General features: G+C 53.1%; 39 protein-coding genes and 1 pseudogene. 23 read left to right on the top strand and 17 right to left on the bottom strand.

What is annotated here, in order from left to right; all coding sequences use genetic code 11:
• The 3 genes from ACN0VM_RS12905 to ACN0VM_RS12915 form a co-directional block, all read right to left on the bottom strand.
• Positions 1–261 (bottom strand): thiamine pyrophosphate-binding protein (locus tag ACN0VM_RS12905; protein WP_417451300.1); only part of this gene is annotated, 261 nt, incomplete at its 3' end.
• An 83-nt stretch (positions 262–344) separates the two neighbouring features.
• A complete protein-coding gene (locus tag ACN0VM_RS12910) occupies positions 345–1382 on the bottom strand; it encodes a FecR family protein (protein ID WP_417451301.1) in 1038 nt (345 codons plus the stop codon).
• A complete protein-coding gene (locus ACN0VM_RS12915; RefSeq protein WP_417451302.1) occupies positions 1375–1968 on the bottom strand; it encodes an RNA polymerase sigma factor in 594 nt (197 codons plus the stop codon). Before ACN0VM_RS12915 ends, ACN0VM_RS12910 begins: the two co-directional genes overlap by 8 nt.
• Before the next feature lie 450 nt (positions 1969–2418).
• Here ACN0VM_RS12915 and ACN0VM_RS12920 point away from each other — a divergent pair, with 450 nt between their 5' ends.
• A complete protein-coding gene (locus ACN0VM_RS12920) occupies positions 2419–4938 on the top strand; it encodes a TonB-dependent receptor plug domain-containing protein (RefSeq protein ID WP_417451303.1) in 2520 nt (839 codons plus the stop codon).
• Positions 4939–5040: 102 nt separating this feature from the next.
• Positions 5041–5961, top strand: coding sequence for a hypothetical protein (locus ACN0VM_RS12925; protein ID WP_417451304.1), 921 nt, complete (start codon positions 5041–5043; stop codon positions 5959–5961).
• A gap of 116 nt (positions 5962–6077) precedes the next feature.
• Here the strand turns inward: ACN0VM_RS12925 and ACN0VM_RS12930 are convergent, their stop codons facing one another.
• From ACN0VM_RS12930 to ACN0VM_RS12945, 4 genes are all read right to left on the bottom strand, one after another.
• Complete coding sequence (locus ACN0VM_RS12930) at positions 6078–7496, bottom strand: P1 family peptidase (protein ID WP_417451305.1); 1419 nt, start codon at positions 7494–7496, stop codon at positions 6078–6080.
• Positions 7497–7611: 115 nt separating this feature from the next.
• A complete protein-coding gene (locus ACN0VM_RS12935; protein WP_417451306.1) occupies positions 7612–8577 on the bottom strand; it encodes a LysR substrate-binding domain-containing protein in 966 nt (321 codons plus the stop codon).
• A gap of 180 nt (positions 8578–8757) precedes the next feature.
• Entirely contained in the window at positions 8758–10140 is a 1383-nt protein-coding gene (locus ACN0VM_RS12940; protein ID WP_417451307.1) for a peptide MFS transporter, read from the bottom strand.
• 49 nt (positions 10141–10189) lie between these two features.
• On the bottom strand, positions 10190–11335 hold the full coding sequence (locus ACN0VM_RS12945) for a serine hydrolase domain-containing protein (RefSeq protein ID WP_417451308.1): 1146 nt from the start codon (positions 11333–11335) through the stop codon (positions 10190–10192).
• Between the two features lie 206 nt (positions 11336–11541).
• Here ACN0VM_RS12945 and ACN0VM_RS12950 point away from each other — a divergent pair, with 206 nt between their 5' ends.
• From ACN0VM_RS12950 to ACN0VM_RS12990, 9 genes are all read left to right on the top strand, one after another.
• Positions 11542–12546, top strand: a complete 1005-nt coding sequence (locus ACN0VM_RS12950; RefSeq protein WP_417451309.1) for a right-handed parallel beta-helix repeat-containing protein — start codon at positions 11542–11544, stop codon at positions 12544–12546.
• 193 nt (positions 12547–12739) lie between these two features.
• Entirely contained in the window at positions 12740–14848 is a 2109-nt protein-coding gene (locus ACN0VM_RS12955) for a TonB-dependent receptor (protein WP_417451310.1), read from the top strand.
• Positions 14849–14991: 143 nt separating this feature from the next.
• Complete coding sequence (locus tag ACN0VM_RS12960) at positions 14992–16053, top strand: PepSY-associated TM helix domain-containing protein (RefSeq protein ID WP_417451311.1); 1062 nt, start codon at positions 14992–14994, stop codon at positions 16051–16053.
• A complete protein-coding gene (locus tag ACN0VM_RS12965) occupies positions 16050–16406 on the top strand; it encodes a hypothetical protein (protein ID WP_417451312.1) in 357 nt (118 codons plus the stop codon). Before ACN0VM_RS12960 ends, ACN0VM_RS12965 begins: the two co-directional genes overlap by 4 nt.
• A gap of 47 nt (positions 16407–16453) precedes the next feature.
• The gene (locus tag ACN0VM_RS12970; protein WP_417451313.1) at positions 16454–19714 is read left to right on the top strand and encodes an amidohydrolase family protein; all 3261 of its coding nucleotides are present in this window, start codon (positions 16454–16456) and stop codon (positions 19712–19714) included.
• 2 nt (positions 19715–19716) lie between these two features.
• Positions 19717–22962 (top strand): amidohydrolase family protein, encoded by a 3246-nt coding sequence (locus ACN0VM_RS12975; RefSeq protein WP_417451314.1) that lies wholly within the window; start codon positions 19717–19719, stop codon positions 22960–22962.
• A 111-nt stretch (positions 22963–23073) separates the two neighbouring features.
• Positions 23074–23829, top strand: a complete 756-nt coding sequence (locus tag ACN0VM_RS12980) for an FMN-binding negative transcriptional regulator (RefSeq protein WP_417451315.1) — start codon at positions 23074–23076, stop codon at positions 23827–23829.
• Between the two features lie 197 nt (positions 23830–24026).
• Positions 24027–25400 (top strand): aspartate aminotransferase family protein, encoded by a 1374-nt coding sequence (locus ACN0VM_RS12985; RefSeq protein ID WP_417451316.1) that lies wholly within the window; start codon positions 24027–24029, stop codon positions 25398–25400.
• The gene (locus ACN0VM_RS12990; protein WP_417451317.1) at positions 25400–26773 is read left to right on the top strand and encodes an OprO/OprP family phosphate-selective porin; all 1374 of its coding nucleotides are present in this window, start codon (positions 25400–25402) and stop codon (positions 26771–26773) included. Before ACN0VM_RS12985 ends, ACN0VM_RS12990 begins: the two co-directional genes overlap by 1 nt.
• A 175-nt stretch (positions 26774–26948) precedes the next feature.
• Here ACN0VM_RS12990 and ACN0VM_RS12995 read toward each other — a convergent pair whose 3' ends face one another.
• From ACN0VM_RS12995 to proC, 7 genes are all read right to left on the bottom strand, one after another.
• A complete protein-coding gene (locus tag ACN0VM_RS12995) occupies positions 26949–27527 on the bottom strand; it encodes a DUF3833 domain-containing protein (RefSeq protein ID WP_417451318.1) in 579 nt (192 codons plus the stop codon).
• A gap of 56 nt (positions 27528–27583) precedes the next feature.
• Positions 27584–28870 (bottom strand): MFS transporter, encoded by a 1287-nt coding sequence (locus tag ACN0VM_RS13000; RefSeq protein ID WP_417451319.1) that lies wholly within the window; start codon positions 28868–28870, stop codon positions 27584–27586.
• Positions 28845–30059, bottom strand: coding sequence for a class I SAM-dependent methyltransferase (locus tag ACN0VM_RS13005; protein ID WP_417451320.1), 1215 nt, complete (start codon positions 30057–30059; stop codon positions 28845–28847). The genes ACN0VM_RS13000 and ACN0VM_RS13005 overlap by 26 nt, the downstream gene beginning before the upstream one ends.
• Positions 30060–30063: 4 nt before the next feature.
• Entirely contained in the window at positions 30064–30864 is an 801-nt protein-coding gene (locus tag ACN0VM_RS13010) for a DUF1365 domain-containing protein (protein WP_417451321.1), read from the bottom strand.
• Positions 30861–32177, bottom strand: a complete 1317-nt coding sequence (locus tag ACN0VM_RS13015; protein ID WP_417451322.1) for an NAD(P)/FAD-dependent oxidoreductase — start codon at positions 32175–32177, stop codon at positions 30861–30863. The genes ACN0VM_RS13010 and ACN0VM_RS13015 overlap by 4 nt, the downstream gene beginning before the upstream one ends.
• 220 nt (positions 32178–32397) lie before the next feature.
• A complete protein-coding gene (locus tag ACN0VM_RS13020; RefSeq protein ID WP_417451337.1) occupies positions 32398–33654 on the bottom strand; it encodes a glutamate-5-semialdehyde dehydrogenase in 1257 nt (418 codons plus the stop codon).
• 37 nt (positions 33655–33691) lie between these two features.
• The gene (gene proC, locus ACN0VM_RS13025; protein WP_417451323.1) at positions 33692–34471 is read right to left on the bottom strand and encodes a pyrroline-5-carboxylate reductase; all 780 of its coding nucleotides are present in this window, start codon (positions 34469–34471) and stop codon (positions 33692–33694) included.
• A 338-nt stretch (positions 34472–34809) separates the two neighbouring features.
• Here proC and proB point away from each other — a divergent pair, with 338 nt between their 5' ends.
• The 6 genes from proB (at position 34810) to ACN0VM_RS13055 (ending at position 43753) form a co-directional block, all read left to right on the top strand.
• Positions 34810–35970 (top strand): glutamate 5-kinase, encoded by a 1161-nt coding sequence (gene proB / locus ACN0VM_RS13030; RefSeq protein ID WP_417451324.1) that lies wholly within the window; start codon positions 34810–34812, stop codon positions 35968–35970.
• Positions 35971–36306: 336 nt separating this feature from the next.
• Positions 36307–39261, top strand: a complete 2955-nt coding sequence (locus tag ACN0VM_RS13035; RefSeq protein ID WP_417451338.1) for a TonB-dependent receptor — start codon at positions 36307–36309, stop codon at positions 39259–39261.
• A 116-nt stretch (positions 39262–39377) separates the two neighbouring features.
• Positions 39378–40088 carry a SapC family protein gene (locus ACN0VM_RS13040; RefSeq protein ID WP_417451325.1) on the top strand — a complete coding sequence of 237 codons (711 nt, stop codon included), beginning with the start codon at positions 39378–39380 and terminating at the stop codon, positions 40086–40088.
• Positions 40089–40118: 30 nt separating this feature from the next.
• A complete protein-coding gene (locus ACN0VM_RS13045; RefSeq protein WP_417451326.1) occupies positions 40119–41132 on the top strand; it encodes a cupin-like domain-containing protein in 1014 nt (337 codons plus the stop codon).
• Positions 41133–41159: 27 nt separating this feature from the next.
• The gene (locus ACN0VM_RS13050; protein WP_417451327.1) at positions 41160–42650 is read left to right on the top strand and encodes a tryptophan halogenase family protein; all 1491 of its coding nucleotides are present in this window, start codon (positions 41160–41162) and stop codon (positions 42648–42650) included.
• On the top strand, positions 42647–43753 hold the full coding sequence (locus ACN0VM_RS13055; protein WP_417451328.1) for a serine hydrolase domain-containing protein: 1107 nt from the start codon (positions 42647–42649) through the stop codon (positions 43751–43753). Before ACN0VM_RS13050 ends, ACN0VM_RS13055 begins: the two co-directional genes overlap by 4 nt.
• A gap of 20 nt (positions 43754–43773) precedes the next feature.
• Here ACN0VM_RS13055 and ACN0VM_RS13060 read toward each other — a convergent pair whose 3' ends face one another.
• Both ACN0VM_RS13060 and ACN0VM_RS13065 read right to left on the bottom strand, forming a co-directional pair.
• Positions 43774–44565: a family 16 glycosylhydrolase gene (locus ACN0VM_RS13060; RefSeq protein WP_417451329.1), complete on the bottom strand. Its 792-nt coding sequence runs from the start codon at positions 44563–44565 to the stop codon at positions 43774–43776.
• Between the two features lie 25 nt (positions 44566–44590).
• Positions 44591–45940 (bottom strand): MFS transporter, encoded by a 1350-nt coding sequence (locus tag ACN0VM_RS13065; RefSeq protein ID WP_417451330.1) that lies wholly within the window; start codon positions 45938–45940, stop codon positions 44591–44593.
• Between the two features lie 158 nt (positions 45941–46098).
• Here ACN0VM_RS13065 and ACN0VM_RS13070 point away from each other — a divergent pair, with 158 nt between their 5' ends.
• Positions 46099–47115 (top strand): LacI family DNA-binding transcriptional regulator, encoded by a 1017-nt coding sequence (locus tag ACN0VM_RS13070; RefSeq protein WP_417451331.1) that lies wholly within the window; start codon positions 46099–46101, stop codon positions 47113–47115.
• 203 nt (positions 47116–47318) lie between these two features.
• A complete protein-coding gene (locus ACN0VM_RS13075) occupies positions 47319–49844 on the top strand; it encodes a glycoside hydrolase family 3 N-terminal domain-containing protein (RefSeq protein ID WP_417451332.1) in 2526 nt (841 codons plus the stop codon).
• Positions 49845–49908: 64 nt separating this feature from the next.
• On the opposite strand, the gene nhaC is transcribed toward ACN0VM_RS13075, so the two are convergent.
• Positions 49909–51396 (bottom strand): Na+/H+ antiporter NhaC, encoded by a 1488-nt coding sequence (gene nhaC, locus ACN0VM_RS13080; protein WP_417451333.1) that lies wholly within the window; start codon positions 51394–51396, stop codon positions 49909–49911.
• Positions 51397–51670: 274 nt separating this feature from the next.
• On the opposite strand from nhaC, the gene ACN0VM_RS13085 reads away from it, so the two are divergent.
• The 4 genes and pseudogenes from ACN0VM_RS13085 to ACN0VM_RS13100 form a co-directional block, all read left to right on the top strand.
• Positions 51671–53059: an amidohydrolase family protein gene (locus tag ACN0VM_RS13085; protein ID WP_417451334.1), complete on the top strand. Its 1389-nt coding sequence runs from the start codon at positions 51671–51673 to the stop codon at positions 53057–53059.
• Positions 53059–54267 carry a dipeptidase gene (locus ACN0VM_RS13090; RefSeq protein ID WP_417451335.1) on the top strand — a complete coding sequence of 403 codons (1209 nt, stop codon included), beginning with the start codon at positions 53059–53061 and terminating at the stop codon, positions 54265–54267. The genes ACN0VM_RS13085 and ACN0VM_RS13090 overlap by 1 nt, the downstream gene beginning before the upstream one ends.
• 88 nt (positions 54268–54355) lie before the next feature.
• Positions 54356–55048, top strand: a complete 693-nt coding sequence (locus tag ACN0VM_RS13095) for a sigma-70 family RNA polymerase sigma factor (RefSeq protein WP_417451336.1) — start codon at positions 54356–54358, stop codon at positions 55046–55048.
• Positions 55045–55280: pseudogene (locus ACN0VM_RS13100) on the top strand (transcriptional regulator); the annotation flags it as partial. The gene ACN0VM_RS13095 and the pseudogene ACN0VM_RS13100, both read left to right, overlap by 4 nt.

The raw sequence follows: 55280 nt of genomic DNA on the forward strand, positions 1-55280 counted from the left end.
GGCGTGTGTTGCCCCAGGCCCGCGGGTGACAAAGCAGATACCCGGTTTGCCGGTCATCTTGCCGTAGGCTTCCGCCATGTTGGCGGCCCCCGCTTCGTGGCGGCAGGTAATGAACCGGAGCTTGTCTTCTGCACCATGAAAGGCATCAAGCGCGGCGAGGTAACTTTCTCCCGGCACACCAAACGCTATATCACTTCCATTCGCCAGCAGCGCGTCAATCAGTGCCTGACCTCCGGTGATTTGTGTGGCTCGCTCAATCATAAGGTCGGTCCCCCGTGCAAACATATGATAATGCACCGCAGAGAAAACAGCCTCTGCGGTGAACAGTTTTAAAAATTAGACAATCAAGAGTGTTGTTTGCTGATCAACACACTCTCGTCAGTTCGACGTATCTCCAGACCAAGGAGATTCTCAAGAGCAAACAGGAGGGCTTCACTATCGCCGACCTTGAACGTACCGCTAATGCGCTCATCTGCCAGGCTGGGGTCAGCCAGTACGATTTTGCGCTGAGCATACCGGTTGTGATCTTTTACAGCCTTATCCAGACTGATGTCATGGAATACAATTTGCCCATCACGCCACCCGGTAATGCGCGTGAGATCAGCCTGGTGTTTACTTGGTATGAGATTGTCGCCAAGGATGGCTTCCTCTCCTCTGACAAGCAGGGGCAGAGAAGAAGCAGCTTCGCTGTTGCGTGCATCGAGGATGGTGACAATACCCTCAAGGACCGAGACTGTTACCAATTCTTGCTGCCCGCGTTCCAGATATATGTTGAACTCCGTGCCAACGGCGCGGACGAGTTTATCACCCACATAGACGTTGAAAGGGCGCTGCTTATCCTTCTCTACGGTGAAAATAGCTTCCCCCCGATCAAGATAGACATTCCGTGCGCCATCACTGTAAGATACGCGCACATGGGTGTTTGTGTTGAGAGTTATCAGAGACGCATCAGCGAGTTCGACAACGCGTTGGCCGCCGATGGGGGTCTCGTAGGATGTCTCTGTGCCTGCTGTGGGCAAATATAACACCAGCAGCAAAAGTGCCACGGCTCCGACGACGCCTGTTGCTGGCTTGAGCCAACTATCAAACCCACTACTGGGTAGCTTTATGCCTAGGAACGAAGTTCCTTCAGTGGCTCTTATTTCAGTCTGATATTGTGAAACCAGAGACTGGATATCGGGATCGTCAGCGAGGTCGCCGCTCACATCCCAAATAAAATCATCATACTCGTCCCGGGGCGCGCTAACGAAAGCTCTATCCGCAGTGCCCAGCCGCGCAAGGCGTTTTGAGGTCTCGTCGTTTCCTTCAGCGGCGGATAGTTTTGCGACTATGCCTGCATCATCACGGCGACCGCTGAATATATTTTTCAGTTTCTTAATCATTATGGTTCCGTTTATCGAGGTCGCTTTTGATTTTATCAAGGGCATTCACAAGATGCCGTTCAACCGTCCGTTTCGAGATTTTCATATGTGTCGCAATATCGGCTGCACTATAGCCCATGAAACGGCGCATAACAAAAACCTGTTTTGTCTTACTGTCCAGCGTCAATAATGTCTTTTTGATACTGTCCAGATTGCCATTCCATTCTGCCATGGCCTCAGGGGAGGCGCTGTTTGCTTCAATCTCTACCGAGTTGATACATACATGCTTCGATTCCTGTCGAGTGGATCTGCGGCGCATAAAATCTTTTGCCAGATTTGTCGCCACCACAAACAGGTAAGCCTTGGGATTATTGTTCAGGTCTTCGATATTTTGTCGTGTACACAGCTTGAGATAGGTGTCCTGCAGTAGATCATGGGCATCGTCATCAGAGCGCACCAGGGAAACCAGATATCGCTGCACATCATTTTTGTATCGCAGGAATATCCGTTCAATCTGGCTGCGTTCATCAGCAACAAGCTTGTCAGTGCGTTTGCAATTCTGCCGTGCTGGACGGCCTCTGTGATCTATGTTGCTCTGAATGTTCACTCAAACCTTGATGTTACACGTCGCCACGTTCCACTAACACAGCGTTTAGGTATAAAACGCCCAACCCTTCAAAACGCGACAAATTATATGCGACAAAATTTTTACATTGAAGCGAAGTTTTTTGTGCTGGTAATGCTATAGGCAGCTCGGGTCGACGTCCGGGAAGGATAGAACTGCGTGAAAGGGAGGCGGAAATTGTTAATTGCATTGTACCGCAGTCTCTGCGTGGGAAGTCTGTTGGTCGCTGCGCTGCCTTCCCCTGTTCTGGCGACAGAAAAAGGGACACGATATACATTCGACATAAAGCCTAAGTCATTGGAAGAAATGATTTTTGAGGTGGCAGGCAGAGCAAACGTGCAAGTATTCTTTTTGCCAAGGACCATTCAGCGCGCGCAGAAAGGTGCTGCAGTCCAAGGCCGCTTGACTGCGGCCGAAGCGCTCCAGGCAATCTTGGCGAATAGTGGTTTGACGGTCGTGGTTGATCAGCGCGGAACATATATCATTAAGGTACAGGACGGGCCGCAGAAAGATCGCGACTTCCTTGCCTCGGAAGGGGTTCAGCCGCAGGTTGTGGGAGTGTCGGAGCGTGAGCTTGACACGGGAGCCGAGAAAACAAAGTTCGATGAGATCGTCACCATTGGCAGCCGGCGACGCGGACGCACGGTGACTGAGAGCATGGTGCCGATTGATGTGTTCCAACTGGATGGTTTCAGTTCAACGGGCTATGCGGATATGAACGACGCATTTCGGACACTGGTTCCCGCCTTCAATGCCAAGCGTTTGCCGCTCAATGATGGGTCTTCTCTCGTTCGGCCTGTAACATTACGCGGTTCCCCGAGCGACCACATCCTGTTGCTGCTGAACGGTAAACGCCGCCACCGTTCCGCTACGGTACATATCGCAACGGGCCACGCCTCTACATCCGGGGCGCAGGGGCAGGACTTCAATGTTATCCCTCCCATTGCCATGAAACGGGTAGAGATTCTGCGTGACGGTGCCGCTGCCCTTTACGGTTCGGATGCAATCGCAGGTGTTGTTAATATGACACTCCGTGACAGCCGGGATTATTCGGTGGCGTCGGCTCATATTGGCAAATATTATGATGGGGGTGGGGCGACAAAAGACCTTCAGGTTAATTTGGGACTGCCGTTAGGCGCGCAAGGATTCGCGAGTTTAAGCGCACAATATACCCACCAGAATCCGACCCGGACAGGTGGTGTGCATCAAGGTGCGCAGGCATTGCGCAACGCAGGCGTGCCTGACGTGCCAACTCCCGCCGTCAATATGGGGGAGCCCTTTTATGAGGCGCTTAAAACCGTGTTGAACGCCGGTTTGCCTCTCGGCAACGACCTTGATGCCTATCTCTTTGGAAATTATATGGTCAGCGATAGCGCTGTCCGTTTTTTTTACCGCCAACCTATCGACGCGGGTGGGTTCGCCAGACACGCTACTTATCGACCATCAGTTTTTCAGGGTACGGATGGTCACCCGGAAAACTTCGATCTGCAAACTGTCTATCCTGGGGGCTACACGCCTCAGTTCGGAGGCCGCCAACAGGACGCCAGCATGGTTGGCGGGGTGAGGCGCGAGAGCACTGACGGTCTGTCGTGGGATGCATACCTGCGCTGGGGATGGAATGAGATACAATATAATATCGAAAACACGATTAATGCCTCGATGGGGGTTCAGTCACCGACCAGCTTTGCCCCCGGCGCGTTGGCGCAGCGGGAATATGAGGGCGGGGTAGAGCTTTCTTACCCTCTGGAAATTGGCTTGCCCATACAGCGCGGTATTTTTTCCGCCGGGCTAAGCTACCGCAGTGAAGCCTATACAATCAGGCCCGGCGATGAAGCGTCCTACAGGGTTGGTCCTTTGGTTGATTTGCCGGCAGGTGCGAACGGCTTTCAGGGGTATAGCCCCGATATAGCCGGTACGTTCACTGCAGCAAGTTATGCGTCCTTTCTGAGCTATGATGCGGATATTTCCGATCGTTTATCGGCAGCGGCGACGGGTCGGTTCGAACATTACGAGAAATTTGGTGATAACTTCAGCTATCAGCTTTCGAGCCGCTATAAACTAGCTGAGGGGCTGGCGGTGCGCGGCTCACTCGGGACCGGTTTTCGTGCACCGGCCAGTGGGCAGCTATATGGCACCAGCCAGACCTCCCAGAGTTCAGTTGCAGGGGATTTCATTCTTGATGCTGTCTTGGTTCTTGATGCGGAAACGGCAAAAATTTTTGGAGCGGAGCCGTTCAAGCCAGAGACCTCGTTCAGTATGTCTGCGGGTGTGGTGGCAAAGCTGCAAACGGGCACGACGTTGACCCTGGACTTCTACCAGATTGATGTGGATGACCGGTTGACACTGATTCCGGAATTCGACACCACACCAGAACAGCGGCAGCAACTGGCTGCAATCGGATATCCGAACGGCGAAGCAGTGCAGCAGGTCCGCTACTATCAGAATATATTGGATTCTCGCATTAAGGGTTTTGACCTTGTGGTATTGCACGGCTGGAACTGGGCCGGTGGGGACAATACAACGGCAAGTCTTTCACTCAATTATAATGATATGTCCCTGAGGACCCCGCGTGCAGAAGAGGTATTTACCCCCGAAAAACGCATTGAGTTTGAGGATGGTATTCCGCGATGGAATGGGAACTTGTCGGTTACACATGTGCAGAACCGAGTAACGTTCATGGTGCGGGGTACATATTATGGTAGTTGGAAACGCAGAAGTGTGGTTGAGGGCAAGCCATTTTTATCGCGTAGTCCCGCTGTGCTTTTTGATGCCCAGGCAGCTTACCGTCTGGATGACGGTCTCGAGTTGCAGATAGGTGCCCGGAACATCTTTAACAAGAAAGCACCGCAACGTGAGCCTGAGATCATCGCGACCGGAAACAATGTCGATAACCACAGCGTGTTCGGGGTCAGCGGGGGCTATTATTACGCGGGCCTGCGCTACGATTTTTGATGTGTCTGACACGCCAGCACTCTTTCGTGTCGCAAATTTGAAGAACCGACGTTTTCTATGGGATTAATCAAATTTGTTTGGCTTAAGTGGAGGGAAGACTTAATGAAAAAAATAGTGATTGGGACCGTTTTTTCTGCCTTGCTGGTATCGGTGCCGGTTTATGCTTTTGATGACGGCCATGGCGCGATTCAGGCGTATGTAGAAGACAGTGGTGTTTATTACGCGCCGGAAGACGTGCATCCAAAAGCGGCAGAGCAGTTAGGCGCGGCGCGTGAGCGATATGAAGCAACCCCGGATGATGCTGACGCATTGGTATGGTATGGCCGCCGCATGGGCTATACAGGCGACTACCGCGCTGCAATTGGCATCTTCACACTCGGTATTGAAAAGCATCCGGGTGACCCTCGCATGTATCGCCATCGCGGCCATCGCTATATTTCTGTGCGTGAGTTTGATAAGGCAATTGCAGACCTCGAAAAGGCGGCTGACCTGATCAAGGGGACCGAGAATGTGATCGAACCTGACGGAATGCCCAACGCTAAAGGCATTCCGGTTTCGACGTTGCACGGCAATATTTGGTACCACTTGGGGTTGGCGTATTATCTGAAGCACGACTGGGACAACGCGCTGCGTGCCTATACTGAAGCACGCAAGGCAAGCCGACTGGATGATAATATCGTTTCAACAACACACTGGCTATACATGATACTGCGCCGGATGGGACGTGAAGAAGAAGCACGGGAAGCCGTCAGTATGATTACGACCGACATGGATGTGATCGAGAATTTTGGCTACTACGAGCTCTGTAAAATGTACGCTGGACTTCAGACCCTTGAAGAAACCATCGAGAACAGCCCTGGCGGCATTCAGGGCGCGGGTGTTTCCTACGGGGTACTGAACTGGTATCTTTATAGTGGTCGTCCGAATGATGCTGCGGAGCTTATGGACGAATTCCTGAACGGGAAAGGCTGGGCTGCGTTTGGTTACATCGCAGCGGAAGTGGACCGCGCCATCTACCGGTAGGACTATTTGTCTGCGGCGATACGCATAAGAAAGAAAAAGGGGCCAGAAAAAAACCGCGCCCCTTTTTTACTTGCCAGATATATATCGCATAAACCTGATGTGAGAGGCTTATCCGCTCAAGGCGTCTTGTCTTGACTGACCTGCTGCCAATGTCCAGGGTTGAGCACAAGCTGGCCATCTTTTTTGAACTTGAAGGTCAGCGGGTACCGGCCCGGTAGCATGAACTCTGTTTCGGCGACAGGTGAGAGCGCTACAGGCTCTTGATGTCCGATACCATATACTTTCCGCTTGCCGCTTGCCTGGGCATAAAGCGCGCCATCACGAGCAGATATTTCAAGGCTTACCATTGGACTGAATGTATAATTCCCGGTAAAGGTCGCCAACTGCTCCATGTTGTATGAAAGATCAGGATCAGGTGTTGCAGCCACAGGCTGTTCCGGTACGGCGCTCAGAAGCGCATCCCACATAACCTCTGAGGCAATAACACCAAGGTCTGGCGGCATAAAAGCAGGTTCGTCCAGTTCGGCCGTGGATACGGCGTACAAAACATCACCGTCATATTGAGTCATGAATGGTTGAATACCTCTCCCCATGGACGTGTGCACCTGCGTTGCCAGGCGCTTTAGTTCGGCCGGGTCGAGTTTTTGGTTGGTGACGATAAGGCTAACGGTAGTGTTTTTGCTACTTACTGGAATATCTGCGTTCTTGCCCCCGCTTTCCCGGCTTTCAGGGAAGCCCTGCATCAAGTCACTGGTGCGTATTTTTCCGCCGGGCCAACTGGCTCCTTCATAACACGCGGCCACCGTACCATCGCGTTTTGTGATGACACCATAAGGATTGGCGATGACAAAGGCCGCGATCTTGAGGTCTCCCACCTGTTTAAAAGCCCCGCCTTGGCCGGAAAAGGCGTTGCAGCCAAAAAAGGCCCCACTTTTGGCAAAACGGCCGGCGCCATATGCGCCGCGCGGGAAGGTGCCGGTTTTCGCAGCTCTGAAAGCCGCTTGCGCCAGCCGTTTATCAGGATAAATTTCGTTAAGGCGGCGACTGCCGAAATCAAAAATAATGGAGCCGACAGACATAGCCATATTGGGCTCAAGGGAAAAAGCGTCGCCGTCACGAATGCCGTCGTCCTTGAGCGCACTCGCAACTGCGGTTACAGCCTCGAGCCCGTACCAGGAACCGCCCGAGAATACGACGGTATCCAACTCGGCATAGTTATAGCCAAGGTCCATATAGCTGGCATTAACTGTGCCAGGCCCGCCGCCTCGTACATCTGCTGCCACAAAAACCTTTTTGTCAAAATGAAAGACGGTTACGCCGGTTGGGCCTTCCTCGTATGTACCGGTTCCCACCTTAAGAATAGGCCAGTCGTATGTCAGGGTACTCTCTGACGCGGCGTTCAGAAGCGGTTTCAGCATATCCTGTTCGCTTGAGGCTGAAGTTGCGCCAGAGACCGAAAGCGTGAATGTCATCGCAGCTACAGACGCGAGCAGACTAAAGCGGTGGCCATTGGACCTATTTTTCTGAGATTGCATAATGTGTCCCTTCCGGTTCGTACCTGCATGATCAATGGAAGAAGTCTACCGGGTGCTACACACAACGTAAGATGCGTGAGAAGTCACGCCCGGTGTGTTGAGGGCACCATTGTTATCAGGGTAATTCTTTGGTGATGGCCGTGTGTAGCCACGTGCGAAAGCGACGGATGGACGGCAGCTCCCAACGGTCTGCACGGGCAAGGAAAACGTAATCGCCAGGTGTTCTGTTCTCAAACGCAGCTTTACCGGCGCCGACTTCCACAAGCTTACCCTTGGCGAGGTCCGCGGCAGCAACAAGATGGTTGCTGAGGGCTATGCCACGGCCATGTCGTGCGGCATCCATTGTCAGGTGGCCCTGCCAGAGCAAAGGCCCGGATAACTCTATGTCATTTTTCACACCATAGGCAGTCAGCCAATCCCGCCAGTGCAGGGTGTCTTCCTCGTGGAGAAGCTGGTGGTCGGGCATGTCCTGGGGTGTGTTGATTTCGGGCCGGCTCGCAAGATAGTCAGGGCTGGCGACGCCTATGATTGGCAGGCGCGCAAGTTTCAGCCGCCGTATGCCCTGCGGAACCTGAAAAGCAGCGCCATATTGCGGGACAAATCGAATATCCACATCGGCTTCATTCGAGATCAGGTCCGGGCTAGTGTCTGTGGGGCGCACTTCGACGCTGACCCCCGGATACGCAGCTTCGAACGCACCCAGTCGGCCTGTCAACCAGTGAAAAGCAAGACCCGGCATGCACCAGATGTGAACGGGTTGATTGTCGCTTTTTTTCATCATGTCGAGCGTGGCGTTTGCGAGTGCATCGATAGCCTGAGCGATTTTTGCGTGGTATTCGCGGCCTTCGTCTGTGAGGGCGACGCCTGTGGGTGTGCGCTCCACGAGTACAGCGCCGGTCCAGCTTTCGATCGTGCGAATATGGCGGCTAATGACAGCATGGTCGCGCTCAAGACCTTGGGCCGCTTTGCGAATGCCGCCAAGTCTTGCCACGGCGTCGAATGCCCTTAAAGCCTCAAAAGGCGGGAGTGCTTTCCTCGAAGGCAGGTTGGGCTGAGTGCTTTTGGGGGTATCTGCTGTCATGGTATCCTAGCTTGAAGCGCGGTGCGCCCTTGATAAGAGGCTTGCGATCCGATTTTGGTGCTGTCCAGGCTGGAATGTCAAGCGATTGAATGATTCCAATTCGGTTCATTTTGCTCGCTTGTCTAGGCTGGTTTACGCCCTGCGTGAGCAGTCTTTGCGCAATGACGTAACGTAACCATATCAAACCGACGGTGTAACCTGTTCCAGGCCTAGGGCGTGACTAAACGGCTTGTGCAGCACGAAGACAAGCAAGGCAGCTACCCCAACAATTACACCATGCATTAACCAGAAAGTTGCTGGTGAAAGCTGTTCATAGAAACGACCAAGCCAGCCACTGAGAAGGCCTCCGAAAAACAGCGAGAGATAGTATGAACCGACCATCATGGCGTTGACCGCATCGGGGGCTGCTTTGGATACGAGTGCAAGCATTATGGGCCCAACGTATAAATACCCTATAGCACAGATAAAATGAAATACCGCAGGCCAGAAGAGGGCGATAGATGTCCCTTCCGACATTATTTCCCCGAGCGCGAGCCACACACAGGCAAAGCTGAATACTGCACAGCCAATGACAATCTTGCGTAGGTCACCAGGTTCCGCGCTTTTGTCGCGCTGGCGCTTCCAATACCACATGATAGCTGGTGCAAGCACAAGCACTGCAAGGCTATCCAGCGACTGAAACCATGTTACCGGCACTGTCAGATCGAGCAGGTCGCGGTCTACCCGATCACGAATCCATAGTGGATAGGTGTTCCATACTTGAGTTTGAGCCGTCCAGAAGAGGGCTGCGATGATAAAAAGAAGGAGAATGGCGGTGATGATGCGACCATCGCCTGGGTTCAATTTCGGCTTTTCAGCATGGGCACCCCGAAGCGTGTCAGGCGGAAGGTGGTGGCGTCCTGCCAGATATATTACGATGCCGACCATCATGCCGATACCCGCCGCGCCGAACCCGTAGTGCCAACCATACAACTCACCCAGTGTTCCGCAGATAAGAGGCGCGATGAATGCGCCGACGTTAATGGACATTACGTAAAGTGAATAGGCAGTGCCACGGCGTTGATCGGTTTTTTCATAAAGGCGACCTACCTGTGCTGCAAGGTTGCCCTTGAGCAGTCCTGCTCCGAAAATGAGTGCAGCGAGCGCGAATAGGAATACTGTCTCAAATGCCATCATGAAATGGCCAACTGCCATCAGGGCGGCACCCAGTAATACAGCTTTTTGCTGGCCCATTACACGGTCACCCAGCCAGCCGCCAAGCACAGGCATAAAATAAATCAGACCAATATAAAGCCCAAATATCTGTGTCGCGAGCGCCTGAGTTGAGAGTGTGCCAAAGATACCTTCCAGCAGCGTCCGGAAACCTGCAAATGCGACCACATTTTCAACAGAACCCGGATGAAGCAGATACCCGGCCATATAGAGCACGAGCAGTGCTTGCATGCCGTAAAATGAGAACCGTTCCCATGCCTCTGTAAAGACGATGTACGCAAGTCCTTTGGGGTGTCCCATGAAACTCTGTTCGGGTTGAATCGCTGTTTCCTGCGCCGTATCGTCTTGCATAATAAATCCCGGTTCCCGTTTGTTCTATGTCTTGCGCAACAGAGCGCACTTATCCGAGTGTTTTTAGCACCGCGTTGAAGAAATCATTATCAAGAATGACTTCTGAGCCGATCGGTTTTGCCCGGGCGCTCCAGACCACAATCACAATGCGGTGCGCCGGATTGATATACATGTATTGACCAAAAATTCCGCGCGCACTGAAGCCGGGTTCAAAGTTGGTCCCCGCCGGGGCAAGAACAGGCCACCACATAAAACCATAGTCTAGTGGTTGTCCGCCAACCTCGCGGGAACTACCTGCCTGTTTGACCCAGCCGTCGGGCAGGACATGGTCCCCATCGATTACACCGTCATTCATTATGAAATGGCCAAAACGCGCATAATCCCGCAGGGTGGCGCTGATGCCGCTACCTGCCACCTCGAGGCCGTTTTCAGCCTCAAGCCACCAGGTGGCGTCCGATTCCATGCCGAGGCGAGACCATATTTTTCTCGAAAGATAATCAGCGAGGTATTCACCGGTTGCTGCATAAAGCAATTCACCTACAACATGGGTTTCTCCGGTACTGTAATTCCAGTGTGTGCCGGGGTCAGCTACACGCGGAAGATTTGACATATACGCAAGGATGGAGCCCGCTTTCTGGCCCAGCTGCAATTCGAGCACATGCCGGCGTTCGGAGTTCGGGTCAGTATGGGTTTCATCCCAATGTGCACCGGAAGTCATTTGCAGCAGTTGTTGCACCGTTACGCCATCATAGGCGCCGCCTTTCAGCATTGGCAGATATTGGGTAAGTTGGTCGCCAAGGCTGCCAATGGCCCCGTCCTTGATTGCGGCACCAACGAGAGTAGTGCTGATGGATTTTGCCATCGACATGGACATCCACCGGGTGTCCGGGGTGTTACCATACTCGTATTGTTCCAGCGCGATGTGCTCGTCTTTTGCCACAAGTAACGCAGTGACACGATTTCGCGCGATATAATCATACAAATCGTAATCGCCTTGGTCCGTTTCGATGGTCATGTCGTCAAGCGGTAAAGGCCGTGTTTTGATGGCTTTTGGCGGGATGTTCGTTCCGCGATGGATGGTTCTGGACGGGAATAATTGATCTATATTCCTGAAAGTTTCGATTTGTTCGGTGGGAAATAGCCTGCCGGAATAAGCATCTCGTGCTGAGCCGATCTTTGGTTTCTGATTATCCATATGTGCCTTCCCGTTTTGTTCCACCTTCAGTCAATATGTAAAAGCTACCCGACCGGGTTGGCCATGCGATAGGTGCGAAAAGCATTGAATGTGGTGCGACCTGCGCACCAGTGCCGCCAACGTTGGCACCTTTTGGATATTCACGTCGCTGCTACCGTTGGAATAGGGCACGGTAACATACATGAGCAATCAGGAAAGTTTGTATTATGAAACAAATCCATACATTAGGCGCCGCGTTGGTGCTCACGGTAGGGGCAGCGGTCCCTGCATGTGCAGAAACATATACAGTTTGCGAGAACAAGTCGGATGGTGCCGACTGTCGATATGAGGGTGTTGCTGGCATACAGGCGGCGGTGGATGCCGCAGAGGCGGGCGATACCATTTTTATTGCGAAAGGCACATATCACCCCGGTGAGACCCGTGATGTGCCGTTTACGGATGACGGTGAGAAGCTTCTGGTTCGCGCTGCTGTGCTGATAGACAGAAAGAATTTGACGATCGTAGGCGCTCCCGGCGCGCTTTTTGACGGAAGCAAGGGGAGCGCATCAAACGCGTTTGTCATTACCAATAGCGTGGTTGATTTCATTAATATCAGCATCAAAGGCTTTCGGGTGAAAGAAGAGACCGACAATGTATACGACGGGCATGGTCTATTTTTTATAAACAGCCGCGGCAGTGTCGAAAACACTAGTATCCACGGGACCGAAAAGATGGCCTTGACGATCAGGGGCGCGAGCACACTTGATGTGAACGGTCTGAAAATCACCGATAGCCATATGGGGATATGGTTGGAGGAGAACGCCCGACTGACGCTTAAAAACTCCCTGATTTCCGGCAGTGAAGAAGCAGGTATCGGCGGATATGATATTACTGAAACAGTGATTGAAAACAGTGTTTTTGTGGGCAACGAAGACGACGGTATCTATGCGCCTGATACTGGCCGCATTCGCGTAAGCAGCAGTATCATTGCAGGTAACCGTCCGTATGGTTTACGCGCATTGGCAGGGGGGCATATTGCAGTTGATGACAGTGTCCTCTTTGGCAATCTCGAAGATGCATTTAATACTGACGACGATGCGGCCTCGGTTACCGTGGGGGGGCAGGTAGTGACCGGCATTGATCCGAAACTGGATGCTGGGTATTTCCCTCGGGCTTCCTCCCCCCTGCTTGTTGGCAAGGGCTTGGTATCGGCGCCCGGGGCAATTGAGTGATGATAAAATCCGGTTGAAAATGGTCGGGAATTCAGGGGGGGCTGCTGTGGTGCCTCCAGCGCACCGTTTGTTGCACTATTGGCATCTGGTTTATTCATTTGCTCCGTTCATATTTTAAATGGTGAGGAAATCTCAGGCTGTGCAGCCGCAGGTTCAGGGGTTGATACAAGTCTATCACGGAGGGGAATCCAAAATGAAAAAATATACAATTCAATATCTGACATCGCTGTCAGTCGCCGCACTCATGCAGGCGCCTGCGGCAGCTCAGGAAACCGCGAGCGCAGACTTTACGCTCGAAGAAATCGTTGTCACCGCGCAGAAGCGGGAACAAAGGCTTATTGAGGTGCCGATGGCGATTACAGCCATCAGTGGCACCGAGCTTGAAGAGCGTGGGATCGACAGTATTCAAGACCTGTCCTTTGCTGTGCCGGGTTTAACCATGCGTGAGGACGGTCCGGGTAGCTACCAGATATTCCTGCGCGGTATCGCTAACGCCCATGGTGGCGGTGCGCTTACAAGTGTGTATCAGGACGAAGTCCCCATGGTGTTGACGGGGTATGACGTGTTGCCAACCCGCACGCTTGACCTTGCGCGCATTGAAGTGCTCAAGGGTCCACAAGGCACGCTATATGGCCAGGGGGCGGTAGGTGGCGCCATTCGCTATATCACCAATGACCCCGTGCTTGATGCATTTGAGGGTAATGTCTCCGCTGATCTGAGCACCGTAGACGGTGGTTCGATGGGCGCAGAGTTTACCGGTGTGGTCAACGTCCCCATTGTTGAGGACAAGTTTGCGCTTCGCCTTGCGGGCACGGTGAAAACCGGTGGTGGCTGGCAGGATCATCCTGAAGCAGGCATTGAGAATGGCAATGACGAAGAGCTGACCAATCTCAGGATCAAGGCGCTCTGGAAGCCGACGGAGGAGTTGAGCTTACTTGCGACATTCGTATCCTACCGTGCTGAATATGAACTGGGGCAGGGGTATGAGAATCCGGATCGCACTATTTTTGTTGCCATTGATCCGACGCAGGCTCAAATGCCTAAAATCTGGGACTATGAACTCTATAATTTGACGCTCAAGTATGATCTTGGTTTTGCAGAGTTAACCAGCTCATCGTCTTATGTTGACCAGTACCACCAGTATCCGTTCTCATATCGCGGCGGTGAAGACACAATCTATGTCGGCGGCTACGCGGGTAATGACGACCGCTATAACCCAGGTAAACAGTTTACGCAGGAAGTGCGCGTGGCTTCGAGCGGTGACGGGCCCCTACAGTGGACTGTCGGCGGTTTTTACCGCGACATGGAGCGCTCGCTGACAGCATACTTTGAGTATGATTATTTCGGTTTTGTCGTTCAGGATCAGGAATATTATTCAGGTAACACTTCCAAGTCCTTCGCGTTGTTCGCCAACGCTTCCTACAGCTTAACCGACCGTCTCGAGTTTGGTGCTGGTGTTCGTTATTTTGAAGACAAGGCGACAGAAAGCAATGGTTTTGCCCCTAATCAGGTGACGGAAGAAGGCAAGTTCGATACTGTGAACCCGCGCTTTCACCTGTCCTATGCGGTGTCTGATGACGTCAATGTCTATGCCAGCGTTGCAAAAGGTTTCCGTAGTGGCGGCTTCAATACCGGTGGTAACCCGGCTTATGATCCAGAATCACTATGGAGCTACGAGTTGGGCTTGAAAGGCGCCGTGCTTGACGGAGCGCTCTATTTCGATGTGGCGGGGTATTACACCAAATATGACGACATGCTGCGCCGGGGCCTTGTCTTCCTTGGTGTCGACCTTGGTCTGCAGAGCTTGGTCAGCAATATTGGTGCTGCCGAAGTGAAGGGGCTTGAGGCGTCACTGTCATGGCGTGCAACAGACGCACTGACGTTCAGTGCAACGGGTACGGTGATGGATGCGGAAGTAACCGAAATCAACGCAGAAGATACAGCGAACGTTGTGGGTGATCCGATTGATTATGTACCTGACTACAGCTTTACGCTGGGCGCGGTGTATGACTTTGAATGGTCATCGGATATGCCGGGGTATGCCCGCATTGACTACAGTTACAGGGACGAGATGCCTTATGTGGATCTCACCAGCTTCCCGGCGGAAAATACACCGCAGCTTTCCGACAAGATTGGCCTGCTTGATGCCCGCGTTGGTCTGACCGCTGGTGCGGTATCATTTGAGCTCTATGCCAAGAACCTGACCAATGAGAATAAATATATCGATCCGTACCACGGCTGGAATAATGCCAACCGCACCCGGCCACGTACCATCGGTATAAAGGTGGGCTTGGACTTCTAGGTCCCCCTCCCGAAAATCCACCGCCCTATCCGGCCCAAGCGGCAATACCCATAGGGCGGTGGAAGTTTCGTGTTTGAGCCGTGCTTCTTGCAGCTACATTCGTGGCAGCACGGCTTTTTCTGAATAGGATTGTCGGGGGCACGATGACAAAAATAATCCGTAATACTCACCGTTACCTGAGCCTGACGATGGCCTTGTTCTGGTTGGTTCAGGCATGTTCGGGTATGCTGCTTGTTTTCCAGCGTGATCTTGATGATGTGTCGCTGCCATCTGCTGGCATGGTGGCGGATTTTTCCCTGTTGGAAGAAAGCATGCACCGCCTTGTGTCGGAGCGTCCCGGCAGTCGTATCCCTTTTGTTTATGCGTTTGATACGCGCTTCAACAGCTTCGATGTTTATCTGGCGGAGCCAAGCGGTGATTATCGCGCGTTTCGTATGGCGGCCGACGGTACCATTGTGCGTGAACTGCCCTCAAACCCCGAAGTGCTGGACGCAGGCTTTTTTGAACTGGTACTGGAGTTGCACCATAAATTATGGCTTGGCGATCTGGGGGCCTTGATCCTTGGTATCAGCGGTATTTTGCTTATCAGCAATATCTGCTTCGGCTTATGGCTGGCGTGGCCAAAGCGTGGCCAATGGCGCATAGCGCTTAAATGGCCGCGTAAAGTGAGTGGCAGGGCCGGCCATTATGCGTTGCACCGCCTGACCGGCTTGGTGTTAGCGCCCCTTGCGACCTTGACCATCGGCGCAGGTGTTCTGCTGGCCTGGGAAGATACGATGGCAAACGCACTTGGTGTCCATGATATCAGCCCGGACATTCCGGCTGCCGATGGGTTCAGTGGTGAAGAAATCGGGCTTAGCAGGGCGGTCGAGATAGCGAAAAACTTATACCCGGAAGGTCGGGTAGCGGTCTTTACCCTCGCGACGCCCGCAAAACCTTATTATAAAATCAGACTGACACAGCCAGGAGAGTTGCGGCAGTTGTATGGTAAAACAATTGTCTTTGTTAGCGCACTGAACGGTATAGTGATCGCGCATCAGGATGCCCTCACACAGTCGCTATCCCACCGGTTTGTGAACAGCTTTTATGCAATACATTCCGGCGAATATCTGGGCCTTGCAGGCAGGCTTGTCTCCCTCGTTATTGGGGTGTGGCTATTGGTGATGATGGTGTTGGGCATACGGTTGTGGTGGCTTCGGCGATGAAACGGCTGCTGTTTATCCTTGTGCCATTCATGGCGATTGCCCCCGCGCAAGCCGAGCAGTTCTGGGCCGCAGGCATTCGTATAACCGGCGTCGCTGTTGTGGCCCAGGACAGCAACCACCCGGACTTTAACAACATCGTATGGGTCGGGCTGAATGATACAACTTGGCTCGGCGAGGGATGCGGGCAAGCTGCGGCGGGCGGTCTTGCCTTCTCCGCCCAGAATCGTTTGCTATATGATTTGGTAATTCGCGCGGCCGAGGGGGGGTGGCGCGTGACAGTCAAGGCTGAGGATACCGATAGGATTGGTGATCTTTGCCGACTGATGCAAGTGACCACCTATTTCGGGGACTGAGGGATACTGCCTGACGGACACACAGGCACTATATAGAGGGGAAAAGGATGACAGGCCTTATAACGGGTTGCGGGAAAGCACTATGTGCACTCGCTGTCGCTTATTGGTGCTGGCCGGGGCACCCGGTTGCTGCTTCAGATAATTGGGATATTACCGATACTGGACAACCATATGTTGATGCGACCTTCATCCTGAATGAGGGGACATGGATGAGTCTGGATGTCAGTCCGGATGGGCAGACAATAGTTTTTGACCTTCTTGGGGATTTGTACCTGCTTCCCGCCGTTGGCGGTGATGCGGTCGCCCTGACCTCTGGCCCTGCCGTGGATCGTACGCCGAGCTTCAGCCCCGATGGCAAGAAAATTCTCTATATAAGTGACACCGGTGGCGTGGATAATGTCTGGATGATGGACGCAGAAGGTGGGGGAAGGCGCCAAATTACCGATGAAACAGACAACCTGATCGCCAATCCAGCCTGGAGCGCGGACGGTAACTATGTGATCGCTGCGGTGGTGGGGGGGGCCTATTCTGACCAGAAGCGCTCAACGCTGCGCATATATCACGTTGCGGGTGGTCAGGGAAGAACGGTGGTTGATGTCCCGTCCAATGGCCGCGATGTACAGGAGCCGGAACTCTCACCCAATGGCCGGTTTCTCTATTATACACAGCGGCTCGTTAATCATCACATCTATGTAGATGCCAACCATGTAAACTATGCAATCATGCAGCGTGACCTTGCCTCCGGCGAGACGCAGCAATTGGTGGCGGGGTTTGGGGGCGCGTTGGCACCACAGGTTTCCCCTAGTGGTCGCTATGTTGCATTCGTGCGCCGGGTGAAAGATAAAACTGTGTTGTTTACCTACGATCTGGAAACGGGCATCCAGCGGCCGGTTTACGACGCGCTTGATCGGGATCAGCAGGCTGATTTCTATCTGCAGGGCGTTTATTTTCCCAAATTTGGCTGGTTTCCGGATGAGAAGAGTATTGCGATCTGGGGTAAGGGTAAGCTCTACCGGGTAGATGTAATGACAGGCGATGCTGAGCCGATTCCGTTTCGCGCGAAAGCTACACACCGGATCACCCACAGCCCACGTTTTGCACCGGAGGTTGAACCGGAGGTGCTAACGGTACGTAGTGCTCAGTCTTTTAAGGTGTCGCCAGACGGCAGGGAAGCAATATTCCATGCACTCGGCTATCTATATAAAAAGAGCCTGCCTGACGGTTTGCCGCGCAGGCTGACCGATGACACCGCGTTCGAGTTCGAGCCTACTTGGTCTGCCGACGGAAAATATATCGCTTATGTTACATGGGAAGACGAGAAAGGCGGGACTCTCAAGGTCATGAGTACCGAAGGTCGCCGCTCCAAAACCGTGGCTGTCAGCAGCGGTGCGCTCCGAAGTCCGGCATTTTCCCGGGACGGTAAGCGTTTATTGTTCGTCACAGATGACGGTAACAAGGCGCTCGGCGGCTACCGGACGCGTGCAGGGCTTTTTGTCGTGGATGCCAGACCTGGCGCTACCCCGAAGCGTATCGGCGGCGCGGCTACCGCGCCGCAGTTTTCAAGCGACGATAGACGGGTCTATTATACCGCGAAGGACGGCTACGATAGCGTTCTCTACAGCGTGACGCCAGGCGGTTATGACTTGCGGGAACATGCCCGCGCTGAAACAGCCGACCGTTCGGAATTGACGTTGAGCCCCGACGCGCGTTGGCTGGCTTTCAAGGAAAACCAGCAATATTACGTGATGCCGTATCTTGAAACGGGTAAGCCGCTGGATGTAAAATCAATGGGCGCGGGGTTACCCGTCCGCAAACTGACCGCGAACAGTGGATATAATATTGGCTGGAGCGCAAATACCAAGCATCTCTACTGGACACTCGGCGATCAACTCTACCAAACGACGCCGCAGGATGAGGGTATCCCGGAATCCTATGCGCGCCTCAAACTCGTGGCAAAGGCGGATAAACCTGAGGGCGTCGTTGCCTTTACCGGGGGGCAGGTCATCACGATGGCAGGCAACACGGTGCTTGAAGCGGGTACGGTAGTTGTAGAAGGGGGTGTTATTAAGGCTGTTGGCGCCAAGGCGGATATCGCTATTCCGGCAGATGCTTTTGTTGTGGACACCACTGGCAAGACCGTCATGCCTGGCCTAATTGACATGCATGGCCATATTGATTGCTGTTATTACGGTGGGCTTATGCCGCAAAAACACTCCAGCCATTACGCGGCGGCGGCCTTTGGTGTCACGAGCAATTATGACCCCTATACCTCTGAACTATCCGCTTACGCGGCCACGGAGATGCAGCAGGCGGGGATACTTGTTGGCCCACGTTTTGTTACAACTGGCCGTGTGATATACGGCCGTCCCGGCAAAGGTGACAACACCTTCGTACCCATAGATAGTTACGAGGATGCGCTGGCAACCATGCAACGCAAACGGGCGCTTGGCGGCAGGGTGATCAAAAGTTACAAGCAGCCGAAGCGACGCGTACGACAGCAATTGGTCAAGGCGGGACGCGAAGCCGGAATTATGGTGGACGCCGAGGGTGAAAGCCATTTCTATTATAATATCAGTCAGATTCTGGATGGCCATATGGCGCTGGAACATAATATTCCAGTCGCGACATATTATGATGATATAATCCAGTTGATGGCGCATGGAGAAGTGGCGAATACGCCTACTCTGAACGTTACGTTTGGCGAAATTATGGGGGAAAACTTTCTGTATCAGACCATGCGTGCCTGGGAGGAACAAAAGATCCAGTCTTTTGTGCAGGAGGCGACAAGCGGTTATAGCCCTACTGAAACACCGTATAGCGCGCCCGTACATGTACGAAACATGACGGGCTTGCACGCAGTTGACGAAATTTATGACATAGGCTTCCGGGCGGTCAGTCGATCGACAAAAAAACTGGACGATGCTGGTGTATTGATCAATGCCGGCTCCCATGGACAGGTCTATGGATTGGCGCTTCATTGGGAGATGTGGTCGATGGCGCAGGGCGGGATGGACAACCATCGTATCTTACGCACCGCGACGATCAACGGCGCCTTGACGCTTGGACTTGGCGATAAACTGGGTTCCCTTGAGGCGGGTAAGCTAGCCGACATAATCGTTTTGGACATGGACCCCCTGGAAGATATTCAAAACACTAATAGTGTGCGTTTCACGATGATTGGTGGTCGGCTGTATGACAGCGCAAGCATGAATGAAATTGGTAATTATGACCGCCCGCGTACCAAGTTTTATTGGGAGTTGCCCGACTATCACGGTATCGACTGGAACGAAGCATGGGCGGGGCAATAAGAATGACACGTAAACTCATAGGGTGCCTTTGCGCAGCCGCACTATTCCCCGCATTGTCCTCGGAGGCCACAGAATGGGACGTTTCCGACATGGGTACACCTCATACGACCCAGACGATTACTGTCGATGAAGGGACGTGGATGAGCGTGGATGTCAGCCCTGACGGTGAAACAATTGTGTTTGATCTCTTGGGCGATATTTACACAATGCCGTCGAGCGGCGGAAGGGCGAGGCTCTTGTCAGGTGGTCCGGCACTTGACCGTATGCCGCGGTTTGACAAAAAAGGCGAGCGTATCCTTATCCTGAGTGATCGCAGTGGCAGCGATAACGTGTGGACCATTTCACCGGACGGGGCGCATATTTCCCAAGTTACGTTCGAAGGGGGTGATGTTCTATCTGGCCCTGAATGGGGGCCGGGAGGTGACTATATTATCGCCACACAGCATTCGGCCCTTTTTGAAGATATTCATACGGCTTCCTTGCGTCTCTATCACGCGGCGGGAGGCAAGGGGATAGAGGTTGTCGCTTCGCCCGGCCCGCGACAAAATGTTCAGGAGGCGGATTTCTCCCCGGATGGTCGCTTCCTTTATTACACCGAACAAATTGGTGAGCCGTATAAGTCTTATGTGCATGTGGATGCCAATCACGCCAATTATGGCGTGCGCCGCAAGGATATGACCAGTGGTGAGACCATCACGTTAATTGCCGGCTTTGGTGGGGCATTGACGCCAAAAGTAAGTCCGGATGGCCGCCACGTTGCCTTTATTCGTAGGGTTAAAGATAAAACCGTCCTTTTCCGGTTTGATGAGGCGGATAAAAAGCAAACGCCTATTTTTGATGGTTTAGATCGAGACCTGCAGGCTGAGTTTATCGCCCAAGGTACTTTTTACCCCCAGTATGGCTGGTTTCCCGATAATAGACACGTGGCCATATGGGCCGGAGGCAAAATACAAAAGATTGATATGAAAACCGGCAAGGCAGCGGTGATACCGTTTCTTGCTTCAGCGGAGCACAAGCTTGGCGCCGCGCCGCGCAAAGGTTATGCGCTTGCTCCGGAAATTGTCAGGGCAAAGGCAATTCGTCAGCTAGCGGTGACTGTGGATGGCCAGAGCGCAATATTTCATGCCATGGGGCAGCTATGGCAGCAAGACCATGCGGCAGAGCGCGCTAGTCGGGTCAGCTCCGACGAAGGCCTTGAGTTTGAGCCTGCGGTAGCAAATGACAACAAAACGTTGGCATATGTGCATTGGCGAGATGAAGAAGGCAGTCGACTGAAAATTCGGCAAGCTGATGGTAGTGTCGTCACATTGCTGCAAACGCGCGGTGTCGTGCGTGAACCAGTATTTTCGCCTGACACAAATACTCTTCTGTACCGTATTGAGGCTGGTAACAAGTGTATGGGCGGATATGGCGTTCCGGTCGGGATATATGCACTGGCTTTGAAGGAGGGCAGCACTGAACTCGTGAGTAAAGAGGGTGAGGCCGCGAGATTTTCGCCTGATGGTAGCCGTGTGTACTTTACCATTAGCGAGTGGGGGGACCATGGTCAGGTCACCCAATTGGTGAGCGTGAGCCGCAAAGGCTTAGAGCGGCGAGTGCATGCGGTGGCCCATGGCTCCGACCGCCTGGAGGTATCGATTAGCCCCGACCTCAACTGGATCGCCTTTAAAGAGGACCGACAATATTATGTGATGCCGTATCATGAAACCGGATCTCCTGTCGTAATTTCGTCCCGTGCTGACGGAGCACGCAAGCTCACCATCTTGAGCGGATATGACATTACATGGGCTGCAGATTCCAGCAGCCTTCACTGGGTATTGGGGCAGTCCCGTTACAGCGCAGCGGTGTCGGGAGACAATACTGGTGAGGTCAAACAAACGCTTGTAGCCGAGCGACCTGCGGCTCACCCGACGGGACAAATTGCGTTGACGGGCGGCCGTATCATCACCATGCACGGTGACGAAGTAGTCCAGAATGGTACGGTGCTTATCGAAGGAAACCTTATCAAAGCCGTGGGAAGCGATGTTGCCATTCCGTCCACCGCGACGGTCGTGGATGTTTCTGGTAAAACAGTGATGCCGGGCCTTGTGAACATGCATGGGCATCTGGAGGACTGTTATTATAGTTCAGTTGGTTTGATGCCGGAGAAACAACCCAGTCATTACGCCTCACTGGCATTCGGGGTTACGACTAACTATGATCCATATGCAACTGAGTTGCCTAGCTATGCCATGAGTGAAATGCGAGATGCTGGTATGATGTCGGGCCCCCGTACGATCAGCGTAGGCAGCGTGGTGTACGGCCGCCCTGGCAAAGGCGACCCTGTTTACGAACCAATCCGTGACCTTGAGGATGCCGAGAGGCTGATGGCGCGCAAACGAATGCTCGGCGGCAGGATAATCAAAAGCTATCGTCAGCCTATGCGTTCTCAGCGGCAGATGCTGGTGCGCGCAGGTTATGAAGCAGGCGTGATGGTTGACCTTGAAGGCGAAAGCCATTTCTATAATAACACCAGCGCTATTCTCGATGGACACACTGCCCTTGAACATAATTTTCCTGTTGCAACGCTGTATGATGACGTGATTCAGCTGCTTGCAGCCGGAAATACCGCTAATACACCGACAATTATTGCAACCTTTGGCGAGTTTATGGGGGAAAATTTCCTTTATGGGCAAACAAGGGCCTGGGAAGACCCCCGTATTCAGACATACGTACCACAGGTAACAAGCAGTTACAGCGCGCTGGGAGTGCCTTATTCGGCGCCACCTCATGTGCGCGGGATGACCGGGCTACGTGTCGCAGAGGAATTGTGGGATGTGGGTTTCAAAGCTGTTGCCCGCTCGGTTGCTCGCGCAGACCAAGCTGGTGCGACCATCAATGTAGGTTCCCATTCACAAATCCAGGGGCTAGCTGTGCATTGGGAGATGTTGCTGATGGCCACTGGGGGCATGAAAAATGACCGCATATTGAGAGCTGCGACGATCAACGGAGCCCGAACGTTGGGGTTGGATGGTCAAATTGGTAGCCTTGAACCGGGCAAACTTGCTGATCTTATCGTACTTGATGGTAATCCCCTGGACGATATTCGCAATACGGACAGTGTGAGGTACACGGTTATTGGTGGCCGTCTGTATAATCCGGTTACTATGGATGAGGTGATAAGTGCGGCGCGGCCCAGAACGCGTTTCTATTGGGAGTTGCCAGACTATAACGGCGTTGACTGGAGCGAAGCCTGGGCATTTCAGTAGCCGGAGGCAGGCCGGTGCGCTGATATCACCGCATGGCGCGCGGTTGGCGGCTCCCATCACATGGACAACTTCTTATCATGCTGAGGGTATATGTCAGGATGAGGGCTTTCCATGAAAGAGAAAAAAGAAAAACAGTCACGCTCGACCGCGCCGGGGGGAACGCCTCCAGCGCAACACAATCTGGCGCGAACTTGGGATAACGTGGGCGAACAGATGTTCGTGCCAGCGCATTACGAATTTTCCAACCCCGATGCGCTTGCAGCTTACATTGCGGCTAATCCCGTGGGGCAACTTGTGAGTGGTCACAAGGGAGCGCTTTTCAGTACCTTTGTTCCTTTTTACGCTGCACCAAAAAAAAAGCATGAGAAGCTTCGGCTTGCAGGCCATATGGCCGCGCGCAACGCCCAGGTGGTTGCCATTCAGGAAAATGCGTCGGCGATGGCTGTGTTTTCAAGTCCAGGCGCTTACATCTCGCCGCGGTGGTTTTGCCAAAACGTTACCGCACCCACTTTCAGTTATGTCTCTGTACAAGCCCGAGGCCGGCTGGTGCCGGTCGACGATCCTGCTGAAAAGCTCAATATTTTACGCCTTACTGTGGATCATATGGAGTCGCTTGCCTCGGCCGGAGACGACGATGAACCCTGGTCGATGGACATGCTCACACAAGCGCAGGTCGATCGCTACGGACCCATGGTTGCCGCCTTTTACCTTGAAGTTGATGCGATCGAGGGGGTTGCACGCCTCAATCAGGAAAAAGAAGAGAAGGACATGCGGTCGATCGTGGAAGGTTTGTCAGCACAGGAAAACCCAGGAGCTCAGCATATAGCTGCGCTTATGCGCCAGAATTTGCGCCTTGTCGGCCGGTAAGCGGCATTATGCCTGACAGGTGCGCGATGGTCACCGGATTGTACACCCTTCGCACCTTCCGTTTGATGCGCATCTTTTTTAGTCATGAATTATAGCTGTTGCGGCACCAGTCTGGAGAAGGGCCTTGGCCGCGACAATGGAGGGAAGCACCATGACCCGGCCGGGAGCTTGGTGAAAAGAAAAATGTGGAGTGACTTATGCCAAGCATAACCCGTAATACCAAGGATTGGCAGGCGATTGATGTAGCTCATCACCTGCACCCATTTACCGATCCCAAATACTTTGACAGTAAAGCCCCGCTTGTTGTGACGCGAGCACAAGGTTCTCATGTATGGGATTCGGATGGTCGCAAGATTCTTGACGGTATGGCAGGGCTATGGTGTGTCAATGTGGGGTACGGCAGGCAGGAATTGATCGATGCATCGCATCGCCAGATGCAGGAACTGGCATATTATAATGTCTTTTTCCAAAGCGCGACCCCGCCACAGATTGAGCTGTCACGCGTTTTAGCAGAACTGACGCCGGGCGACCTTAACCATTTCTTTTTCACTAATTCGGGCTCTGAGGCGAACGATACCGTCATTCGTATGGTTCGCCATTTCTGGGAGGTCGAAGGCAAGCCTGAAAAGCATATATTCATTGGCCGTACCTTGGGTTATCACGGCAGTACCGTGGCCGCGACCAGCTTGGGCGGTATGCAGAATATGCACGATATGGGTAAATCCCTGTTGCCAGGCTTCGAACATGTGATGCATCCCCACTGGTATGCGCTTGGCGGCGATTTGGGCGAGGAGGAGTTTGGCGTCAAAGCTGCTCAGGCCCTTGAAGACAAGATTCTAGAGTTGGGGGCGGGCAATATCGCCGCTTTTGTCGCCGAGCCGGTGCAAGGGGCTGGCGGTGTCATTGATCCACCTAAAACCTACTGGCCTGAAATTCAGCGTATTTGCCGGAAGTATGACATCCTTTTGGTTGCCGATGAGGTGATTTGTGGTTTCGGACGCCTGGGCCACTGGTTCGGCTCAGAGGCTTACGGTATTGAGCCTGATCTGATGCCAATGGCGAAGGGCTTGTCTTCAGGATATCTCCCTATTGCAGCGGTTGCTTATAGCGCAAGGATGCACAAAACATTGCAGCGCGGTGGTGTCTTCTCGCACGGTTATACCTATTCCGGCCATCCGGTATCTTGTGCGGTCGCCCTCGCCAATATCCAGTTGATCAAGGATGAGGGGCTGATTGAAAAAGTGCATAACGAGACCGCACCCTATTTCCGTCAGCGTCTTGAGGATGTCGTCGCAGAGCATCGGTTAGTTGGCGAAGTTCGTGGTGCGGGATTACTCGCAGGTGTGCAGTTGGTGAAAGACAAGCAAACGCGCGCACTCTTCAATGCGGACCAGAATGTCGCCATGAAGTGCCGGGATCACTGTCTTGATGGCGGTTTGATCATGCGGGCCGTCGGGCAATCCATGGTCGCCAGCCCACCGCTCATTATTACAAAGGATGAAATCGACGAACTGATTGCTATCCTGCTTGAAAGCCTTGACCGAACAGCTGCTGATCTCGGGATAGTCTGATGGTTTTGGCTATGGGGCATGGCGTGTGGTACGTTCAGCGTACCCGGTCTGCGCTCAAACCTATGATTGTTGTGCTGGCGGCGGGCTGTGTTACAGCCTCCGCGAGTGCGCAGCAGGACCCCGAGATGCGCGAGATTCTTGCGCTTGTTAAAGAACAGGCCCGTGAGATAGCGGCCCTTAAAGCGAGGCTAGACAGCCTTCATGCTATGGCGCCGCTGCCCGCTGAGCAAAAGTACGAACGCGTTAATATGACATCAGAAGCTGTCGCTGCTGCAGCGGCTATAATGCCTCGTCAAACAACAGGTTTTTCTGTCACTCCACGCGGCAGGATGCAGGTTGACGGGGTGGTTTATGATAGCGAAGACGGCAGAAGCTATCGTGACGGTACCGGCTTGCGGAGAGCCAGATTGGGCGCGCAAGGTACATTGCCCGGTGACTTTTCGTATCAGATCGAGGCAGATTTTGCGCCGGGTGATCAAGTCAGGCTTGATGATACTTTTTTGCGCTATAACGGTTTTGCTGGCACAGCAATCAGCATCGGCTTTCATAAAGTTCATCATGGCCTCAATGCGGCTACAAGCGATCTTGACGTTACCTTCATTGAACGCAGCATTGCAGCGACAACTTTCGATGCGGGTGCGGGTGGTAAGATCGGCGTTTCGGCCTTGAGTTCGGGTGCGAGGTGGAGCGTACAATATGGTGTAATGTTCGGCAGTGCCAATGTGGGTGAAGATGGTAAGGACGGTTGGGGCGTGAATGCGCGCGCCACATATGCGCCGATATATGATAAGGAAAAAGGAAAACTCCTTCATATTGGCGTCGCGGGATACTACCGCAATGAAGATGACGATAGCGTCTCATTCGCCAGTCGGCCCGAACTACATCATGACAGTTTTCAACCCTTTCAGAGCGGGGTTGTTGTCGCCAGCAACTATACCTATGTGAACGCAGAAATGGCCACGACGCTGGGGCCTCTCAGTCTGCAGGGCGAGCTTGCGCGCATGTATGTATCACCCGGTGCTGCAAGTGCGACTGTGGGGGAAACCTTTTGGGCAGCGTATGCGCAGGCCAGTTATTTTCTGACGGGCGAAAGCCGACCATATAATCCTGCGGCCGGGGCTTTCACTCAAGTACATCCGCGGACCACAGTAGGGGAGGGCGGCCTTGGGGCTTTTGAGCTTGGTGTCCGGTTCAGCCACCTGGACCTTGCGGGAATGTCGCAGGGAAGTACCGGTGACACGGTTACGCTTGGGCTGAACTGGTACATGACCGATGCCATAAGACTGATGGTAAATGCTGTCGACTTTGATACACACGGCGACGTGGACGCCCACGGCAGAAGCTATGGATTACGTGCGCAAGTAAGGTGGTAAGGAAGTTGTTATGCAACCCCTGACCTCCTTTTGCATCAATATAGCGGTGGGACCTGCCTTCGTGGTTGAAGAAAGCCGTAGGGGTGGGTTGTTGATGTTGGCGCGAACTATACTGATCGCACACACCGGCCTATTTCAGCAAACTGACCAGGCCGGGTTGGCATTCACAGGCTCGTTAATTTTGCGGTGAGGCTGTTTCATGGGGTTGGGGCACAAAGTCTTCCTCAGTTTTGTTGAAAGCAATGAAGACTGTACCGATTTTAAGGCCCCACCGGTAGACGGTGGCTTTGTTCAATAGATTTTCTTGGCCCTGCAGGAACATCCAGTCATCGAACTTAACCTTCCAGATACTGTCACCAACATTGAGGTTAAACTTATACTTCCAGTGAAAGCTGTTGCCGGATGTTCGTCCGCTCGCCTCTCCTATCGCGTTTTCAGTCGTGCCTGTGTAAGTATTTTCACCTGTTTTGGTGATATCCCAACGGCGGAATTCGGTACTGCCATCATTATAGATGAAGTTTTCATCCAGGATCAGCGTCGTACCGTCCCAGGTGCCGGTAATATCCACCTTGAACTGGTTACGTATATTGCCGAACCTGTCTTCGAAGAAACCGTATGCTGTGGTTTCCCCTTTAAAATATTCCTCAAGCACAAGTATTGGCTGTGTGGCCCGAAAATCTTCTTCCTTCATACTCACGCCGCAGGCGGAAAGTGTTAAGGTACAAAAAAATAATAATATTTTCGACCATGTCATGCCGCCGCCCTTTCCTGTTTATTGTATCTGTCTTACGGTCCTGGCGGGCTGGTGGATCAGTCTTTGCTGTCAGGTGAGGCAAGGCTTCGCAATAGGCCAACGGAGGGCGCTTTAAAGGCAATTGGCAGGGCGGCGTAAAGCATCGCTATTCCCAAATCGGCAGATAACCAATGGGAGGTCGATATCAACTCCATCAGGCTGAAAGAGACAGCAATAGCGACGGCAAATGCCACTTTGGTGACAATGCCCCAGAGCGCAAAGTGCGTGGCGGCAACACTGGGGGTCTGTGTATCTTTACCGGGTGATATCAAGTCGGCAAGAATGGCGGGGGCCAGCAGTATTTCTGCACCAAGAGCGAAGCCTGTGACGATACAGATGCCATAAAAAGCGTGTTGATCACCTTCGCCGACAAAAAGAGCGGCTGGGAATGCTATACATGCGACAGTCATACCAAAAGCCATGACGGACGCCTTAGATTTGTATCTCGTAACCGCTGACCATATTGGCATGGACGCAACTGCTGCGCCGAAGTAAATAATAATCGACAGGTTTCGGACGTCGCTATCACCGCCGAGTACAGCGTCCACATACAGCGGGAAAAGAGCGGCGGGAATTGCACTGGCGACGGAGGCCAGGAACCAGACGGAACATAACCGCTTCACCGAGGGGTTCTGCAACACGGTTTTAAATTGTGCAATTATTGTAGATTTGCCTGTGTGCATGGGGTGGGCGGCTTGCGTCGGTTCACGAACATATATCATCATGAAAATCAGAAGAATAGCGCCGGCTGGCACAATGATGCCAGGGATGATCTTAAGGGGGCTGATGTCGACAAACAGGGGAAGGGATAGGGCTGCAAGCATCCCCATGAGAGAGAACATTTCGCGGTAGCCTGCGATTGTGGTGTTGTCAGTAGTGCTGCTGGATATATCGCTGCCCAATGCATGGTAGGGCACCATGATAAACGTCCAGCCGACATAGAGTAAGCTCGACCACACGCCCAGATATAGCGCGGATGGTGCAGTTTCGGGTAGACACAAACGGTGCAGTGCGATCGCTGCAAGCAGTGATCCGGCCAATATCCAGGGTTTGCGGCTACCGAAGCGGTTTAATGTCCAGTCACTGAGCCAGCCGGCTAAAGGGTCGCTCGCAACATCCAGAAGGCGCGACACAAACAGCGCGATGCCAACGGCTATAAAGCCCAATCCCAACTCAACTGCGTAGTGCGCAGGGAGATAGACCGCAAAAGGTATCAAGGGAAATGACAACGCCGCGGCGGGCAGGCCGTAGATGACAAACTGAAGCCGTCTTCGCGGCTTAACCAAGAACATAGTGCGTGACATCAATCGTCCGTTGGCGGAAGCCAGCCTCGCAATAGCTTAGGTAGTATTTCCATAGCCTAAGAAAACGCTGGTCGAAGCCCAGTTCGAGTACCTTTTGTGTCGCTGCTTCGAAATTAACATGCCAGTGGTTTAGGGTTTTCGCGTAATCGAGGCCGAAGTTCCGGCGATGATAAAGCCGAAGTCCGGCTTCGGTATATTTTTCACGCAGGACAGAATCTGAAGGGAGCATGCCACCGGGGAAAATATACCTCTGGATAAAATCCACGCGGTGCCGATAGGTCTCAAAGCGTTGATCGTCAATTGTGATGACCTGAATACCTGCTTTACCTCCGGGCTTCAGGGCGCTTTTGACTTTTGCAAAATAGGTGACCCAGTAGCTCTCGCCTACAGCTTCGAGCATCTCAATAGAAACTATATGATCAAATTGACCCTCAATATCCCGATAATCACAAAGTTGTAAATCAACCAGGGACGCTAGCCCCGCACGTAGAATTCTTGCTTCAGCATATTTGAGTTGCTCCTGCGACAACGTAACGCCTGTCACCCGGCATCCCAATTCTCCAGCTGCGTATTCAGCAAAGCCCCCCCAGCCGCAGCCAATCTCAAGGACATGGTCTCCTTTTTTAAGGCCCAGTTCGTCAGCCAAAGCGGTATATTTTTGCCGTTGGGCCTGTTCAAGTGCAAGGTCCTTGTCTGTGAACAGCGCGGCGGAATAGGTCATGCTGGGGTCTAGCCATAGTTGATAAAAATCATTTCCGAGGTCGTAGTGGAAGGAAATGTTGCGGCGGCTGCCGAGCCGCGTATTGCGGTTGCGGAAATGGCCGACTTTGTCGAAAAGCTGCCACAGCCGCGCAGCTGTAGATCGCTGCTCCAGCGCGCTCATGTTTACTGCGAGCAGGTTTAATAATTTTGTCAGGTCAGGAGTTATCCATTCGCCTTCTATAAACGCTTCAGCCAAGCCAATAGCCCCACGCTTTATGATGCGTGAAATCGCGGACCATTTCACAATATGCATTGAGCATCTGCCCGCGTCAGGTTGTTCTGTTCCTGTGAAGGTTCGCTTGGCGCCTGAGGGGAAGGTAACTTCAAGGGAGCCGGTCTGGAGACGAGCAAAGACTATGGAGAGTATTTTTTCGGCATTGGTTAACGTGGTGATAGGGGCCGGTGAGGCTTGGAAGCTACCGTCCATGATATTATCCTCCTGTGCTCTGTCGTGAGCTGGAATGCGCAGCAGTTAAACGGGTTGACGGTGGCTGGGGCTTGGGGTGGACTGACACGCCTCTCAGCCACAGCCTGAGCGCCTGAAAGTGAATTGCAAAGGATACTTTAAGCGTGACAAATGGCACGCCGATGAGAAGGCGGCGCAGATTGCGGGATGTCAGATCGATACGCTTCCCGGTGAGAGACGCCGAGAGTTGCTTGGCGCCATTATCGGAGAAATATGTGATGAGAATGGCCAGTGTTTCATCCAGAGGACGATGGCGGAACTCGTAGCGCCCTGATACGGGGAAAAAAGGTGAAACATGCAGCTCTTTCGGCGCCGTGTGGGGCGCGAGGTTGGCGTCGGCAAGCAGGTGGATATACGAGTGCTTTTCACCAAATGTATTGTGCACTTCATAAACAACGGCGTTTAGGTTTCGTTCGTGGTCGTAACAATAAAAAATCGAGATAGGGTTAAATGTATATCCCACGATGCGCGGCATTGTCAGCAGCATGATTTTATGGGGCGGAACGCTTGCGCCGGCTGAGCGTACGAGGCTTATGATATGGTTTTTTAGCCCTGTTTCTGTACCTCCTCCGTAATGTTTTTGCCAGAGCGAGCAAAGGCCGTGTCTGTCGAGTTTAAGGCCGTTTGGTACAGACAGATTACCGTCAAAGGCGTCAAGGTCGAGCAGGACGTAAAATATGGGATAGCGAAACGCATGTCTTTTGACGGTGAAGCGCTTGTGCCAGACTTGGCCCGTGTAGAGGGCTGATCTCGTCAGGGAGGTCATGCCGCGTTCCTTCTGGGTAGATACGCGGTATCGTCTTGCCCAATCCTCTCGTTTTGTCCAGATCGAAACCATGGGCGTCGTGAGGAGCCCAACAACTCAGCGATTGTCAGGCCAGCCTGTATACCATCCTCATGAAAACCGTGTCCAAGGTAAGCTCCGGCGAACCACATGTGGTGACGGCCTTGCAACTGCCATAGCTGACGTCTTGCAATGCTTGCCTGCTGATCAAAGATCGGATGGTCGTATTCGTATTCTCCCAGAATGTTCTCCGGTTTGATTTCCCTGTCCGGATTCAGCGTCACGATTATCGGTGTTTGCACCGGTAAGTTTTGTAGCCGGTTCATCCAGTATGACACTGCGGGGCCCGCAGCGTCTGGCATGCGGCGTTCGATATAATTCCAACTTGCCCATGCTTTCTTGCGTTGTGGCATGAGTGTCTCGTCGGTATGAAGAACTACGGTGTTGGCACTGTAACCCAGGTGCGTCAGAGAATGTCTGAGATCGGGCGCCGGTTCTTCAATCAAGCGGAGAGCTTGATCAGAGTGACAGGCAAAAATGACTTCATTATAGGTTTCGGCCCTGCCGTCCGAGGTGAGAACTCTGACACCATCACTTGTTCGTGCAACGCTTTGAACAGCACAATTGACGCGAATGTTGTTCCTAAAACTACTGGTCAGGCGCTGAATATACTGACGACTGCCGCCGCGTACGGTTCGCCATTCAGGCCTGTTTGATAGCTGCACCAAGCCGTGGTTACGGAAAAAGTTTAAGAAGTCGGCTGCAGGATAATCCAAAATATCAGCACTGTTGCTTGACCAGATCGCAGCTCCCATCGGTGCCAAGTGGTCTCTGATAAAGGCAGATCGATAACCTTCTGTGGCCAATAATTCGCCCAAAGACATGTGTGTGAAAGATGGGTCGCTACAATAGTGTTCCGCCTTGCCGTAGAAACGGACGATGCCCTGAAGCATGGCCCAAAAGCGGGGTTTCAGGATGTTACTAGGTTGGGCGAGCAATCCACCGCCGTCGCCACCAGAATATTCGAAGGCACCGTCATCAAGCGAAACTGCAAAAGACATGTCGGTTTTGTCTGTAGTAACCTGAAGATGCTCAAAAAGCGCTGTCAGATTGGGATAGTTGACTGGATTGAAAACTATAAAACCTGTGTCCACAGGGAATTTTTTGTCTTCCAGCGTGATGTCTACCGTGTGGGCGTGGCCGCCAATATACCCTGACTTTTCAAACAGGGTTACGTCTTGGTTTTTTGATAAGAGCCACGCAGCGCTCAGGCCGGCAATGCCGCTACCGATCACGGCGACCCTTTGAGGTTTATCCCGAGGTGCTGCGCTCTGGTCCTGAGGGGTATCGTTTGCTTCTGGCGGCATCAAGTCGCTTCTTTCAATTCCCGTTGTCCATGACAGGTATACGTCGGGTACTGAAAGACGGATCAAGAATGCGTGGATTTGAACCGGGGTAAAGACAAAAAAAGCCCCACCCTAAAAGGGCAGGGCTTAAAAACAATGCTACAAGAGGCTAGGGCCGCGTTTGTCCGTCTCCCATTACCTTATACTTGAAGGTGGTCAGTTGCTCGAGTCCGACAGGGCCGCGCGCATGAATTTTACCTGTCGCAATACCGATCTCGGCGCCCATTCCGAATTCTCCGCCGTCTGAAAACTGTGTCGAAGCGTTATGCATGACAACAGCGGAATCGATTGTGTTAAGGAATGTTGCTGCTGCGGCAGCATCTTCAGTGACAATTGCATCTGTGTGTGCAGAAGAATGTTTGGAGATGAAGGTGATCGCTTCACCGATGTCTTTCACCACTTTGACGGACAGGATGGCATCAAGGTATTCGGTGCCCCAGTCGTCTTCGCTTGCTGCAACAATTCTTTGGTCCTGGCTTTGCGCGGTTTCATCGCCGCGGAATTCACAGTCCGGCATTGCAGATACCAGTTGGGGCAGCAGGCCCTGAGCGATATCCGCGTCTATTACGATGCTTTCGGTCGCGCCGCAGACACCGGTGCGGCGTAGCTTCGCATTCCGTATAAGCGAAACAGCTTTTTCGATATTGGCAGCGCGGTGCACATAGGTATGGCAGTTACCATCCAGGTGCTGCAGGGTAGGTACTGCGGCTTCATCAATGACCAGTTTCACCAGTCCCTTGCCGCCCCGGGGGATAATAAGGTCCACATGCTCCGAGCATTTGAGCAGGTGCCGGACGGCGGCACGATCTGTTGTATCAACGACCTGTATCACGCCTTCAGGCAAGCCTGCAGCGCGGAGGCCAGCCCTCATGCAGGCGACAATCTCCAGCGTGGAGTGATAACTCTCCGAGCCACCCCGCAATATAACGGCATTACCAGATTTGAGGCACAGGGCGCCAGCGTCAGCCCCCACGTTCGGCCGGCTTTCAAACACCATGCCGATGACCCCAATGGGAACGGCAACCCGCTCAATTTTCAGCCCGTTTGGCCGGTCGAAGGTGGCAAGGCTCCTGCCAACAGGGTCAGGTAACTCGGCGATACTTTCCACCGCGTCTGCGACGGCAGCAATGCGGCTCTCATCCAGCATTAACCTGTCGAGAAACGCGCCGTTTTTTCCGTCGTTCCGCGCTTTGTCGATGTCTTTTACATTGGCGGCCAGAATATCTTTTGTGCGATCCCTTAAAGCGGTAGCAGCGGCCCGTAGGGCATCATTCTTTTGTTTCGTGCTGGCAGTTGCAAGTTGCCGCGCTGCGACTTCAGCGTCGGCCGCGAGTTTGTATACGTAATCCTTGATCTCGTCAGACATGACGGTCATTTAAGAACTCCTTTGGTTCTATGTGTGATTATTGCAGTTCAATGGCGCGCTTGTATGCAGCGTCCGTCGTATGCTTCAGCAACTCATCCAGGGTACCGTTCGCATTAAGGACATTGAGTCCCGCTTCCGTGGTGCCGTTTTTACTGGTTACAGAGTTTCGCAGTTCCTCCATTGACTGATCTGACTGTTCGGCCATTTTGGCAGCGCCACTGACGGTCTGAAGCACGAGGGCCCGGGCAGTTTCCTCGGTGAAACCAAGTTCTCGAGCCGCTGAAATATAACTATGAAGGAACTGGAAAACGTAGCCGGGGCCGCTACCGGATATGGCGGTCAGGCGGTCTAGCTCGTCTTCGGAATTCACCCAGAAACTCTTGCCGACACTGTCGATAAGCGTGGTGACCTGTTCCCGGTGCTGAGCGGTGCAGCTATCACCTGCATACAAGCCCGTTGCGCCGCGCCCAATAAGTGCTGGCAAGTTGGGCATTACCCGTACTGTTGCGACGTCGCCAAGCAGCCCACTTATGCGAGCCATACTGCATCCCGCCGCAATGGATACAGCGCAGCCCCCACCGGTAATATGCTTCTGATAGGCAGGCAATACATCGGCAACCATCTGCGGCTTGACGGCAACGATAATGATTTCGAAGCATTGCTCGCCAAGCTCCCCTGCGTCACGGACAAGCGAGACACTGTCCGGCAGGTCGTTAGCAAAAGGGTCCACGACCGTGAAGGCGTGGTTGGTGTTGTCTACCCATCTCCGCAGCATTGCACCGCCCATTTTCCCGCAGCCGATCAGCAACACTTTCATACGTTTTCACTCCTTTTTTTCGGTCTTTGTCACTGTTTGTGACCCTGCGCCTCGGGGGACAACAGTTTAAGTTTCTATGATTTGAGGGTATATAGTCAGCAATATTTAGAATACAAATGAAATATGAATTTATTGGGGCATGGAGATAAAACATCATCCTTGCCTAATTTTTGGCACAAATAATTGAAATATAAGCTTATCCTTCATATTCTTTAGCCTGTTTTCACCGAATGGTCATGAATTAAGGCCTTGAAATTAATTGAGGTCAAAGTAATATTATTGCGCCGTAAGAGTAAGCCCAAGAAGGGTGTACCAGCGAACCACAAAGGAGGCGACTGGTGAGTAGCCAAAAGCGTATTGTTGTAAAAATTGGATCAAGTTTGCTGGCACACAGCCAGCAGCTCACGCTCAGGTATGCGTTCATGCATGGCCTTTTGAGCGATATCGCGAAGTTAAAAGAGCAGGGTTACGATGTCGTGCTTATGTCTTCCGGTGCGGTGGCGCTTGGTCTAAATGCTGTTGGCAAAACGCCTGAGGATGCCGGTCTGCTCGACAAGCAGGCAGCTGCGGCGTGTGGACAATTGTTGCTGCTCAACGCTTACAAGCAGGTTGCCCATGAATTCGGTTTTGATATAGCCCAAATTCTGGTGACGATTGGCGATATGGAAGAGCGTCGTCGTTTTATCAACGCCAAAAACACCATCGAGCGACTCTTTGAGAACGGTATTATGCCGATTGTGAACGAAAACGATACGCTCACGACAGAGGAGCTGCGTGTCGGTGACAACGACCGCTTGGCTGCGAAAGTGGCCCAGATGATACAGGCAGACCATCTCGTGTTGCTGACAAGTGTGGATGGGCTTTATGACAGGCCCCCGTCGGAGCCTGGCGCGCAATTCATCGAAAAACTCGAAGATGTGAGCGAGTATCTCTCCGCGACAGTTGGTACCAGCGTTCTTGGCAGTGGTGGTATGCTGACAAAATTGCAGGCAGCCAACATGGCGCAGCATGCGGGGTGTAGCACCATCATAGCAGAAGGCGTGATTGAGCGTCCTTTGCTTTCGGTCCTTGAGGGTGAGAGGCGCCATACCACATGTGTCGCTATGGGTACGCCTGCATCAGCATGGAAAGTCTGGCTGACCAACCGTCTGCAGGTGGCCGGCAGCCTAATTCTGACACAGGCCGCAGCAGATCGGCTGCGTAAGGGAGAGTCGGCGATATCTCATACTGATATCGTTTCAATCCATGGCAGCTTTCATAAGGGTGACATACTGCATGTTTACGATGAAGGCGGCTGTGAACTTGCTCGTGGGTTAACCAACTTTTCCTCTGAGGAGGTCTTGGTTTTGGCGCGCCACCCGGAGGCCAGCACAGCAGAGCTGCTCGGTTACTCGGCGGTTCCAGATGTGATTACCACAAAAAATATGGTGATATTGGAGGAGAACCACTTGCCGTGGCAGGTGCCGACCGACGATCATCAGGTTGTGGCGTCGTTGTAGTTTTAGCTTCTGAAATGCGGAAATTAATGGTCGCGTTGCACGGTGTACAGCGCGATTTTTTGTAAGGGCCGGATAATGAGGCCTTGGTGACGTCACCAGCAGTTGACAGGCGTTTTTTTCCGAATTGCAGAGTAAGTGTACAGAATAATTCTGACCTTAATGTGACAGCGCTGTCAGAAAAATATGGACATATATAGCCGATATTGCTATCAGGTAACAGACAGCGCTGTCATTGCCCATGGGAAGAAGGGCGACGGCCGTTGGGGAAATGCACATTAGAGTAGGGGAAGGTACATGAAACCGAGAAGTTTATGCTATGGCCCTGTGGCGAGCACGATGTCGCTCATTCTGGCCATGGTGTCCGCATCAGCCGTCACTGCCCAACAAAGCAGTGACGCTGGAAATGTTGATGAATTTGAGGAAATCGTTGTCACGGGTATCCGTGGCAGCTTGCAGCGCGCGATGGATGTCAAGCGTGACAGCCGTGGTGTGGTGGATGCTATTTCCGCCGAGGATATGGGGAAATTCCCCGACACAAACCTGGCTGAATCGCTGCAGCGTATTACTGGTGTATCCATTGACCGCCAAAATGGTGAGGGTAGTAAGGTAACGGTGCGGGGGTTTGGCCCGGACTTTAACCTCGTGACCCTGAATGGTCGCCAGATGCCAGTTTCCTCGATCGAGGCGACCGGTGCATCCGCATCCCGTTCATTTGATTTTGCCAACTTGGCCTCTGAAGGTGTGGCGGGTGTTCAGGTGTATAAAACCGGGCGCGCGTCTGTGCCAACTGGCGGTATTGGCGCGACGATCAATATTCAGACTACACGGCCGCTCAATGACCCGGGTATGCACGCAAGTGTGGGGGCAAAAGCGGTTTACGATACGTCCCGCAATGACGGAAACCCGATTACGCCAGAATTTTCAGGCATATACAGCAACACGTTTGCTGATGACAAAATTGGTGTCGCGCTTTCAGGCAGCTACCAGAAACGCAAGGCGTCCTTTAATCAGGCGAGCGTGCCTGATGGGTGGCGCGGTGCTTATCTTGGGTCCCAGAATGATTGGGGTACCCTGCCGCAGATCCCTGACGGGGGCACGGAAGCAGATATCAACGTAATCAACCGGCCGGGGCCTGATGATGTCTATGCTGTTCAGCAAAACCTGAACTATAGCCTCAACGACATTGACCGCGAGCGGATCAATGGCCAACTGACCCTCCAGTACCGGCCGGTTGATAACCTGACTGCCACATTCGACTATACCTATTCAGAGCATACTGTCGCGACAACCCGGAATGACCTTGCTGTGTGGTTTGACTTCGGCAACACGAGCAGTGAGTGGACTGACGGCCCAACGGCTGGCCCTGTCTTCTATTCTGAAAGCTTTGGTACGCCAACCGACCTGGCTATGGGCGGGGGCATGTTCGCGGTGAAGAACGAGAACAATTCCATCGGTTTTAACATCGAATGGGAACCGACCGACCGCCTGACACTTGAATTGGATGCGCATAGCTCCAGCGCGGAATCAGGTTCAGATAGTCCATTTGGCACCAACGCCGTGATTGGTACAGCGAGTTTCATCGTCGCGGCTCAATCCATTGATTACACAAATGAATTTCCGGTTCTCTCGATTGATTTTGCGCCGGGCGTAACGGGTATCGACCCGTCGGCACGTACGTCGACGGGCTCAAGTTTCCGGAACAGCTACATGCGTACCGAAATCAAACAAGCACAACTTCGTGGCTCGTACGATTTTGATACCAACCTGATCACCAGCGTTGATTTTGGTGTATCCTATACCGAAAACAAAGTGCGTTCGGCCTATTCGAATGTGCAACGTGATACATGGGGTGGTGCAGGTCCGGCGTCCGATATTCCGGACGATATTTTTGAGCTGACAACAATTGCCGACAAGTTCGACCAGCTTGACGGCAGCGATAACCCGGCTCTGCTCAATGAAATGTTCCTCTGGGACTTTGAGCGTATGGCAGGCATCATTGACGACCTTTACGGCGCATGTGGTGGCACCGGGCAGTGTGCAACGGATACGTATTCGACTGACCGCCGCACCACGGAAGAAAGTATCAGCGCGTATCTGCAAGCCAACACCGACTTTGAGATTGCGGAGCGTCCAGCCCATATTACTTTTGGCATGCGCTATGAGAAAACCGACGTTGCCTCGCAGGCGCTTGTGCCGATTGCGATCGGTACGAACTGGGGCGGTACCAATGAGTTTGGCGTGATATTCTCATCCGATCAGGACTTCACCGAACTTGAAGGCGACTACGAGCATTGGCTCCCGGCAATCGACTTCGATGTCGAGGTCGTGGATAATGTGATTTTCCGCGCGAGCTACAGCGAGACGATTACTCGCCCGGGATATGCTGATATCCAGGGTGGCCAGACCGTGGGTGATATCTTCCGGGTTGACGGAGGGACAGGTAATCAGGGTGATCCTGGGCTGTTGCCATTTGAATCCAAGAACCTCGATTTCTCTGCTGAGTGGTACTATGACGACGCGAGTTATTTCTCCGTCGGCTGGTTCCATAAGGATGTAGACAATTTCATCGGCGTTTCCGAAATTGAAGCTACACCATTTGGCTTGCCACACCCATATGGTGGGGCGCGCTATCAAGCCGCCGTTGCTGCGCTTGGTTCCGATGCTGACCTGACGGCAATTCGCAACTGGATCTTTGAAAACGCTGATCCAAATACAGTTGAAGTTACAGGTGTGGATTCAAACGGTAACTATACCGGCTTCATCTACGGTGTTGAAGGTGAAGACCCGACAGTAACGTTTGATATCACCGTGCCCATCAACCAGAAATCAGCCAAGCTGAATGGTTGGGAATTTGCCTTGCAACATACCTTTGGGGACAGCGGCTTTGGTGCCATGGTCAACTACACCATGGTCAACGGTGACGTGGACTTCAACAACGAGCTGCCGGCAAGTGTAACGCAGTTTGCGCTGCTGGGGTTGAGCGATAGTGCTAACTTTATCGGGTTTTATGATAAAAATGGCCTGCAGGTGCGTGTTGCCTATAACTGGCGTGACAAGTTCCTGAATGCGACGACCACGGCCGGTGGACCAAACAACCCGTCATATACTGAAGCCTACGGCCAGTGGGATGTGAACGTGAGCTACGAGGTGATGGAAGGCCTGACAGTGTTTGCTGAAGGTATCAATATCACCAACTCTACCCAGCGCCTGCATGGCCGTCACGTCAATAACGTGCAATATGTCACGCAGGGTGGCGCCCGTTATAATCTTGGTGTCAGATACAGCTTCTAGGTTCAGTCCAGAAGTGCAAAAAAACAGGAGAAAGCCGTTGGAGACAGCGGCTTTTTTCTTCTAAGGTATACACGGAATAGCGCCAGCTGTGTCACTGTGCGGGGAGGGGAGTAACCATGAGCAATCATGTTCTGTTGAACAATGTCGACCACAAAGACCTGAAGATCATCACCGACCGGTCTGCCAAATTGGGCGACAACGTGATGTATGCTTTCACTTTCCCGTTTGAGTTTCGCAACGTCCAGGCGCACTACCCTATCTTTTTCCAAAAAGATCCAGACAGCGAAAAATATTACCCCGTTGCCATGCTGGGCCTTCAGCAAGGCGAGAACCTGTTCCTTGGTGAGCATGGGTGGGACGCGGCGTATATTCCGGTAGCGATTGAGCGCCAGCCGTTCCTTATTGGCTTTGAGAGCGCGGACAATGAGGCCCATACAGTTATTCATGTCGATATGGATAGCCCCCGTGTGAGTGAGGCCGAGGGCGAGCCGGTTTTCCTGGAGCATGGCGGCAACACGGCATACCTCAATCACGTCGCGGGGCTCTTGGAAGCGCTCTATCAGGGGGACCAGGAGAACAGCCGCTTTGTACAGGCGCTTGTGCAGCATGACCTGTTCGAATCCTTCACCCTCGACATGGAGCTTAATGACGGTTCCAAAAACCGCCTCGCAGGGTTTTACACCATTAACGAAGATAAGCTTGCTGTGCTGGACGGAGCAACTTTAAGCACCCTCCACAAAGAGGGCCACTTGCAAGCCATCTATATGGTATTGGCCTCATTGTCGCATATGCGAGACCTGATTATGCGCAAGAATGCCCGGCTCTGAACCCAGCCGCGATTTCGAAAGAACCAGATCGTGTTAGCCATCGAGAACAAGATCAAGGAAATGGAAGGGCTGCATCCTAGCGCGCTACCGGATGAGGTATGGTCTTCGCGGCAGCCGCTTGTCTTGAGAGGGCTAGTCCGTAAATGGCCACTGGTGACGGCAGGGCTTGATGGCGCCGATGCCGCAAGGCGTTATCTGCTCAGTCATTATGAAGGTGCCACCGTGGCTGCCTCGCTTGGCGATCCGTCTGCCAACGGGCGCGTGTTTTATAACGCTGACCTTACCGGCCCGAACTTCGAGATGATCAGGGCTAAACTTGATGTCATTCTGGGGAAAATTGCCCAGCATGAAAATGACGCCAAGCCGCCGCTAATATATATTGCTTCAACTACCATTGATACCAGCCTGCCGGGCCTTCGGGCTGAAAATGACCTTGAGTTTGACGGCAGGGCGCCGCTGGCCAGTATCTGGATCGGTACTCGCGCCCGTATCGCAGCGCATTACGATATGCCTGACAATATCGCCTGCGTCGCGGTGGGGCGCAGGCGGTTCACGCTTTTCCCGCCCGAGCAGCTTGAAAACCTCTATGTGGGACCGCTTGATGTGACGCCTGCCGGACAAGCTGTCAGCCTTGTTGATTTCCACGCGCCGGACTATGAGCGGTTCCCGAAGTTTCGTAAGGCCTTGCAGGCGGCACAAGTGGCCGAACTGGAGCCGGGAGATGCCATTTTTATTCCGGGCATGTGGTGGCACCATGTGGAAAGCCTGAGCGCGTTTAATGTTTTGCTCAATTATTGGTGGCGGGATATGCCTGCCTATATGGGGCCGCCGTTTAATGCACTGCAACATGCTTTGCTGACCATCAGAGATCTGCCGGCGCATGAGAAGAGGATCTGGCAGGATATTTTCAACCATTATGTCTTTGAAAATAAATCAGAAAACTTTGACCATATTCCAGCCGCAAGCAGGGGAGTGCTGGCGCCGATTACTGAGACGACTGCGCGGAAATTGCGGGCGTTTCTACTGAACAGGTTGAACCGCTAAGCGTGATAACACAGGGGTACAAGAGGGATGCAGACGGATAAGCGAATTCGCAAGGTGATCATCGCTGGCGGTGGCACTGCGGGCTGGATGGCGGCTGCGGCCATGGCCAAGGTGCTGGGCAAAAATCTGGACATCACGCTGATAGAGTCCGAAGAGATAGGTGCGGTGGGGGTTGGCGAAGCCACCATCCCGACCCTGCTAACCTATAACCGCCTGCTGGGTATCAATGAGCAGAAGTTTATGGCGGCGGTAAAGGGTACCTTCAAGCTGGGCATCGAGTTCGCCAATTGGAAGGATGTTGGGGAAAGCTATATCCACTCCTTCGGAATCACCGGCAAAGACCACTGGACCGCCGGGTTTCAGCATTTCTGGCACCGGGGAATGGAAGCGGGCATTGCGTCAGATTTTGGCGACTATTGCCTTGAACTTAAAGCCGCTCTTGAAGGCAAGTTTGCTCATCTGCCGGAACAGGGCCTCAACTACGCTTATCATCTTGATAGCAGCCTTTATGCCAAATTTCTGCGCAGCATAGCGGAGGAATTTGGTGCCGAGCGCATTGAGGGCAAGATTGTTGAGGTTGCTCAGCACACGGAAAACGGCTTTATCAAATCACTCAAACTGGCATCCGGTGAGATAATTGAAGGCGATTTTTTCATTGACTGCTCCGGCTTCCGCGGTCTGTTGATTGAACAAACTTTGCACACCGGTTATGATGACTGGACACACTGGTTGCCCTGTGATAGCGCGGTTGCCGTCCAGACCGAGGCGGTTAGCGAGCCGATCCCCTACACTCGTTCCACTGCCCATGACAGCGGTTGGCAATGGCGTATACCGCTGCAGCACCGCGTGGGAAACGGGCTGGTTTTTTGCAGCCGCTACCAAAGCGATGATGATGCCGTCCAAACGCTGATGGATAATATCGAGGGCAAGCCGCTGATCGAACCAAGGGTGCTCAAATTCCGCACAGGTACACGGCGTAAACACTGGAGCAGAAATGTCGTCGCCCTGGGGTTATCAAGCGGGTTTATTGAGCCGCTCGAATCCACCAGTATCCACCTTATACAGCGCGGAATTCTGCGGCTTATGCGCATGTTCCCCTCGAACGGGGTCAAACAAGCCGACATTGACGAGTTTAACCAGCAGACCACCTTTGAAACCGAAGGTATCCGTGACTTTATCATCCTGCACTATCATGTCACCAACCGGACCGACACACCGTTTTGGCGGCAGTGCCGATCCATGGACATACCTGATACGCTGCAGCACCGCATCGACCTGTTCCGCGAAACGGGCCGGGTCTTTAAAAACGGCGATGAGCTTTTTGCCGAAAACTCCTGGATACAGGTAATGCTGGGGCAGGGAATTATGCCTGAAGGACATCATCCTGTTGCTGACGTGATGAGCGAAGAGGAACTGATAGACTTCCTCGACCATGTCAAAAGCAATGTGGCACGCACGACGGCAGGCTTGCCAAGCCACCAGCACTATATCCAGCGCTATTGCAAAGCTGCGCAATGAAACTGATCACGGTTTTGCAGTGCTTGTCACTGTCGGCCATTATGGCCTTGGCAGCATGCACATCTGTTGCACACCTGCCTGGAAGCGATGCCGCGGTGGCAGACAAGCTGTTTGAGGCCCTCGGCGCCGACGTAAGGGCTGGGAAACTCAAGGATATCCATAGTGTTCTGGTCTACAAGGACGGGGCGCTACTGTATGAGGATTATTTTCGCGGCACCAATGACTACATCGATTTTGAAGGCGGCATCAAACGCGTTGCAGGGGACGAGCTTGTCATGTGGCACGCTGACAGGCCACATTATGTTGCCTCGGTCACCAAGGCGGTTACCGCCATTCTGGCAGGCATTGCGCTCAACGAGTTGGGGCTTGATGCAGATGCAAAAGTCATGGACTTGCTGCCGCCAGAACTGGCAAAAGATCTTGAAAAAAAGGGCCCGGAACTTACCCTGCGGCACTTACTGACCATGACTGCTGGGTACCGCTGGGATGAGTGGGCTGGCAATGACCTGGTGGCGCTGTGGCGGTCAGAAGACTTTGCGCGCTTTGTGCTGTCGCGCGAGAATTTGGGGCCAGATGCGGAATGGCGCTACAATAGCGCGCTACCCAACCTGGTGCTGCGTATTCTCGAGTATCAGTTAGCAGAGCCACTAAGTGCTTGGGCACATAGGCATTTTTTTGCGCCTCTCGGCATCATCAACTACCGGTGGGATAGGCAGCCGACTGGTACGGCGGAAGGCAGTGCACGGCTGTTCCTCACGCCGCGGGATATGTTGAAAATTGGTATGACCGTTCTGCACTCTGGCATCTGGGGCGGGCGCCAGATCATTCCAGCGACGTGGGTCGCGGAGATGACATCACTTCAAGCAATCCCTGAGGGGGCGGGCTATGGTTATTATTTCTGGCTGCGGAATGTCGCTGGCATCCCATACATCTCAGCGGATGGTGATGGTGGACAGCAGATCAATATTTTTCGTGAGCACAAAATGGTTGTGGTCTTGACGCAAGGTAACTACGGCGAATGGCCTCTGTATATGGAGCAGGCGAAGACTATCATGGGTAACTATATTCTTCCAGCCTTAGCGGTAACTGAGCCCCAACCCTGAAGAATTGGGGCTGAGTTAGGCTATTGCCAGACCTTTACCCAGTCAATCTCATAACGGGCGGGAAAGGCCGAGGCGTCGATACCTTCCTTACCGCCCCAGTCACCACCAACGGCCAGGTTAAGGATGACATGGAAGGGGTGGTCAAACGGCCACTCTGCATAGCCGTCGTCTTCCTGTCGGGCGAAGGTAAAAAACTGCTTTCCGTCAATAAACCAGCGAATATTGTTCGCGTCCCATTCAATGGAATAGGTATGAAACGCCTTGGACGCGGTATCCACCACGCGTTCCTCGCCTTTGTGGGTATTGATGCGGTGATTGTAGGCTTCGGTGTGCACGGTGCCGTGTACATGGCCCTGATTGAAACCAACGTGTTCCATGATGTCGATCTCGCCTGACTTTGGCCATGGGCCGTATTTGGCCTTATCTGGCATCATCCAGAAGGCAGGCCAAGTGCCCACACCCGATGGCAGCTTGGCGCGCATTGCTATCTTGCCGTATGTCCAGCCCGGCATTGCTTCAGATGTGATCTTGGCGGACGTGAAGCCTTCATTCTTATGGGCCTCAATGATCAATTTGCCGCCTTCAATCCGTAGATTCATTAGTTCAGCGGTATAAACCTGTTTCTCATTATTACCGAAATAGCAATTTTCGGGGCATCCGTTTCCTGTGACAATCCGCCAGAATTTGGTGTTCAGTTTATCTCCCTCAAAGTCATCCGACCAGACAAGTTCATAGCCGTCGGCGGCCGCCGGAACGGCTAAGCTCATACCTGCCAGAAACAGCGTGGTAGATATCTCTCTTAGAATTTTCATGTGATCCTCCTCAGTGTTGGCGTCGTTATTTTGCGCGGCCTTCAAGGTCTGCAACCAGTGCGGCGTGCGACTTGGCGGTGATCGGGTAAAACAGCATCAACAGTCCGGAACACAAGAGGGCCGCCATGGGAATAAGCGTGAAGATATCGCGGATGCCGTTTGCCGTATCAGCGGACGCAGGCACCGTGGCCAGATAACCGGTCTGGTCAAGCAGGTGTCCCGCAATATAGGCCGATAGCCCGATAGAAACTTTCTGAAATGACGAGGCGATGCCGATAAGGAGTGATTCACTTTTGTGCCCGCTGACATGGTAGCCATATTCGATGGTGTCCGGCAGCACACTCCAGAAAATAACCGCGTAGGCGCTGAGCCCGACTACAGCGACCGTCATGCCCAAATATGCGATGGAGATATCATGAAGAGCTGCGAAATAAAGGATGGCAAGTCCAAGGACACCAATGGCACTGCCCAGTATCCATGCGACTTTTTTGCCGACCTTGAGGGTAAGCGCAGACCAGAAAGGAATGGTCAAAAGCGGCGCGCCGCTCATGATGATGATGGCGTTGTTACCGGACGCGCGGTCCCCAATATGGCTCTCGAAATAATAGAGTATGGTCTGCCCGACGGTGTTGGTGGCAATGGTCACAAGGCTTATACCTCCCACCACCAGAAGAAACGGCTTGTTGCGAAAAATCGCGATCAAGCCTTCCATGCCGCCTTCAGATGTGCGGTGCCGGTTGATCGGATTAGGGGACTCTTTGCTAAGCAAGGTGCAGGCAAGAATCACGATGACCGCCACGATACCGGCACCCAGGCCCATCAGGCTGAACGCTGTGGCATCGTTATGGTTTTCCTGAAGTGCTTTTGCGGCAAAGCTGATACTTACACCGCCCAGAAAGCCAAAATACATGCGGATACCTGCGAGGCGCGTACGGCCATTAAAGTTTCGCGTTACTCTCGCTCCAAGGGCGGAGTATGGGATCGATACCACTGTGTAAGCCGTTCTGAACAGCAACAAAGTGGCGCTTGCATAGGCAATAAGCTGCAAGTCCGAGGCGAACTCCACGGGCGTGAACAGCAAGGCAAATGATACTGAAAGGGGAATGCAGCCAAACAGCAGGTAAGGCCGATACGGACCGAGGCGGCTGGAGGTACGGTCGGCAATATAGCCCATCATCGGGTCAGACACCGCGTCCCAGAGGCTGGCGACCAGGAAGATGGTGCCGACAACGCTGCCGGACAGGCCCAAAACATTAGTGTAAAAATAAAACAGGTAAAACCCAGTGCCCTGCCAGAAGAGGTTGAGCGCGAAATCCCCTGATCCGTAGCCCAGAAATGTCGGTAGTTTCGAGCGCAAGTCCCTGTCTGATGTCATGACATTGTCAACAACTCTTTGTGCAGGCTAGATAATTGAAGTGACAGCGCTATCATGTTTGCGTGACAATCGCAACGCACTTGTTATAGTGGGCCTATATGCCGTATTGACTTAAGACTGATGCATATTGAACTGTCGGGCGAGACCTGTTGAGCATAATGAAGCCAAAAAATGCGACGATGAGCGATGTGGCGCGGCTGGCAGGCGTTTCGATGAAAACAGTCTCGCGCGTCTTCAATAATGAAAAATATGTCAGCGAGGACAAAAAGAAGAAAATCCTTGAAGTCGCGGAGCAGCTTAATTTCCGGCCATCACTGCAGGCGCGGGGACTTGCTGGCAACAAGTCTTATATGGTGGGGCTGTTTGTTGATGAGCCCAGCGGGGATTATATCAGCAAGGTTCTGCGTAGTGTCCTCAATCGGTGTGAGGATTTCGGCTGTCATTTGGTTGTGGAGGTGTTTCGCGAACAGGGTAACGAAGCGAAGCTGAGACAGGTGTTGAACAGCATTCGGTTTGATGCAGTCATATTGTCCGCGCCAATTTGCGATGACACCGTGGTTTTGAATGCACTGCGGGCCAGTGGTGTGCCAACTGCCCGCATCGCACCTGGGGTAGAGGCCGGCGATATGATCAAGGTGTCGATTGATGAATTTCAGGCTGCCTTTGAAATGACAGAACATCTTGTCAACATGGGGCATGAGAAGATCGCCTTTGTGAAGGGTGATCCCAATCACTCATGCTCAGTCGACCGGGAGCGCGGCTATGTCAGGGCAATGCAATCCCATGGCCTCAAGGTGAAGCACGAGATGATTGTCCCAGGCATGTTTTCTTATGCGAGTGGGCGCGAGGCTGCAGAAACCCTGCTAGCGCTAGATGATCGTCCAACCGCGATTTTTGCCTCTAACGACGAGATGGCTGCCGGTATTCTTGCAGTAGCACGTGAGAAAGGCGTTGCTGTTCCTGAGGAACTGTCGATCGCGGGCTTTGACGATGACGCCATCGCAACCATTGTGTCCCCATCTCTGACGACCGTGCGTCAGCCCGTGGAGGAAATGGCGGGGGTCGCGTTTGATATGGTCATGGCACTTGATAAGTCGGAGGAGCAAAAGCTGACTTCCGCACACGGTTTCTCTCTATGTATTCGGGATTCCGTCGCTGATCTGAGGGCATCTTGATCTAGGCGATGCTCACGCTATGATAGCGCTGTCATATTTTTCTGGACTTAAATAGGGTTTTGGGTGATTTTATGTATGACAGCGCTGTCTTATATTCATAAGGCGGCGTGCACTCATATTCGCTCTCTTTGGATGTGGAAGGCCACAGAGCGCGACCATTATACCATTTTGGGAGGACTTTGCGTCCAAATCTGGAGAAGAGAATGTTTGCCCGTTTCCGCCTAGGTAACTCAAAAAAGCTAACCTCCATCGCGGGCCTGATGTTGTGTTGCTCATTTCTGCCCTACACCACAGCCTGCGCGAGCGAGGCATCCTTTTGGCCAAAAGTGGAAAGTCCGGTCAAAAAAGATGACGCCATAGAGGCGAAGGTCAGTGATCTTCTTTCGCGGATGTCGTTGGAAGAAAAGGTCGGCCAGATTATGCAGGTCGAAATTCAGTACGTGACGCCCGATGACATAAAAAAATATCATGTGGGTTCTGTCTTAAATGGTGGAGGCTCTCTGCCAAACCGCAACAAGCATGCAAAACCATCGGAATGGCTGGCGCTTGCTGACAGCCTGTACAAAGCATCGATGGATACATCGGATGGTGGCCTCGCCATTCCCATCATATGGGGAAGCGATGCCGTGCACGGCCACAATAACGTCATCGGAGCCACAATCTTTCCTCACAATATTGGCTTGGGTGCTGCCAATAACCCGGCGTTGATGAAAAAGATTGGTGAAATCACGGCGCTTGAAATGCGCGCGACAGGCATTGACTGGACGTTTGCACCGACAGTAGCAGTCGCGCAAAATGATCGTTGGGGCCGCGCCTACGAAAGCTATTCCGAGAGTCCGGAAATCGTTAAAGCCTATGCTGGCAGTATGGTTCTCGGCCTTCAGGGTACACCGGGTTCTATTGAGTTTCTCGACGTAAACCACGTGGTAGCAACTGCGAAGCATTTTCTGGGAGATGGCGGTACGGAAGACGGCGACGATCAGGGGAATGCCAAAATATCCGAACAGGAATTGCGCGATATTCACGCTGCCGGATACCAATCTGCACTTGAGGCTGGGGTGCAAACGGTAATGGCCAGTTTCTCCAGTTGGAATGGCGAAAAAATGCACGGCAACAAATACCTGCTGACGGATGTGCTGAAGGGTCGCATGGGCTTTGACGGGTTTGTCGTCGGCGACTGGAACGGCCATGGTCAGGTGCCAGGCTGTACCAACGCGTCCTGTGCGGCGTCAGTGAATGCAGGGCTTGATCTCTTCATGGTTATTGAAGATTGGAAAAAGTTATACGCAAATACGCTGGCCCAGGTGAAGGCTGGTGAAATTGCAGAGGCGCGGTTGGATGACGCCGTTGCTCGCATTTTACGTGTCAAGTTGCGCGCGGGGCTATTTGAAAAGGGTATGCCATCGGCACGCGGTGTGGCTGGCAAGGATAACATCATTGGTCGCCCCGAACATCGCGATGTTGCCCGGCAGGCGGTGCGCGAGAGCCTTGTCCTGCTCAAAAATAACGGCCACGTGTTACCGGTGAAGCCGCACCAGACTATTCTGGTGGCAGGCGACGGTGCCGACAATATCGGCAAGCAGACAGGGGGCTGGACCATCAGTTGGCAGGGCACAGGCAATGTTAATAGTGATTTCCCAGGCGCTTCCTCCATTTATCAAGGCATCGCGGCAGCGGTTGGCAAGGCAGGTGGCGAGACAATATTGTCGGTTGATGGCAGTTTTGAAAACAAGCCAGATGTCGCGATTGTCGTGATGGGTGAAGAACCCTACGCCGAAGGGCAGGGTGATCTTGAGACGCTCGAGTTTGAGGCCGGCGCCAAGAAAAGTCTGGCCTTGATCAGGAAGCTCAAAAGTGAGGGAATACCTGTTGTCACGGTCTTTCTGTCAGGTCGCCCTTTATGGGTGAACCCCGAGTTGAATGCGTCCGATGCCTTTGTCGCAGCTTGGTTGCCCGGAACGGAGGGGGATGGCGTTGCCGATGTGTTGATTGCCGATGAACTGGGCGAGCCAAGGTATGATTTTAAAGGCAGGCTCTCTTTTTCCTGGCCAAAAACACCGCTGCAGGATGTTCTGAATAAACACCATGAGGCATATGATCCGCTTTTCGCTTACGGCTATGGCTTGAGTTATACGCTTGATGCAAGCCTGCTGGGAACGCTGCCGGAGCAGGTTGAGGGCGTGCAGTCAGGGGAGCTATCTGACATCAAGCTTTACGCAGGCCGCACCATAGCCCCGTGGATGATTATTCTGAGCGACGAGACTTCCTTTGCGCAGCTTAGCGGAGCTTATGCCGCTCTGCCGACAGGGTCGGCAAAGGTCAGTCAGGTGGATAAGGATATTCAAGGCGATGCTTTGCATCTTGAAGTGGCCACGCCTCTGGCTGGCAACATTGCCATCAGCGCGGGGCCTGCGCTTGACTGGTCCGCCGAATATGCCAAAGACGCGGCCTACGAGTTTGACGTGAATGTAGAAAAGGTTGAAGGCGCCAGCGTCAGCCTTCAATGCGGCGAGAATTGCACCCGGACTTATAACCTGTCTGCGGCCTTTGAAAAACTGGAAGGCAAAGGCTGGCAGACGGTCTCTGTGCCATTGGCTTGTCTTGCGAAGGATGGTGATGTCTTTGACATGGTCAGTGAGCCTTTCCGTCTGACGGCACAGGGGCCAGCTGAACTGACCGTTGCCAATGTTGCGTTGAGATTGGGCCAAGGTGCGGCCAGTTGCCCCTAGGGCGTAAACGGCAATGTCGATTATTCGCAATAAACCCCGGCTCAACGAGCCGGGGTTTTGTTTGTCAGGCTTTTACGTCCTCGGTCTGATCCGTCTCGGATAACTTAACCATTTTAATGTTGAGAAAACCGTAAATGACCGCGATCACCGGATTCAGTAGGTTGAAAAAGGCAAAGGGTGCATAAGCGAAGGTTGCCACGCCCAGCGTGCTTGCCATGAAGGCCCCGCAGGTGTTCCACGGAATGAGCGCTGACGTCATGGTGCCAGCGTCCTCAAGCGTGCGGGACAGGTTCTGTGGTGCCAGGCCACGGCGTTTATATTCCATCATATACATGCGGCCGGGCAGAACGATGGCGATATATTGGTCGCCGGCAACGATATTCATACCAATGCTGGTCAGCACCGTAGTGAGGACAAGTGAGCCTGTGCCGCGCACACCCTTTAGGGCAGCGGTGACAATACGTGCCAGAAAACCGGTTTTTTCCATGATGCCGCCAAAACACATAGCGGATATAATCAACCACACAGTGTTGAGCATACTGCTCATGCCGCCGCGGGAGAGCAGATCGTCCAGCGTGGCGTTGTCGGTATCCGCAGTATAGCCATCTGCCATCGCGAGCCAAAGCGCCTTGACCATCACGGCGCTCTTGGAAAGGCCGTCTTCCAGCCCACCGCCAAAAGCGACCGTTGCGCCTGGTTGATAAAATACAGCAACAAGGCAGCCAACAAGCGCACCGATAGTAATGGTGGGCAGCGCCGGTACTTTCCGGATGGCGAGGGTTAGCAAGACGATGAGCGGTACAAAGGCAACAAATCCAAGATTAAAGCTGCTTTCGAGCAATGTTCGGGTCGTCTCGATACTGGTGGCTATCCCTTCACCCGTCTCGACACCCCAGCCAAGCCAAGTGAACAGGACAAGCGAGACGAGCAGCGATGGTGTCGTCGTCCAAACCATATGTCGGATATGTACAAACAGATCTACGTTCACCATGGCAGGCGCGAGGTTGGTGGTATCGGATAGTGGCGACATTTTATCGCCAAAATAGGCACCTGATATTACAGCACCCGCGGTAATCTCAGGTGATAGACCCAGAATGCGGGAAATACCGACGAGGGCAAGACCCACAGTTGCCGCAGTGGTCCAGGAACTGCCGATGGACGCTGCGACAAGCGCGCAGATGATTAGTGAGGCGGGATAGAGAAAACCGGGGTTCAGCACGCCAAGCCCTAGGTGGATAACCGCAGGCGCTGTGCCCGCCAGCATCCAGCTGCCAATCATGGAGCCGACCATCAGTAGGATCAGGCAGGCCTTCATTGCCAGCATGATACCGTCAACCAGCGCTTGTTCTAGCGCTTCATAACGTTGCCCCCGCGCCATTGCTAAGGTGATGCCAACACCAGCAGAAAACATCAGCGCGAGTTGGTTCGGGCCTGAAGAGGATGAGTCACCAAACAGCAAAACCGAACTGGTAAGCATGATTATTAAGCTGATAAGTGGAAGAAGTGCAAACCAAAGAGGAATTGAATCCTGGTCTTTTGTTTTAATTGCCACGCGGCCCCCCAAAAACACTGATAGTCTGTTTACAGTTTGGCATTCGGAAACGAATGCGACACGGTAATCTCGGCGAGACACGCTCCCTAGTGTCGTGTCGCGACCGGTTGATACGTCAACGCTCAAGCGGCATCATGCCCATTTTGGCGCGACCTGCCAGCAAAAATCCTCTCTATCTGTATCAAATTGCTCTGATCTTCCATGGTTGCGACACCTGCTTAAGCTGTGGCACGATGGGTAATCGTTTTGAAAAAGTATGTTTTGGGGGATATGAATGAAAACCTATAAGGTCTGGGGCGTCCTTGTTGCCACGGCAATATCACTCGCGTTGGCCCAGCCCGGCACGGCGGGAGATACAGCTGCAGCCGGGGATACTGCCAGCGCTCGGGCTTATGTCGGCGTATCCTTGATTGACGGTACCGGTACCCCGCTTCAGCATGACATGGGGGTGCTTATTCAAGGCGACCGTATCACCGAGGTATTACCCAGTTTGCAACTGAAGGCAAGGCTGCCGGAAGGTGCGAAGCTTGTGGATGCAAGCGGCCACTATTTGTTGCCAGGTCTTATTGATACGCATGTTCATATGGCGACGGTTCCCAACCGCGAACAGGCGGAAGCATATATGCGTCGCTATCTCTATAGCGGTATCACCAGCGTTCGTGACATGGCGGGCGATATGCGAGCCTTGGCGGAGCTGGCACGAAAGAGCAGGCTTGGCAAAATTCCCGCACCCGATCTGTATTATTCTGCCCTTATGGCAGGACCCAGCTTTTTTGACGACCCACGCCCTGGCATGGCCGCAGAGGGTGAGACACCGGGGGCGGTACCGTGGATGCAGGCCATCACGTCACAGACTGATATGGAGGAAGCGGTTGCCCTTGCGCGCGGCACTTGGGCTACAGGCATCAAAATATACGCAAACCTGCCTTATGCCCAGGTGCGACGCATCACCAAGGAAGGGCACCGCCAAGGTATCAAGGTCTGGGCGCATTCCATGGTTTTTCCGGCGTACCCCAGTGAGGTGGTGGGCGCAGGCGTGGACGTCATCTCGCACGCGTGCCGATTGGCGTTCGAGATCGCTGGCGTCAGGCCAGATGAGTATCACCATAAGGTAGCACTTGATTTTGACGCTCTCGACACACGCTCACCGGTTCTAGGCGGGATATTTGAACAGATGAAAAATCAAGGCACCGTCCTTGATGCGACGCTGTGGCTATATGCCAATCGGGAACAACGTGAGAACGAGAAACCCAAAGATAAGCGCAGTGCCGGGATTTGCCCCTCTGCCGTCGCTGGGGCTATGACACATTTTGCCTATGAAAACGGGGTGGATGTATCAGTCGGCACAGACGGTATGGTGCCGTATGACGCTGAATACCCGGCCCTGTTTGATGAGCTTGAGGTGCTGGCCGCAAAAGCAGATATGCCGCCACTGCAGGTGATCCGGTCGGCAACCTATGTCGGCGCTAAGGTGCTGGGGTTGGAGGACGAGCGCGGCACGATTGAGCCCGGCAAACGGGCGGACCTGATTTTCCTTAGTAAGAATCCGCTGGAGGATATGGCGAATATGCGCTCCGTGGTTCTGACAGTAAAAGCGGGTACGGACTATCCGCGTGAGGCATATACGCCAATCACAAAAACAGAACTTGGGGAGATTAACTGATGGGAGGCACGATGGGTGTGAGCAACATGGCGCGGCGGGACTTCCTGCGGTTGGCTGCAGCGGGGGCGACCTTGCTGCCGCTCGCCGCACAGGGCTTTCCTGCTTTTGCTGCAGACAAGCATTGGCCAGGATTGAAGGATGCGGTTGTCATTAACAATCTTGGTGGCATCTCAAACCCGAATGCCCGACTTGAAAAATTTCTGCGGCAGAAGGAAACCGGCAACCCGGTGGCTGGCATGCCAGGGCTTGCGCTTGACCCGCGTGCCTTGAAAGACCTCATTACGTCCGGGACGACGGCGATCAACCTTACGCTTGGTTATGTTGCCGGTCCGATGGAGCCATATGAGTATAGTGTTTCGGAAATTGCCAAGTGGAACCAGCGTATCCACATGCATGATGCTCACCTTTTAAAGGTGTGGTCGGCTGAGGATATCAAGCGTGCTAAAGCGGAGGGCAAGGTTGGCATTATAATGGGCTTTCAGAACGCCGCTATGATGGGGGATAATGCTGACCGCGTTGACACCTTTGCCGGGCTTGGCCTTAAGGTCATACAGCTTACCTATAATGTGCGTAACCAACTTGGTGATGGCAGTATGGAAGCCGAAAATAAAGGACTGAGCGATTTTGGCCGCGAAGTGGTGGAACGGCTGAACAGGGCTAAGACTGCCGTGGATCTGAGCCATAGCGGCGAAAAAACCTGCCTTGATGCAATCGGGGTATCAAACGAGCCGGTATGTATCACACATACCGGTTGTCGGGCACTTGCTAATTTACCGCGCAATAAAACCGACGATGAATTGCGTCTTTTGGCAGAAAAAGGTGGGGTAGCAGGTATATATTTCATGCCGTTCCTGAAGGAGGATAGTTTCCCTGATGCCATGGATGTGGTGCGTCACATCGAACATGCGGTCAACGTATGCGGAGAAGACCATGTGGGGATCGGTACCGATGGCGGCACGACAGGAATAGACGACCTCAAGGCCTATCAAGCGGTTATCGATGATGAAATTCGGCGTCGTCAGGCTGCAGGTATTTCAGCGCGAGGGGAAAAAGCCGGGGTTGTGCCCTTTATCCCCGATATTCAGGGGCCCGGCCAGTTCCAGCAGCTCGCAGATATGCTGTATAGCCGGGGCCACTCATCGGGGCGCATTGAAAAAATATTGGGGGGTAATTTTATGCGTTTCTATAGGGATGTCTGGGGCGGGTAATGCCGCCCTGCCATGAGATCAGCTTTTTTTTGCAGAAGGTCTGGTCCAAGGGTTTTTAAAATGCGTATAGCTTTGCATGAAAGCAAAAGTGGCGAGACATATTGAGACTGCTCATAATGCGGTGCGCGTTGATCGTTCCGGGCAATACTTGACAGGTGCTGGACCAAATGCTGTGCTGGCTATTAACCAACAGGTCGGCGGCGAGGTACTCGATATTTTCAGGGCAAAAAAAGGCAAAACCGCTTCGCATGAGGAATTGGTGCGGCAGATAGCGGAAAACAGTGACAGGGCAGCATTTGCTCAGTTGTTTGCCTATTTTGCGCCACGACTGAAATCCTACCTCATGACCTTGGGGCTAGGGGATGAGAAAGCCGAGGATATTGCGCAGGAGGCGATGGTCACCTTGTGGCGTAAGGCAGGAAAGTTTGATCCGGCCAAAGCCAAACTGTCCACTTGGCTTTTCAGGGTAGCTCGGAACCGTTTCATCGATCACACGCGTCGGCAGAAATATGCAGAGGTAGATGCTGATGACCATCTCGCTAGCATGGTTGCGTCAGATGAGACGGACCTGCCAGCAATCCAAAACCAGAATGCTGTACGTGTGCAGGCCGCGATGGATGTGCTGAAGCCTGCACAGAAGCAAGTGATTGAGCTGTCTTTTTTCAAGGAGCTTTCGCACTCTCAAATTGCAGCAGAGCTATCGCTGCCGCTTGGCACGGTAAAATCGAGAATTAGAATTGCCTTCGAGGCACTTCGTAACGAGTTGAGAGACATGGCATGACAAAAAACGGTCTGCTACCAGATGAATGGTTAGTTTCATATGCGTCCGGCGCGCTCAGCGAGGCTCAGGCACTCGTAGTAGCCAGCCATGTAGATTATCATGACGAGTTAAAGGCAAAGGTAGCTGATGCCGAAGCCATTGGCGGCTGCCTGCTTGAAGGCGTGGCGCCGGCCCGTCTTTCAGAAGATGCGCTTGCGCGGGCACTGAAGGTCTTGGATGAGGAAGCTGCACA

This window comes from Kordiimonas sp. (assembly GCF_048260245.1).
In the GTDB taxonomy this organism is placed as follows: domain Bacteria; phylum Pseudomonadota; class Alphaproteobacteria; order Sphingomonadales; family Kordiimonadaceae; genus Kordiimonas.

Coding starts and splice junctions, on each gene's coding strand:
- ACN0VM_RS12910 (WP_417451301.1), bottom strand. CDS start 1,382: ATGATTAAGAAACTGAAAAATATATTCAGCGGTCGCCGTGATGATGCA.
- ACN0VM_RS12925 (WP_417451304.1), top strand. CDS start 5,041: ATGAAAAAAATAGTGATTGGGACCGTTTTTTCTGCCTTGCTGGTATCG.
- ACN0VM_RS12930 (WP_417451305.1), bottom strand. CDS start 7,496: ATGCAATCTCAGAAAAATAGGTCCAATGGCCACCGCTTTAGTCTGCTC.
- ACN0VM_RS12935 (WP_417451306.1), bottom strand. CDS start 8,577: ATGACAGCAGATACCCCCAAAAGCACTCAGCCCAACCTGCCTTCGAGG.
- ACN0VM_RS12940 (WP_417451307.1), bottom strand. CDS start 10,140: ATGCAAGACGATACGGCGCAGGAAACAGCGATTCAACCCGAACAGAGT.
- ACN0VM_RS12945 (WP_417451308.1), bottom strand. CDS start 11,335: ATGGATAATCAGAAACCAAAGATCGGCTCAGCACGAGATGCTTATTCC.
- ACN0VM_RS12950 (WP_417451309.1), top strand. CDS start 11,542: ATGAAACAAATCCATACATTAGGCGCCGCGTTGGTGCTCACGGTAGGG.
- ACN0VM_RS12955 (WP_417451310.1), top strand. CDS start 12,740: ATGAAAAAATATACAATTCAATATCTGACATCGCTGTCAGTCGCCGCA.
- ACN0VM_RS12960 (WP_417451311.1), top strand. CDS start 14,992: ATGACAAAAATAATCCGTAATACTCACCGTTACCTGAGCCTGACGATG.
- ACN0VM_RS12965 (WP_417451312.1), top strand. CDS start 16,050: ATGAAACGGCTGCTGTTTATCCTTGTGCCATTCATGGCGATTGCCCCC.
- ACN0VM_RS12970 (WP_417451313.1), top strand. CDS start 16,454: ATGACAGGCCTTATAACGGGTTGCGGGAAAGCACTATGTGCACTCGCT.
- ACN0VM_RS12975 (WP_417451314.1), top strand. CDS start 19,717: ATGACACGTAAACTCATAGGGTGCCTTTGCGCAGCCGCACTATTCCCC.
- ACN0VM_RS12980 (WP_417451315.1), top strand. CDS start 23,074: ATGAAAGAGAAAAAAGAAAAACAGTCACGCTCGACCGCGCCGGGGGGA.
- ACN0VM_RS12985 (WP_417451316.1), top strand. CDS start 24,027: ATGCCAAGCATAACCCGTAATACCAAGGATTGGCAGGCGATTGATGTA.
- ACN0VM_RS12990 (WP_417451317.1), top strand. CDS start 25,400: ATGGTTTTGGCTATGGGGCATGGCGTGTGGTACGTTCAGCGTACCCGG.
- ACN0VM_RS12995 (WP_417451318.1), bottom strand. CDS start 27,527: ATGACATGGTCGAAAATATTATTATTTTTTTGTACCTTAACACTTTCC.
- ACN0VM_RS13000 (WP_417451319.1), bottom strand. CDS start 28,870: ATGTCACGCACTATGTTCTTGGTTAAGCCGCGAAGACGGCTTCAGTTT.
- ACN0VM_RS13005 (WP_417451320.1), bottom strand. CDS start 30,059: ATGGACGGTAGCTTCCAAGCCTCACCGGCCCCTATCACCACGTTAACC.
- ACN0VM_RS13010 (WP_417451321.1), bottom strand. CDS start 30,864: ATGACCTCCCTGACGAGATCAGCCCTCTACACGGGCCAAGTCTGGCAC.
- ACN0VM_RS13020 (WP_417451337.1), bottom strand. CDS start 33,654: ATGTCTGACGAGATCAAGGATTACGTATACAAACTCGCGGCCGACGCT.
- proC (WP_417451323.1), bottom strand. CDS start 34,471: ATGAAAGTGTTGCTGATCGGCTGCGGGAAAATGGGCGGTGCAATGCTG.
- ACN0VM_RS13035 (WP_417451338.1), top strand. CDS start 36,307: ATGTCGCTCATTCTGGCCATGGTGTCCGCATCAGCCGTCACTGCCCAA.
- ACN0VM_RS13040 (WP_417451325.1), top strand. CDS start 39,378: ATGAGCAATCATGTTCTGTTGAACAATGTCGACCACAAAGACCTGAAG.
- ACN0VM_RS13050 (WP_417451327.1), top strand. CDS start 41,160: ATGCAGACGGATAAGCGAATTCGCAAGGTGATCATCGCTGGCGGTGGC.
- ACN0VM_RS13055 (WP_417451328.1), top strand. CDS start 42,647: ATGAAACTGATCACGGTTTTGCAGTGCTTGTCACTGTCGGCCATTATG.
- ACN0VM_RS13060 (WP_417451329.1), bottom strand. CDS start 44,565: ATGAAAATTCTAAGAGAGATATCTACCACGCTGTTTCTGGCAGGTATG.
- ACN0VM_RS13065 (WP_417451330.1), bottom strand. CDS start 45,940: ATGACATCAGACAGGGACTTGCGCTCGAAACTACCGACATTTCTGGGC.
- ACN0VM_RS13070 (WP_417451331.1), top strand. CDS start 46,099: ATGAAGCCAAAAAATGCGACGATGAGCGATGTGGCGCGGCTGGCAGGC.
- ACN0VM_RS13075 (WP_417451332.1), top strand. CDS start 47,319: ATGTTTGCCCGTTTCCGCCTAGGTAACTCAAAAAAGCTAACCTCCATC.
- ACN0VM_RS13085 (WP_417451334.1), top strand. CDS start 51,671: ATGAAAACCTATAAGGTCTGGGGCGTCCTTGTTGCCACGGCAATATCA.
- ACN0VM_RS13090 (WP_417451335.1), top strand. CDS start 53,059: ATGGGAGGCACGATGGGTGTGAGCAACATGGCGCGGCGGGACTTCCTG.